Annotated in this window: 51 protein-coding genes; 36 read left to right on the top strand and 15 right to left on the bottom strand. The window is 59.0% G+C overall.

The genetic code is table 11. The features are described 5' to 3' along the window. Positions 1-105 precede the first annotated feature (105 nt). Positions 106-1,398, bottom strand: a complete 1,293-nt coding sequence (locus tag EXY20_RS08875; protein WP_135550345.1) for a Gfo/Idh/MocA family protein — start codon at positions 1,396-1,398, stop codon at positions 106-108. A gap of 147 nt (positions 1,399-1,545) precedes the next feature. Between EXY20_RS08875 and EXY20_RS08870 the strand changes: the two genes are divergently transcribed. Then, complete coding sequence (locus EXY20_RS08870; RefSeq protein ID WP_135549889.1) at positions 1,546-2,373, top strand: helix-turn-helix transcriptional regulator; 828 nt, start codon at positions 1,546-1,548, stop codon at positions 2,371-2,373. A gap of 122 nt (positions 2,374-2,495) precedes the next feature. Next, the gene (locus EXY20_RS08865; protein WP_135549887.1) at positions 2,496-3,410 is read left to right on the top strand and encodes a YitT family protein; all 915 of its coding nucleotides are present in this window, start codon (positions 2,496-2,498) and stop codon (positions 3,408-3,410) included. 69 nt (positions 3,411-3,479) lie between these two features. Here EXY20_RS08865 and EXY20_RS08860 read toward each other — a convergent pair whose 3' ends face one another. The 4 genes from EXY20_RS08860 to EXY20_RS08845 form a co-directional block, all read right to left on the bottom strand. Then, positions 3,480-5,729, bottom strand: a complete 2,250-nt coding sequence (locus EXY20_RS08860; protein WP_235885454.1) for an LTA synthase family protein — start codon at positions 5,727-5,729, stop codon at positions 3,480-3,482. A gap of 126 nt (positions 5,730-5,855) precedes the next feature. Beyond that, positions 5,856-6,518: an ABC-2 transporter permease gene (locus EXY20_RS08855; RefSeq protein WP_135549885.1), complete on the bottom strand. Its 663-nt coding sequence runs from the start codon at positions 6,516-6,518 to the stop codon at positions 5,856-5,858. Beyond that, positions 6,515-7,378 carry an ABC transporter ATP-binding protein gene (locus EXY20_RS08850; protein WP_135549883.1) on the bottom strand — a complete coding sequence of 288 codons (864 nt, stop codon included), beginning with the start codon at positions 7,376-7,378 and terminating at the stop codon, positions 6,515-6,517. The genes EXY20_RS08855 and EXY20_RS08850 overlap by 4 nt, the downstream gene beginning before the upstream one ends. Beyond that, the gene (locus tag EXY20_RS08845) at positions 7,375-7,755 is read right to left on the bottom strand and encodes a GntR family transcriptional regulator (RefSeq protein ID WP_135550340.1); all 381 of its coding nucleotides are present in this window, start codon (positions 7,753-7,755) and stop codon (positions 7,375-7,377) included. The genes EXY20_RS08850 and EXY20_RS08845 overlap by 4 nt, the downstream gene beginning before the upstream one ends. Before the next feature lie 336 nt (positions 7,756-8,091). Here EXY20_RS08845 and EXY20_RS08840 point away from each other — a divergent pair, with 336 nt between their 5' ends. Genes EXY20_RS08840 through EXY20_RS08830 form a run of 3 tightly spaced genes read left to right on the top strand, consistent with a single transcriptional unit; the run spans position 8,092 to position 10,643 of the window. Next, complete coding sequence (locus tag EXY20_RS08840) at positions 8,092-8,652, top strand: NUDIX hydrolase (RefSeq protein WP_135549881.1); 561 nt, start codon at positions 8,092-8,094, stop codon at positions 8,650-8,652. 50 nt (positions 8,653-8,702) lie between these two features. Continuing rightward, positions 8,703-9,101 (top strand): hypothetical protein, encoded by a 399-nt coding sequence (locus EXY20_RS08835; protein ID WP_135549879.1) that lies wholly within the window; start codon positions 8,703-8,705, stop codon positions 9,099-9,101. Between the two features lie 18 nt (positions 9,102-9,119). After that, positions 9,120-10,643, top strand: a complete 1,524-nt coding sequence (locus tag EXY20_RS08830) for an alkaline phosphatase family protein (protein ID WP_135549877.1) — start codon at positions 9,120-9,122, stop codon at positions 10,641-10,643. Between the two features lie 296 nt (positions 10,644-10,939). Here the strand turns inward: EXY20_RS08830 and EXY20_RS08825 are convergent, their stop codons facing one another. Then, on the bottom strand, positions 10,940-12,058 hold the full coding sequence (locus tag EXY20_RS08825) for a glycoside hydrolase family 172 protein (protein ID WP_135549875.1): 1,119 nt from the start codon (positions 12,056-12,058) through the stop codon (positions 10,940-10,942). A gap of 135 nt (positions 12,059-12,193) precedes the next feature. Between EXY20_RS08825 and EXY20_RS08820 the strand changes: the two genes are divergently transcribed. From EXY20_RS08820 to dgoD, 4 genes are all read left to right on the top strand, one after another. After that, on the top strand, positions 12,194-13,057 hold the full coding sequence (locus EXY20_RS08820; RefSeq protein ID WP_135549873.1) for a helix-turn-helix transcriptional regulator: 864 nt from the start codon (positions 12,194-12,196) through the stop codon (positions 13,055-13,057). A gap of 31 nt (positions 13,058-13,088) precedes the next feature. After that, positions 13,089-13,883 carry a Nif3-like dinuclear metal center hexameric protein gene (locus EXY20_RS08815; protein ID WP_167859100.1) on the top strand — a complete coding sequence of 265 codons (795 nt, stop codon included), beginning with the start codon at positions 13,089-13,091 and terminating at the stop codon, positions 13,881-13,883. A 161-nt stretch (positions 13,884-14,044) separates the two neighbouring features. After that, on the top strand, positions 14,045-14,728 hold the full coding sequence (locus EXY20_RS08810; RefSeq protein ID WP_135549869.1) for a FadR/GntR family transcriptional regulator: 684 nt from the start codon (positions 14,045-14,047) through the stop codon (positions 14,726-14,728). Further along, the gene (gene dgoD, locus EXY20_RS08805) at positions 14,728-15,876 is read left to right on the top strand and encodes a galactonate dehydratase (RefSeq protein WP_135549867.1); all 1,149 of its coding nucleotides are present in this window, start codon (positions 14,728-14,730) and stop codon (positions 15,874-15,876) included. Before EXY20_RS08810 ends, dgoD begins: the two co-directional genes overlap by 1 nt. A gap of 7 nt (positions 15,877-15,883) precedes the next feature. Here the strand turns inward: dgoD and EXY20_RS08800 are convergent, their stop codons facing one another. Further along, on the bottom strand, positions 15,884-16,084 hold the full coding sequence (locus EXY20_RS08800) for a hypothetical protein (protein WP_135549865.1): 201 nt from the start codon (positions 16,082-16,084) through the stop codon (positions 15,884-15,886). 165 nt (positions 16,085-16,249) lie between these two features. Between EXY20_RS08800 and yidD the strand changes: the two genes are divergently transcribed. The 3 genes from yidD to EXY20_RS08785 all read left to right on the top strand — a co-directional run bounded on the left by yidD (position 16,250) and on the right by EXY20_RS08785 (position 19,870). Beyond that, positions 16,250-16,528, top strand: a complete 279-nt coding sequence (gene yidD, locus EXY20_RS08795; protein ID WP_135549863.1) for a membrane protein insertion efficiency factor YidD — start codon at positions 16,250-16,252, stop codon at positions 16,526-16,528. A gap of 380 nt (positions 16,529-16,908) precedes the next feature. Then, the gene (gene metG, locus EXY20_RS08790) at positions 16,909-18,909 is read left to right on the top strand and encodes a methionine--tRNA ligase (RefSeq protein WP_135549861.1); all 2,001 of its coding nucleotides are present in this window, start codon (positions 16,909-16,911) and stop codon (positions 18,907-18,909) included. A 427-nt stretch (positions 18,910-19,336) separates the two neighbouring features. Continuing rightward, a complete protein-coding gene (locus tag EXY20_RS08785) occupies positions 19,337-19,870 on the top strand; it encodes a hypothetical protein (protein ID WP_135549859.1) in 534 nt (177 codons plus the stop codon). Between the two features lie 51 nt (positions 19,871-19,921). Here the strand turns inward: EXY20_RS08785 and EXY20_RS08780 are convergent, their stop codons facing one another. Beyond that, a complete protein-coding gene (locus tag EXY20_RS08780) occupies positions 19,922-20,686 on the bottom strand; it encodes a DUF1980 domain-containing protein (protein ID WP_167859099.1) in 765 nt (254 codons plus the stop codon). A 323-nt stretch (positions 20,687-21,009) separates the two neighbouring features. On the opposite strand from EXY20_RS08780, the gene EXY20_RS08775 reads away from it, so the two are divergent. From EXY20_RS08775 to EXY20_RS08760, 4 genes are all read left to right on the top strand, one after another. Further along, positions 21,010-21,966 carry a metal ABC transporter substrate-binding protein gene (locus tag EXY20_RS08775; protein ID WP_135549854.1) on the top strand — a complete coding sequence of 319 codons (957 nt, stop codon included), beginning with the start codon at positions 21,010-21,012 and terminating at the stop codon, positions 21,964-21,966. 75 nt (positions 21,967-22,041) lie between these two features. After that, the gene (locus EXY20_RS08770; protein WP_135549852.1) at positions 22,042-22,833 is read left to right on the top strand and encodes a metal ABC transporter ATP-binding protein; all 792 of its coding nucleotides are present in this window, start codon (positions 22,042-22,044) and stop codon (positions 22,831-22,833) included. Positions 22,834-22,849: 16 nt separating this feature from the next. Next, a complete protein-coding gene (locus EXY20_RS08765) occupies positions 22,850-23,656 on the top strand; it encodes a metal ABC transporter permease (protein WP_135549850.1) in 807 nt (268 codons plus the stop codon). 66 nt (positions 23,657-23,722) lie between these two features. Beyond that, complete coding sequence (locus EXY20_RS08760) at positions 23,723-24,436, top strand: cytochrome c biogenesis CcdA family protein (protein ID WP_135549848.1); 714 nt, start codon at positions 23,723-23,725, stop codon at positions 24,434-24,436. A 70-nt stretch (positions 24,437-24,506) separates the two neighbouring features. Here EXY20_RS08760 and EXY20_RS08755 read toward each other — a convergent pair whose 3' ends face one another. Continuing rightward, positions 24,507-24,881 carry a hypothetical protein gene (locus EXY20_RS08755; protein ID WP_135549846.1) on the bottom strand — a complete coding sequence of 125 codons (375 nt, stop codon included), beginning with the start codon at positions 24,879-24,881 and terminating at the stop codon, positions 24,507-24,509. A 188-nt stretch (positions 24,882-25,069) separates the two neighbouring features. Between EXY20_RS08755 and mntR the strand changes: the two genes are divergently transcribed. Continuing rightward, positions 25,070-25,492: a transcriptional regulator MntR gene (gene mntR / locus EXY20_RS08750; protein WP_135549844.1), complete on the top strand. Its 423-nt coding sequence runs from the start codon at positions 25,070-25,072 to the stop codon at positions 25,490-25,492. A 131-nt stretch (positions 25,493-25,623) separates the two neighbouring features. Next, complete coding sequence (locus EXY20_RS08745; protein ID WP_135549842.1) at positions 25,624-26,607, top strand: patatin-like phospholipase family protein; 984 nt, start codon at positions 25,624-25,626, stop codon at positions 26,605-26,607. Between the two features lie 67 nt (positions 26,608-26,674). On the opposite strand, the gene EXY20_RS08740 is transcribed toward EXY20_RS08745, so the two are convergent. Together EXY20_RS08740 and EXY20_RS08735 are read right to left on the bottom strand one after the other, a co-directional pair. Further along, on the bottom strand, positions 26,675-26,953 hold the full coding sequence (locus EXY20_RS08740; protein WP_135549840.1) for a hypothetical protein: 279 nt from the start codon (positions 26,951-26,953) through the stop codon (positions 26,675-26,677). 52 nt (positions 26,954-27,005) lie between these two features. Continuing rightward, entirely contained in the window at positions 27,006-27,944 is a 939-nt protein-coding gene (locus tag EXY20_RS08735; RefSeq protein WP_407944903.1) for a DUF1385 domain-containing protein, read from the bottom strand. Between the two features lie 199 nt (positions 27,945-28,143). Here EXY20_RS08735 and EXY20_RS08730 point away from each other — a divergent pair, with 199 nt between their 5' ends. The 5 genes from EXY20_RS08730 to EXY20_RS08710 all read left to right on the top strand — a co-directional run bounded on the left by EXY20_RS08730 (position 28,144) and on the right by EXY20_RS08710 (position 32,259). Continuing rightward, entirely contained in the window at positions 28,144-28,635 is a 492-nt protein-coding gene (locus EXY20_RS08730; RefSeq protein WP_135549836.1) for a YqhR family membrane protein, read from the top strand. 161 nt (positions 28,636-28,796) lie between these two features. Next, positions 28,797-29,240, top strand: a complete 444-nt coding sequence (gene aroQ / locus EXY20_RS08725; protein ID WP_135549834.1) for a type II 3-dehydroquinate dehydratase — start codon at positions 28,797-28,799, stop codon at positions 29,238-29,240. A gap of 5 nt (positions 29,241-29,245) precedes the next feature. Continuing rightward, a complete protein-coding gene (locus EXY20_RS08720; protein ID WP_135550338.1) occupies positions 29,246-30,319 on the top strand; it encodes a M24 family metallopeptidase in 1,074 nt (357 codons plus the stop codon). A gap of 38 nt (positions 30,320-30,357) precedes the next feature. Beyond that, positions 30,358-30,915 carry an elongation factor P gene (gene efp / locus EXY20_RS08715; protein ID WP_135549832.1) on the top strand — a complete coding sequence of 186 codons (558 nt, stop codon included), beginning with the start codon at positions 30,358-30,360 and terminating at the stop codon, positions 30,913-30,915. Between the two features lie 87 nt (positions 30,916-31,002). Further along, positions 31,003-32,259 carry an aspartate kinase gene (locus tag EXY20_RS08710; protein WP_135549830.1) on the top strand — a complete coding sequence of 419 codons (1,257 nt, stop codon included), beginning with the start codon at positions 31,003-31,005 and terminating at the stop codon, positions 32,257-32,259. A 572-nt stretch (positions 32,260-32,831) separates the two neighbouring features. Here EXY20_RS08710 and EXY20_RS08705 read toward each other — a convergent pair. Further along, positions 32,832-33,695 (bottom strand): AraC family transcriptional regulator, encoded by an 864-nt coding sequence (locus tag EXY20_RS08705; RefSeq protein ID WP_167859098.1) that lies wholly within the window; start codon positions 33,693-33,695, stop codon positions 32,832-32,834. 143 nt (positions 33,696-33,838) lie between these two features. On the opposite strand from EXY20_RS08705, the gene melA reads away from it, so the two are divergent. After that, a complete protein-coding gene (gene melA / locus EXY20_RS08700) occupies positions 33,839-35,164 on the top strand; it encodes an alpha-galactosidase (protein ID WP_135549826.1) in 1,326 nt (441 codons plus the stop codon). A gap of 10 nt (positions 35,165-35,174) precedes the next feature. Here melA and EXY20_RS08695 read toward each other — a convergent pair whose 3' ends face one another. Further along, the gene (locus EXY20_RS08695; protein ID WP_135549824.1) at positions 35,175-35,639 is read right to left on the bottom strand and encodes a DUF441 domain-containing protein; all 465 of its coding nucleotides are present in this window, start codon (positions 35,637-35,639) and stop codon (positions 35,175-35,177) included. 161 nt (positions 35,640-35,800) lie between these two features. Here EXY20_RS08695 and EXY20_RS08690 point away from each other — a divergent pair, with 161 nt between their 5' ends. The 3 genes from EXY20_RS08690 to EXY20_RS08680 all read left to right on the top strand — a co-directional run bounded on the left by EXY20_RS08690 (position 35,801) and on the right by EXY20_RS08680 (position 48,812). Continuing rightward, complete coding sequence (locus tag EXY20_RS08690; RefSeq protein ID WP_167859097.1) at positions 35,801-38,983, top strand: ATP-binding response regulator; 3,183 nt, start codon at positions 35,801-35,803, stop codon at positions 38,981-38,983. Beyond that, positions 38,984-40,114 (top strand): response regulator, encoded by a 1,131-nt coding sequence (locus EXY20_RS08685; RefSeq protein WP_135549820.1) that lies wholly within the window; start codon positions 38,984-38,986, stop codon positions 40,112-40,114. It abuts the gene before it with no gap. Positions 40,115-40,247: 133 nt separating this feature from the next. Continuing rightward, positions 40,248-48,812 (top strand): cadherin-like beta sandwich domain-containing protein, encoded by an 8,565-nt coding sequence (locus EXY20_RS08680; RefSeq protein WP_167859096.1) that lies wholly within the window; start codon positions 40,248-40,250, stop codon positions 48,810-48,812. A 75-nt stretch (positions 48,813-48,887) separates the two neighbouring features. On the opposite strand, the gene EXY20_RS08675 is transcribed toward EXY20_RS08680, so the two are convergent. Both EXY20_RS08675 and comA read right to left on the bottom strand, forming a co-directional pair. Further along, a complete protein-coding gene (locus EXY20_RS08675; protein ID WP_328592513.1) occupies positions 48,888-49,691 on the bottom strand; it encodes a 2-phosphosulfolactate phosphatase in 804 nt (267 codons plus the stop codon). Then, complete coding sequence (gene comA / locus EXY20_RS08670) at positions 49,676-50,521, bottom strand: phosphosulfolactate synthase (protein WP_135549815.1); 846 nt, start codon at positions 50,519-50,521, stop codon at positions 49,676-49,678. Before comA ends, EXY20_RS08675 begins: the two co-directional genes overlap by 16 nt. Positions 50,522-50,892: 371 nt before the next feature. Between comA and EXY20_RS08665 the strand changes: the two genes are divergently transcribed. The 9 genes from EXY20_RS08665 (at position 50,893) to EXY20_RS08625 (ending at position 56,938) form a co-directional block, all read left to right on the top strand. Next, the gene (locus EXY20_RS08665) at positions 50,893-51,159 is read left to right on the top strand and encodes a YqhV family protein (protein ID WP_135549812.1); all 267 of its coding nucleotides are present in this window, start codon (positions 50,893-50,895) and stop codon (positions 51,157-51,159) included. An 87-nt stretch (positions 51,160-51,246) separates the two neighbouring features. Continuing rightward, complete coding sequence (spoIIIAA, locus tag EXY20_RS08660) at positions 51,247-52,248, top strand: stage III sporulation protein AA (RefSeq protein WP_135549811.1); 1,002 nt, start codon at positions 51,247-51,249, stop codon at positions 52,246-52,248. Continuing rightward, on the top strand, positions 52,245-52,763 hold the full coding sequence (gene spoIIIAB / locus EXY20_RS08655; RefSeq protein ID WP_135549808.1) for a stage III sporulation protein SpoIIIAB: 519 nt from the start codon (positions 52,245-52,247) through the stop codon (positions 52,761-52,763). The genes spoIIIAA and spoIIIAB overlap by 4 nt, the downstream gene beginning before the upstream one ends. A gap of 33 nt (positions 52,764-52,796) precedes the next feature. Continuing rightward, the gene (spoIIIAC, locus tag EXY20_RS08650; protein WP_135549806.1) at positions 52,797-53,000 is read left to right on the top strand and encodes a stage III sporulation protein AC; all 204 of its coding nucleotides are present in this window, start codon (positions 52,797-52,799) and stop codon (positions 52,998-53,000) included. Between the two features lie 54 nt (positions 53,001-53,054). Further along, positions 53,055-53,444 carry a stage III sporulation protein AD gene (gene spoIIIAD / locus EXY20_RS08645; RefSeq protein ID WP_135549804.1) on the top strand — a complete coding sequence of 130 codons (390 nt, stop codon included), beginning with the start codon at positions 53,055-53,057 and terminating at the stop codon, positions 53,442-53,444. A 24-nt stretch (positions 53,445-53,468) separates the two neighbouring features. Then, on the top strand, positions 53,469-54,692 hold the full coding sequence (gene spoIIIAE, locus EXY20_RS08640; protein WP_135549802.1) for a stage III sporulation protein AE: 1,224 nt from the start codon (positions 53,469-53,471) through the stop codon (positions 54,690-54,692). 21 nt (positions 54,693-54,713) lie between these two features. Beyond that, entirely contained in the window at positions 54,714-55,406 is a 693-nt protein-coding gene (gene spoIIIAF, locus EXY20_RS08635) for a stage III sporulation protein AF (RefSeq protein ID WP_135549800.1), read from the top strand. Continuing rightward, the gene (gene spoIIIAG / locus EXY20_RS08630; protein ID WP_167859095.1) at positions 55,403-56,041 is read left to right on the top strand and encodes a stage III sporulation protein AG; all 639 of its coding nucleotides are present in this window, start codon (positions 55,403-55,405) and stop codon (positions 56,039-56,041) included. Before spoIIIAF ends, spoIIIAG begins: the two co-directional genes overlap by 4 nt. A gap of 60 nt (positions 56,042-56,101) precedes the next feature. After that, a complete protein-coding gene (locus tag EXY20_RS08625; RefSeq protein WP_135549798.1) occupies positions 56,102-56,938 on the top strand; it encodes a SpoIIIAH-like family protein in 837 nt (278 codons plus the stop codon). Positions 56,939-57,671: the final 733 nt, after the last annotated feature.

Raw genomic sequence — 57,671 nt, 5'->3', positions numbered from 1 at the left:
GGTAGCATGAACGCGGACGGCATTCGTTAGCGGAATCGGGCAATCGGTTGGACAAATCGGTAAAAATAAAAAGTGCCCCCCGCAACGGGAGGGCGCCTTCTGTTCTTAGAGCCGAACGAGCGAATCGACCTGAACCGGCTGGCCGGTCTTGAGCGAAATGTTGCCGGCGATGCCGGTCAAAATCGACATCGCGCCGTCGACGTGTGTCGCTGCCCTATGGAACGGATCGTCGGCCGGCTCGCCGAAAATGTCCTGCAGCATGACGCGGTCGCCGCCGCCGTGCCCGCCGATGCCTTCTTCGATCGGCACGACGTACGGTTCGGCGAACTGCGGGAACACGATGATGCTTTTGCCAACAACGGCGCCTTCTAGATCGCGGTCCCCTCCGGCGTTGACGTACGATTGTTCGACGACTTTGATTTCGATCCGGCCTTTTGTGCCGTTGAACGCCACGTTGAACCCTTCCCAAGGCAAATACGCATTGAGCGAATAAGTCATAATCGCATCGTTTTTGTACCGCACCATCACGCCCATCGTATCCTCAATGCTGATGCCGTCGCCGAAGACGCTTTGGTCGCGTTGGTAGCCGTCCTCATGCTCGGCGTCGAGATACAACGCCTTCAAAGACGGGTTGTCTTTCAGATGCAGCGCAAACGGATCGTTCGCCGCGGCCTCGCTGCCGTGCGCGCGCTGATAAAACTTCGTCACCCCGCGTTTTTCCGCGTTTTCGCGGCCGTAAAATTGTAGGCCGCCCATGGCGAACACCGTTTGCGGCTGCGTGCCGAGCCAGAAATTGACCAGGTCAAAGTGATGCGTCGACTTGTGCACGAGCAAGCCGCCGCTGTTGCGTTTGTCGCGATGCCACCGGCGGAAATAATCCGCGCCGTGCTGCGTGTTGAGCAGCCACTCGAAGTGAATGGAATTCACCTGGCCGATCGTTCCGGCCGCGATCAGCTCGCGGATTTTCGTGCTGTGCGGCGCGTAGCGGTAGTTGAACGTCACGCGCAGACTGCGGCCGGTGCGCTTCACCGTATCGACAATTTCCTGGCATTTGCGCTCGTCGACGGTCATCGGCTTTTCGCTGATTACGTCGCAGCCAAGCTCCATTGCGCGGATAATGTACGTATGGTGCGTCCGGTCGACCGTGGTGACGATGACGACGTCGGGCTTCTCTGCGGCGATCATGTCGTCGAACCGGTCGTGCGAATAGGTGGCGACCGCCGGATGCCCGAATTTGTCCTGCAGCAGCCGGTTCGCATAGTTCATGCGCGTTTGGTTGACGTCGCAGAAGGCGGCCAGCTCCGCCGATTCGCGGAAATCGCGGGCGATTGCGCCGTAAAACATTTCCGCCCGGCCGCCGCTGCCGACCAGCACGTATTTTTTCCGTTTATTGCCCATTTGTGTCATCGTTAGGCCTCGTTTCATCGAAGATATCTTCATCGTAACCGAAAAAGGATGCAAGCATCTACGCCTATTTTTGCCGAATGGGTCGAAAACTTTGCAATATTTTACGTTGTCCCGGTACAATAGGAGAGAGGACGGTGAATGTGGATGTTCATCATTGAGCAGGCGGCACGAAAAACGGCTTTTTCCATGATGCGCAACCATTTTCACGACGTATACGAAGTGTATTATTTGTTGTCCGGCGAGCGCCATTATTTTATTAAAGACCGCACCTACCGCATCGCAGCGGGGACGTTCGTCTTCATCGACCGCTACGAGCTGCACCGAACGATGAATGCGGACAAGCCCGAACACGACCGTTATCTGATTCAATTTAGCGACGATGTGCTGCAGTCGTTCGGCACGGAAGCGGCGGAGCGGCTGCGGCAGCCGTTCCGCGCCGTCAATCGGGCCGCCGTAGTGCCCGAAGGAGAGCGGGCGAGAACGGAAGCGCAGCTGCAGGAAATGCTGGCGGAGTACGAAAGCGGCGCGGCCGACGCCGAACTGGCGATTCGCGGGCTGCTTGTCCGACTGCTGCTGCAGCAAGCGCGTCGCATGGAGCGTGGAGCGGGAGAAGCGGCGGGCCAATTCGTAGGCGGCGGCAAAATATCGGCGATCGTTCGTTATATCGGCGAACATTACGGCGAAACGATCACCTTGTCCGGTGTCGCCGGTCATTTTTATTTGAATGCCTCGTATGTCAGCCGCATGTTCAAACAAACGACAGGTTTTACATTCAGCGAATACGTCAATCATTTGCGGATCGTGGAGGCGCAGCGGCTGCTGCGCGAAACGGGCGATAACGTCATTCGTGTGGCGGAGCGCGTCGGGTTCGACAGTATCGCCCATTTTGGCCGCGTCTTCAAACAAATTGTCGGCGCTTCGCCGCTGCAATACCGCAAAACGGCCGAACGGCCCGGCCCGATGTAAGCGGACAAGAAAAAGACACCGCCAATTTGCCGGAATCGGCCGGTTCGACTTGAGCCTGGGGCTTGTATCGTTTACACTAAAAATAAGGCGTCTTCGTACGGCGTTTTATGAAAGAAAGGGTGATGCAGTTGGCGGAACAGCAAAAGCAACTTGTCAAAGCAGCGCATGCGGTAAAGTCACAGCACAATCGATTGTCCACGGTAAAGGTGCTGCAGCGGGCGATCGTCATTTTTCTCGGCGCTTCCCTGGTAGCGGTCGGGCTGGAAATATTCCTCGTCCCGAACAACATTATCGACGGCGGCGTCGTCGGCATCTCCATCATTACCTCGCATTTGAGCGGATTGCCCATCGGTCTTTTCCTGTTTTTGTTCAACTTGCCGTTCCTGTTCCTCGGCTACAAGCAAATCGGCAAAACATTCGCCATTTCTACTTTGTTCGGCGTTGCGGTCATGTCGATCGGCACGACCTTGCTTCATCCGGTTCCACCGTTAACCGATCAGCCGACGTTGGCGGCGGTATTCGGCGGCATTATCCTCGGCGTTGGCGTCGGCCTCGTCATTCGTTCGGGCGGTTCGCTCGACGGCACGGAAATTGTTGCGATCCTGTTTAACAAGAAAACTCCTTTCTCCGTAGGCGAAGTGGTCATGTTTTTCAACTTTTTCATTCTCGGCAGCGCCGGCTTCGTATTCGGCTGGGACAATGCCATGTTTTCGCTGATCGCTTATTACATCGCTTTCAAAATGATCGATATTACGATCGAAGGCTTCGACGAGTCGAAAGCCGTCTGGATCATCAGCGAGCGCAATCTCGAAATCGGCGAAGCGCTGCTTAGCCGGCTTGGCCGCGGCGTCACGTATTTGAACGGTGAAGGCGCATACACCGGCGACACCAAACGCGTCATCTTCTCCGTCATCAACCGGCTGGAGGAAGCGAAGCTGAAGTCGATCGTGGACGAGCTCGATCCGCATGCGTTTCTTGCCGTCGGCAACATTCACGATGTGAAGGGCGGACGCTTCAAGAAGAAGGACATCCATTAGACGGCAAAAAAATCCCGTACGCGGAGGCATGCTCCGGTACGGGATTTTTTTGCGTCGATAGCGGGTCGTTTACGGCGAAACCGTCGCCTGGATCGTATTCGACTCGGCTATGGCCAGTTCGCGCGAATCGATCACTTTTACTTGTACGTCAAGGCTGGCCGCTTTGGCGGCGTCGCCCTGCAGCTTGGCCGTCAGTTTGCCGTCACCCGCCGACTCGGTCGGCAATGCTTTGCCATTTGCATAAACGATGCCAAGCGGCGGAATCGCCTCCCCGGTGACCAGAAGCGTGGCAGCCGGCTGATCGGGTGCGGTCCGCTGCACGACGGCGCTTGTCAGCTTCATCGTGCCGAGGCCGAGGATGTAGTTCGGGTTGATGATTTTGTCTTTGAACCCGGCGTAACCGAATTGCTGCCCGAACAAAATATCGTTCTGCAGCTGTTCGTAAGCTTTGGTCGCCGCTTCGTCGATGTTCATGCTGGCATAGTAGTCGCGCGGCGGCAGCACCGGAATCTTTTTGGCGAATTCGCTCAGGAAGTTCGTGTAATAGGTGCCTTGCAGCTGCGCCATGTTCAGTACGTAAGGGCCGAGGAACGACGGGCTCATCGCCAGATCGTCCTTTTGTTTGGGCAAATAGTTGTTCCAGACGACGACCGGCGTATGGTACATGTTGGCCAGGAAATTCGGGTCGTCGGTGCCGCTGATCCACTTCGTGTCTTTGAACGTTGCGTAGTCGTCGCCCAAGTAAGGCAGATGGTCGCCGAAGAAAACGATGATCGTCGGCTCCTTCGAGGCGGTATAATGCTCGACCAGCGACTTCAGCATGTTGTCGGCGCCGATCAGCCCTTCCGCGTACGTCTCCAGCATGCCTTCCGACGCAGGCGTCATGTTGCCGGTCACTTCGATCGTATTTTTGTCGAACTTGCCGGGATAATAATGAAAATGGTTTTCCATCGTGTTGGCGAAAACGAAGTCGGGACCGCTTGTTTGCGTCGTTTCGCGAATGATCGTGTTTGCCACTTCGCGGTCGGCGATATAAGGCCCATGATAGTCCGGTTTAAAAAACTCGATGCTGACGTATTTGCCGAAGCCGAAGTCGCGGTATACGTCGTTGCTCTTGAAATACCAGGCATGGAACGGACTGATCGCCGTCGACGTGTAGCCTTGCCGCGCCGCGATGCTGGCGAGCGAATCGACTTGCTTGTCGATGTACTGGTTGTAAGCGGTCGAACCTTGCGGCAGGAAACGCATCGAGTTGCCGGTCAGCACCTCGAATTCGACATTGGCCGTTCCGCCGCCGTATTGCGGCGACAGCAGCCAGCCGCTTGTGTATTCCTTCTGAATCTGATGAAAAAAAGGCAGCGGGTCGCGGCTGAACGTTACGCCTTTGATCTGCGTCGCATCCCAGAACGATTCGCTTAAGATGACGATAATATTCGGCTTCGCCGCCGCAGTTCCGGCCGGAGGCGTGTCGCTTCCGCTTTGCTGATTGACAATCGCGGCGATCGTTTGCTCGTCCACGCTTCCTTTGCTGTCGACGTTCAAGTATTCCATGTTCATCAGCCCGGTTAACGCCAAACCGTTCGTGCGCACGTTGTCGCCTTGATTCCATGGCATGGCGGCGATGCCGAACGCGCGTTTGAGCGGAATCGGCTTATCCGAATAAATGACGGCGATCAGCGCGATCGAAACGAGAGCGAGAATCGACTTTTCCTTCCATTTCAGCTTGTTCGGCATGTGCGGCGCTTTGTACAGCAGGAACGCGCTGACGCCGCCAAACACGATGACGCCGGCGATCAGCTTGGCGTTGGCGATATTTTTGATATAGCCGGTCATGTCTTCCGCTTCGCTCGTCAGCACGAAGTCCCACGGCAGCAGCGGCACGCCGAGCATCTTCAGCTTGATCCCGCTGATTAGCGCGAAGATGAAAAGCACAAGCGCCGTAATCCAATAGGCAGGGCGGATGCGGCCGACGATCGCCGAAAAGACGAGCAGCAGGCTGGCGACGATCGCGCTGTTGAAGGCGAATTCGCCGAAATGGCGAACTGTCCAGCGCAGCGTTTCCGGCAGGCTGCTGCGGTCGACGAATTCCAGCAGCAGCACAATCCACGCCGCCGTGACGGCGATCATATATCGTTGTCCGATGTAAGCGCCGATCGTTTGCCACACGGTGCGCCGCGGCGCAGGTTCGGCCGGGGCGGGCGCCTCGACGCCGGCGTCGCCGGCCGCCGCTGGCGATTCGGACTCGGAATCGGCTTCCGGTTCGTTATCGGTTCGTTCTTCTTCTTCCGGATTCGCTTCCGGTTGTTCATTGTCTGCCAACTTGATCTCTCTCCCAATGTTAATGAATTGTAAATATACAATATGCGAGGAACATTATATCACGAGAGAGTCGGTTGACGATACCGGAAACGCGCGGGAAGACAGGCCGAAAACCATGCTTGCGGGTTATAAATCCCGCCGTCGGTAAAAGGCGGCCGACAGCAAAAACGAAACGAACAGAAGCACGGCGACGATAACGACCGGCAAGCCGTATTGCACGGCGCCCGACTGTTGCGTCAACCAGTCCGCCAGCCCGAAGAAAGGATCGCCGAGCCACAAGCTCAGCTTAAGCAGCAGAAAACCGGCCACGATGGCGGCGATGATGACGAGCATATCGAGCACCTGTACGATGCGGCCGCCGAAGCGGAAATAAAGCGGATAATAGATCGCGTAAAATACGAGCAGCGCCGCCAGCGCGATGCCGATCGACGAGGCGTCGAAACGCGGCAAATCGTCTCCCGGAAGCAGAAGCAAGGAGAGCGCGCGGCACAGAAGGGCAGTGCCGAAGCCAAGCGCCGCGAACAGGAAGAGACCGGCGTATTTGGCGACGACGACATCGAGCCTTCGCAGCGGCAGCGAATGGAGCAGCACGGCTCCGCGGCCGCGCTCGTCCGTTTTGGCGGCGAACATGATGAGGAAATGGCCGAGAATAACCGCGGGAACGGCAGCCGGCAAATTTTCGAAAGCGCCCGACAGGAAGATGACGGCGAACATGAACAACACGCCGATGGCGAGGTTTTTTTTCTGGATGCGAATATCTTTCAGCAGGAGCGGGACGATGGTCGTCATGGCAAATCTCCTTTGCGCACGGAATACACCATTACTTCGTCTAGCGTCGGACGTTCGATCGTCGCGAGACCGGCGAAGAGCCGTTCGGCTTCCGCGCGGTCGGCGGCGAGACCTTCGAACCCGTACGGCGTCTCGCGCAAGCCGACGAACAGGCGGCGCACGTCGCGGTCGAGCAGCTTGGCCGGGCCTTTGACCAGCGCATGGCGCCCGAGCCAATCGTCCAGGCTGCCGCTGTACAGCATCCGCCCGCGATACAGGAACGTGACGTAGTCGGCGATCCGGTCGAGATCGTTCGTGTTGTGCGTCGAGAACAGCACGGTCCGGCGTTCTTCCTTCATCAAATCGCGCAGCATCTGCAGCAAGTCGTAACGAAAGATCGGGTCGAGTCCGGAAGTCGGCTCGTCCATCACGATCAACTCCGCGTCGTGCGACAGGGCGAGCGCGAGCGACAGCTTGAGCTTCATGCCTTTGGACAAGTCGCGGATGCGGCGGCGCTCGGGCAGTTCGAAGCGTTCGAGATAGAGCCGGTATTGCGGCTCGTTCCACTGCGGATAAAACGAAGCGAAAATCCGCTTCATGTCGGTGATGCGCAAATGATCGTAAAACGGATGCTCGTCAAAGACGAAGCCGATGCGCCGTTTGATGCTCCGCTCATCGCCGTCGTACGATTGGCCGAACAGGCGCACGTTGCCCGCATCCAGGCGGATCAAGCCGAGAATCGCCTTGATCAGCGTGCTTTTGCCGGAGCCGTTCGGACCGATCAGCCCGCTCACGTAGCCGGCCTCCAGGCTGAAGCTGATATCCCGCAGCACAAAACCGCGGTACTGTTTGTTCGCGCCCGTCACTTCCAGCACGTTCATTCGTTCCCCTCCTCGGCAAAGTGGCGAATGCTCCGGATCAGCGTCTCCGCCGTCATCCCGAGCGCCCGCGTTTCTTCCAGCAGCCTGACAATGCCGGCTTCCCATTCCTTGAGCCGCATTTCGCGAATGAGCTCGCGGTTGCTTCCGGAGACAAAGCTGCCTTTGCCGGCGATCGTTTCGATCAGCGACTCCTTCTCCAGCTCCTCGTAAGCGCGTTTCGTCGTGATGACGCTGATTTGCAGCTCGGCCGCCAGATGGCGGATCGAAGGCAGCGCCGTGCCCGCCGCCAGTTCTCCGCTCATGATCGCCCGTTTGATTTGCTCCTTGATTTGCTCGTAAATCGGGGCATCGCTGCGGCCCGAAACGATAATGTTCAGCGCGCTCACCTGCCTGTGCATATCGTATATACTGTATATAATTATTATATACAGTTTGCAAACGTGTCAACAGAAATCGTCGTTCATCGCCGCGAAGCGTGGTATAATGATTTTATTCGTCGATGCAATTCAGCGAAGCAGGCTCGGCGCAAGTGGTGAAAATCATTGCCGATTGGACCTGTGAAGCGGTCCAATGCGGTAATGATTTTATTCGTCGATGCAATTCAGCGAAGCAGGCTCGGCGCAAGTGATGAAAATCATTGCCGATTGGACCTGAGAAGCGGTCCAATGCGGTAATGATTTTAATTTGTCGCTAAAGGTGGACTTGCACAACTTATGGAAATCAATTTTTGCCTGTCATGCGGGCATGCGCTGGAAACGCGAGTGATCGACGATATCGCCAGACGGGCTTGCCCGGCCTGCGCGTTCGTCCATTGGGGCAACTACAGCATCGGCGTCGGTGCGCTGATCGCCAAGGAGGGACGTATCCTGCTCGTTCGCCGGGCGCAGGACCCGGGCAAAGGCTACTGGACGAACCCGGGCGGGTATATCGAGCAGCTCGAGTCGATCGACAAAACGATCGTGCGCGAAGTGCAGGAGGAGTGCGGCATCACCGCACGCGTGAAAGGCGTTGTCGCGCTGCGCGATCAGCCGCGCGCGATCCACAACGTGTACATTGCCTTTGCGATGGAGTATGTAAGCGGCGAACCGGTGCCGGACAATGTGGAAGTGGACCGGGCCGGTTTTTTCAGCCTGGAGGAAATGGAAGCCATGAACGTCGCACCGTTTACCCGTTGGCTTGTTGACGTAGCCTTGAACGGCAAAACCGAGGGGCTGCTGGTCGATCCGGTGCTTCCGGCGCCTTCGATGGCCGGCTATGGGCTGTTCCGCGTCTGAGCTCCGGCATCATTGGCTTCATCAGGAACCGGCGAAGGAGGTCGTTACGCATGGACCGTGGGTTTATGCAACTGGCGGCGCTGGAAGGCGAACTGAAGCTGTCGCACAAGAAGTCCGATTTTGGCCTGACGGTATCGACCAAAGAGCTCGTGCTGCAGAAGCCGCACGTCAATTACTATATGAAGCTGGCGAATATATACAGCATTGTGCCTTTCCAGACGGCCGGCTTCAAGGCGGTCACGTTCGCCAGCCGCAAGGCGGCAGGCAACGAAATTTCGCACCTGTCGCTCGGTTCGCCGCATTACCGAATCCGCGTCAGCGAGGCGCTTGTGCACAACCGCAGCGGCCAGTTCCGGATCGGCGACTCGCAGTTCATCATGCCGATCCATGTTGCGCTGCTGCGCGCCATCGCCGAGCATGGCGGAATGAACACGATACTTACCGACTGATCGCTGTGGAGGAACGGCATGAAATCCGCTTCGTTGTTCGAAATTGTCGCCGCCCGCTGCTGGAATGTGCTGAACGAAGGGAAAACGTTCACGCCGGTATTCGTGCTGGCGGTGTTCGCCATCGCCCTCGCCGGCGGGCTCGACTTTGCCGCTTATTGCGGCGCGGCGGCGCTGCTGCTGCCGCTCGGCGTCATTTTTTACGTTTACGACTATCCGCTGCATTTGCGCTGGTTTTTGCTGCCGCCGTTGGCGGCATTCCTGCTGTTATGGGGCGTTTTTCCCGTGGGCCTGTTCGTATGGGCGGTGCTGCTGTATCTATTTTTTACTGTCTTTTTTTGGGGAACGCTGTATTACCATTTGCGCATCGGCACGACATGGTGGAATTTTACCCGCATCTGGAAGCTGTTTCTGATCAATTCGGATTCGACGAGCGGCAATCCCGGCGAACAGTTGCCGAAAACGCTGCTGTTGCTGGCGGCGTTTGCCTGGGGCTACGATGGCTTGACGGGCGCGACCGATGAGGCTTGGAGCGGGTGGGGCAGTTTTTTTGGCGCGACTGGTCCGTGGCTTGGCTACTGTGCGTTTGCTGCGGCGCTATTCGTGTACAGCTGGGCGGCTCATCGCTTGCTGTTCACCTGGAAGCCGGTCGAATCGCAAACGCCGACACCGGAGCAGCCGCCGCTTGCGGCGCCGGCCCGGCGCGTCGTTGTGCTCGTTATCGACGGCTGCCGCAAGGAGCGGTTCGAGCAGGCGGATGCGCCGTTCCTGCATCGGCTCATGCGCGAAGGCGTCTACTATGACCGCATGGAAACCGTGTACCCGGCGCGTACGGTCGTTTGTTTCTCCTCCATGTTCACCGGGGCGAACCCGCGCGAGCATGGCATTCGTTCGAATATGGTATGGAAGCTTGGCGTGCGGGTCGAAAGCATCTTCGACTCGCTGCGCAAGCAAGGGCGCAAAGGCATTCTGTTCGGCTGCGCGCACCTGATCGACGCGTTCGGCGACGACGTCGCCAGCTTCACGGCCGTCGAAAAAAACAGCGTCGTCGACATCAAAATCATCGAAGAAGCGAAACGGATCATGAAGCGGGAACGGCCGGACCTGATGGTCGTGCAGCTGATTGCGGTCGATCAGACCGGCCACAGCCGGGGGGTCCTGTATCCCGAATACGCGGCGCAAATTAGCCAGTCGGACGAATTGATCCGCGGCTTCTGCGAGTGGATGGAGGAGGAGGGGCTAGCGGAGGAGACGACCTATATTGTGATGGCGGACCACGGTCAGGGCAACGGCATCGGCGGCCACGGCCATCTCGATGTCGGGGAGCGGTTCGTGCCGTTCGTGATGTACGGCCATGGCGTGCGCAGCGGCGTGCGGGTCGGCGAGCCGAACAGCATCGTTTCGGTGGCGCCCACGATCGCTCATCTGCTCGGCGCGCCGGTGCCGTCCGGCTCGCGCGGACGGGTGCTGACGGAAGCGCTCGACACGCGGCAATCCGGGGCGTCGGCCGCATCATGGCAGCCGGGTGCCGAAAATAACCAATGAAAAATGGCTTATTTGCCCGATTTGGAGTGTCTTGTCGGAAATAGCCAGCGAAAACACTGGTTATTTGGGCCAAACTGACGCAATCCAGGCTGATCGACTCGAATAGCCAGCGAAAACACTGGCTATTTTGTGGCGACTGCCCGTTTTTTGCGGAATAGGCAATAAAACATGGCCTATTTCGCAATTCGCGGTTATCGGACCCTTTTCTTCCCTTTCGGCAACCGTAAAACGGGCCTCTTGCGCACAAGAGGCCTTTTACGCGAGCGTTACCGTTTCGTCAGGAGGGCTGCGCAAGCTTATTTTTCGTTGCCCCACAGTGTGGGCGAATTGCCCATCGCGCCGCGCCAGGCATGGCGCCAGCGGTGCACGTCGACCGGTCCGATGACCGGCATGTTGACGCGGCTGGCGGCGGGCGGCAGCGTGACGAACGTTTTGTGCGGCTCGGTCTGGTACCAGTACGACACGGTGCACAGATCAAGCGTCAGCGCGTTGTCGTGGCCGTGCTCGATGCTCGCGCGCAGCGACTTTTCGAAGTAGACCGGATCTTCGAGGAAGAACCGGTAGCAATGCGTGCGGCCCATCCAGCCGAGCTTGTCCGGGATGCGCGCGTAGCCGAAGTACGGGTGGGCGTACAATTCGTTCGGGCACCACGAGCTGTTGAAAAAATCTTCCGTGCCGGTGCCGTGCAGCGAACCCGGCCAGCATTCGCCGTCGATCATCCACATGTCGTCGCCTTCGCCATACCACATCGGCCCCGGGCTGTCGACATAGTAGTTGATGCCGACAAAATGGCCTTTGCCGGCGATATCGGCGAACATATAATTGTGCGCGTCCGTCTTGTTCGGCGACTGCGGGGCGATAATGCTCCACTCCGTTTCGCCTTCGGCCGGCTGCACCCCCGTCACCTCGCGATTCCACCAGGCGTGGAATCGTCCGGCGTCGTCCGGCATCGAGTCATGCTCCTCGTAATCGACGTAATAATACAGCGACACAATGTCCTGGTCCGACTCGTTCGTGATCGTAATCCGCGCTCCGTCGCCGAACGGCATCGGGAAGTAGCTGTTGAGCGCCCGGCCGCCGGCAGGCGCGGCGGCAAGAGGCAGCGATTGAAAGATGTACTCCTCGCCCCAGCCCTGGCCAAAAAAGTCGCCGAGCGGCGATTCGACGCTCGGTTCCGTCTCCCCGTCCCAGTACATACGAATTACCGCGTTCCGGCGAATGAATTTATCCGGCGCGTTCAGCGTCATCCAGATGTGCCGGACGATGCCGGCTCCCGGAATGACGGCGATGTCGACGGTCGAACCGGCGGGAACGGGAACGCAGTCCTTGTTTCCTCCCGTACGGTCGTAGCTCGATTGGCGTTTCGTGCGGACGCCGTTTTGCAGCCGGTAAATCGATCCCAGCGGTCCTTGCATCGGTTAAACACCCTCTCTGGCGATATAAGTTTCCTCCCCATTATAGAAATCGCGGCGCGGCTTCGTATTTAGCAAGCGCCTAGGATAATTTATCAATTGTTGCTATAATGGGCGTTGACGGGGAGGACGACGCGGATGGGTTTGGAAACGGTTTCGCCGTACGTGCGGCTGGCGCTCGACAGCTATGTGGCCTATCCGTGGCTGATCCGGGAGCGGCAGTTGTGGGACTACGAAATTTTGTATTTGCAGCAAGGCCGTTTGCGCGTAATCGTCGAGGACCGCGAGTACGAAGGCGAACCGGGCGACATCTTCGTCTTTCGGCCGCGGGTGCGGCATACGATTGCGCTCGTCGGCGAACAAACGGTGCGCCAGCCGCACGTGCATTTCGATCTGAACCAGCTGCCGGACAGCGCGGAGGTCGGCATTTCGTTCGTGACGGAAGCGGCGATGGGCGATAGGGAGCGGGGCTGGTTTCGTGCGGACGCGCTCGCGGCGGCCGGCGTCGACTTGCCGGAACGGCTGCGTCTGCGCAATCCGCTTGTGTTCGAGAAGCTGCTGCACGACCTGATCGCCGAGTTCCGGTTGAAGATGCCCTTTTACGAGTTGAACCTGAAAGGCATGCTCGTCAAGCTGTTGATCCACATCATGCGCGAGCATCACTGGGCCAAAACGCCGCATGTCGGCGGCCGGATTACGGAGCTGCTGCGCGTGCAGGCTTATTTGAACCATCAGACCGGACGCGAGGTATCGCTCGACGACTTGTCCGCGACATTCAACTGGAGCAAATATTATTTGACCCGCCTGTTCAAAAGCGCCTTCGGCATGAGCCCGATCCATTACCACCAGCTCGTCCGGCTCGAAAGGGCGAAGGAACTGATTCGTTTCACCACGTACTCCATGACGGAAATTGCCGATATGGTCGGCTTTCCGAATATCCATGCTTTCAGCCGCGCGTTTAAGGCGAAAGAAGGTGTACCGCCTTCGGCGTATCGGCGGTAAGGGACTCATTATCGATAAGGAGCCTGAGCTTATGACCATTACGGTGCAAATGATTGTGGACCGGCTGATCGAACCGGCGGGCAAGCGGGAGCAGACGGTGGACACGCTCAAAAGCGGCAGTCCCGATGCCGCGGTTCGCAAAGTCGCCGTCGTGTTTACGGCAACGTATGCGGTCATCCGGCAAGCGGCGGAAACTGGAGTTGACCTGCTGATTACGCACGAGCCGACGTACTACAACCACCTCGACGAAACGGACCTGCTGGCCGGCGACCCCGTGTTCGAACGGAAACGGGCGCTGATCGAACAATCGGGTGTGGCGATTTTCCGGCTTCACGACTACATCCATCTGTACAAGCCGGACGGCATTCTGAGCGGCATGCTGCAAGCACTGGAATGGGAAGCGTACGCGGACCCGGAACGGCTGCACGTGCTGACGCCTCCCGCGGATGAGGGGCACACCTCGCGCACGATCGCCGAGCAGTTGAAACGCAAGCTTGGCATCGACAGCATGCTTGTTGCCGGCGACCCGGACATGCCGGTGAAACGGTTCGCCATCAAGCCCGGCGCTGCCGGCTTCCGCTCCCATATGCAGCTTCTGGCAAAGGAAGAAATCGATCTGCTGGTCGTCGGCGAAACGAACGAATGGGAGACGAACGAATACGTCAGAGACGCTGCCGATATGGGGCTGGTCAAGGCGCTGATCGTGACCGGCCATCAGAAGAGCGAAGAAGCCGGCATGTCGACGGTCGTCGGGATGTTGCGCGAATCGTTTCCCGAGCTGCAGGTGGAGATGATCGCGGGGCCGCCGGCGGTAAGGCGAATATGATTGGATCAGCCTCGGACTGCTGCGGAGCTTGGCGGCAGTTCGGGGCCGCAAATACGGCCATCCGGCGACGCTTGTTTCCGGAAAATCTCGTCTTCCCAAAATTCATCTGATGAATTATACTATTTTTAGTTATCATCATAGGAATAATCGGAGGTTGATGCATGGCCGGCAAATTAGCCTACGAAAAGGTGTACGACGAAATGAAGCGGCGGATCGCAAGCGGCGAATGGGAGCCGGGCAGCCGGCTGCCGACGATCGAGCAGCTGTCGGCGCTGTTCGGCGTCGGCGTATCGACGGTGCGCGAGGCGGTGCGCATTCTCGGCAAGCAGAAGATCGTGCGCATCGAGCAGGGCCGCGGCACGTTCGTCAGCAGCGAGCTGTCGGCATCGCCGCCGCAGCTTGTCGACGTGCTCGAGCGCGCGTCGATCCGCCAGTTGACGGACGCGCGGCTGATCGTCGAGCCCGAGCTCGCCGCGTTGGCCGCCCGCCATGCGACGGCGGAAGCGCGCGAGGCGATTGTGCGCGACGCCGAAGCGATGCGGCGGAAGGCGGCGGCGGGCCGCGATTTTCTGGCCGAAGATATCCGCTTCCACGAGCGAATCGCCGCCGCAGCGGCAAACGAAGTGTTGGCGGGCATGATGGCGCACGTGAACGACCTGCTGCTGGACAGCCGCCGGACGACGATGAAGTGGCCCGGCATGAATGAGAAGGCTTCCTCGTACCATATGCTGATCGCCCAGGCGATCGCGGGGCGCGACGAAGAGCGCGCGCGGACGCTGATGCGGCTGCATCTTGAGGATATGCGCAACGAGCTGGACAATGACGAAACGAAGGAGCGACCTTAATGAAGATTCGTTCGATGGAGCTGTTCAAAGTGCCGCCGCGGTGGCTGTTTCTGAAGATGACGACGGAGGAAGGCGTTGTCGGCTGGGGCGAGCCGATCGTCGAAGGCAAAGCCGATACGGTAGCCGCCGCCGTGACGGAAATGAGCGAATATTTGATCGGCAAGGACGCCCGCCGCATCGAAGATATTTGGCAGGTGCTTTATCGCGGCGGCTTTTACCGCGGCGGTCCGATTCTGACCAGCGCCATCTCGGGCATCGAGCACGCGCTCTGGGATATCAAGGGCAAAACGCTAGGTGTACCGGTTTACGATTTGCTCGGCGGTCCGGTGCGCGAGAAGATGCGCGTCTACGCCTGGATCGGCGGGGATCGGCCGGCGGAAGTGGCGGAAGCGGCCAGGCAGCGCGTCGCCGAAGGCTATAAGGCAGTCAAAATGAACGGCACATCCGAAATGGAATGGGTCGACTCGTTTACGAAAGTGGAAGAAGCCGCAGAGCGGCTGGCCAGCGTGCGTGCGGCGGTCGGGAACGGCGTTGGCATCGGCGTCGATTTCCACGGCCGCGTGCGCAAAGGCATGGCCAAGCTGCTGATGAAGGAGCTTGAGCCGTACAAGCCGCTGTTTATCGAAGAGCCGGTGCTCGCCGAAAACAACGACGTTCTGCCGGAGCTGGCGCGCCACACGTCCTCGCTGATCGCCACCGGCGAACGGATGTTTACGCGTTGGGATTTTAAAGGTTTGCTGGCGCAGGGGGCGGTCGACATCATCCAGCCCGACCTGAGCCATGCGGGAGGCATTTGGGAAGTGCGCAAAATCGCCGCGATGGCCGAAGCGTACGATGTTGCCGTTGCACCGCATTGCCCGCTCGGACCGATTACGCTGGCAGCTTCGCTGCAGCTCGACTTTTGCACGCCGAACGCTTTTATCCAGGAACAAAGCCTCGGCATCCACTACAATCAAGGCTCCGACTTGCTCGACTATTTGGCCGACCCCGCCGTGTTCCGGTATGAAGACGGGTACGTGCTGCGGAGCGACAAGCCGGGACTCGGCATCGACATCAACGAGGACAAGGTGCGCGAGATGGCCAAGGTCGGCCATCAGTGGCGCAATCCGATCTGGCGCAACGAGGACGGCTCGTTGTCGGAATGGTAGGCGCCGCTTACAGCTGCGGCTCGTACGTGCGTTCGAGCTGCTCCGCCAGCGCCATGAAGCTCGCTTCGTCGCGAATGCCGACGCCGTATTCGTAGAAGCGGCACAATTCGTCGAACGGTTCGCTGCGGGCCATACGATAGTAGGAAATACGCGGCACGTCGCCGCGCAGCGCGCGAATCAGATCTCGTTTGCGTTTGGAGTCGAACATGGTGGGTGCCCTCCTTGCCTCGGTCGAAAAAGTTTTTATTCCCAGTATGGGTGGGCCGATGGCGGAATATACGGGCTGCCGCCGGTCGGTCATTGGCGGCGACTTGACCGCCGGCGGCGGAACCGTTAATGTGAAGGCATACGGGAAGAAACGGAGCGATGCGGCATGTCTGGCGGAACGAAGCTGGCCCGCGCGATCGTCAAGGCGCCTGTCCGATTTTACCGCACCTTCATATCGCCGCTGAAGCCGCCGACGTGCCGCTTCTATCCGACGTGCTCGGAATATGCGCTGCAGGCGATCGACGAACACGGCGCTTTGATCGGCATGAAGCTGGCGGTCGTGCGCATCTGCAAATGCCATCCGTTCCACCCCGGAGGGGTCGATCCGGTGCCGCCGAATCCGCGCAAACGAAGCGGCGACGATTCGGGCACAGGCATAACTTGACAGGGCCGGGGTCGCTTCGCTATAGTGCTAGTAAGTAAATCAATGAATAGCACGCTCGATGACGGGATAAGTACGCGCGAGTCAACCATTGCAGAGAGCCGGGGTTCGGTGCGACCCGGTATGGGAGCCGGCGGAAGATGGTCCTCCGAGAGTTTGCCTTCGAACGACGCTGCGCTGCCGCGGCGCGCAAGGGGGCAACGTACGCCGGCGTTAACGGCTGCAGTCGACTCTGACTGCGCAAGCTCCTCTCCCGCGAGGGAAGGAGGAAATGTGGGTGGTACCGCGTGAGCGCAAGCTTTCGTCCCCGTGGGGATGAGGGCTTTTTTTGCATTTGGCCGGCATTTGCCGGGCGATAGACCCTTGACAAGGAGATGATGAACATGACCGAACCGAACAAAACCTTTTACATCACGACGCCGATCTATTACCCGAGCGACAAGCTGCATATCGGCCATGCCTACTGTACTGTGGCGGCGGACGCGATGGCCCGGTACAAGCGGCTGCGCGGCTATGACGTCATGTTCCTGACCGGGACGGACGAGCACGGCCAGAAGATCGAGCGCAAGGCGCAGGAGAAGGGCGTCAGCCCGCAGCAATTTGTCGACGGCATCGTCGTCGGCATTCAGGATCTGTGGCGCAAGCTTGACATTTCGTACGACGATTTCATCCGCACGACCGAAGAGCGGCACAAAACGTCGGTGCAGCGCATTTTCCAGCAGCTGCTCGACCAGGACGACATTTACCTCGGCTTGTACGAAGGCTGGTACTGTACGCCGTGCGAATCGTTTTTCCAGGACCGTGAGCTCGTGAACGGCAATTGTCCCGACTGCGGCCGCCCGGTGGAGTTGGTGAAGGAAGAGAATTATTTTTTCCGGATGAGCAAGTATGCCGACCGGTTGTTGCAGTATTACGAGGACAACCCGGATTTCATCCAGCCGGAATCGCGCCGCAACGAGATGATCAACAATTTCATCAAGCCGGGGCTGGCCGATTTGGCGGTGTCGCGCAGCACGTTCGACTGGGGCATCAAGGTGCCGGGCAATCCGAAGCACGTCATTTATGTCTGGATCGACGCCTTGTCCAACTACGCGACGGCGCTCGGCTTCAAGTCGGCGGACGACAGCAAGTACAGGACGTTCTGGCCGGCTGACGTGCATCTGGTCGGCAAGGAAATCGTTCGTTTCCATACGATCTACTGGCCGATCATGCTGATGGCGCTTGGCGAGCCGCTGCCGAAGAAGGTGTTCGGTCACGGCTGGTTCCTGACGAAGGAAGGCAAAATGTCCAAGTCCAAAGGCAACGTCATCGATCCGGTGGTGCTGATCGACCGCTACGGCCTCGATTCGTTGCGCTACTTCCTGCTTCGCGACGTGCCGTTCGGCTCGGACGGCACGTTTACGCCGGAAGGGTTCGTCGAGCGGATCAACTTCGACCTCGCCAACGACCTCGGCAACCTGCTCAACCGCACGGTGGCGATGATCGACAAATATTTTGGCGGCGACGTGCCGGCTTATATTCCGGACGCTACCGCTTACGACGCTTCCTTGCGCGAAACGGCGCAGTCGGCGGTGGAGAAAGCGGAAGAGGCGATGGAGAAGATGGAGTTTTCCGTCGCGCTGACCGCGATCTGGACGCTGGTCAGCCGCACGAACAAATATATCGACGAAACGCAGCCATGGGCACTGGCTAAAGACGACAGCCGCCGCGGCGAGCTTGGTTCCGTGATGTACCATTTGGCCGAATCGCTGCGGATCGCTTCGATTATGTTGCAGCCGTTCCTGACGCGGGCGCCGGAGCGCATCTGGCAGCAGCTTGGCGTTGCGCCGGGCGATCTGACCGCGTGGGACAGCATCCGCCGCTTCGGCGCGCTGCCGGCGGGCACGCGCGTTGCCAAAGGCGAGCCGATTTTCCCGCGGCTTGACGCGGAGCAGGAAATCGCCGCGATCGCGCAGGCCATCACCGGCGGTGCGCACGCCGCGGCGGTGGAATCGCCGGCGGGAGGCGCGAGCGGCGAGCCGCAGGCGGCAGCGGCGGTAGTGGCGCCGGGCGAACGCGCCGAGGAGATCGGCATCGACGACTTCGCCAAAGTCGAGCTGCGCGTGGCGCAGGTGCTCGCCGCGGAGCCGGTGCCGAAGGCCGACAAGCTGCTGAAGCTGCAGCTTGATCTCGGCTTCGAGCGGCGGCAAGTCGTCTCCGGCATCGCCAAGTTTTATACGCCGGAGCAGCTCGTCGGCCGCAAAGTCATTTGCGTGACGAACTTGAAGCCGGTCAAGCTGCGCGGCGAAATGTCGCAAGGCATGATTCTCGCCGCGTCGGAAGGCGACAAGCTGACGCTGGCCACCGTGCCGGACGACATGCCGAACGGCGCGATTGTGAAGTAAGTGGTTTGGGAGCCGGCCTTGCGGGGCCGGCTTTTGTGTTTGCGCGATGCCCCTTCGGCGCAGCCGGAGTGGGTTTGTTTGGCGTTTGGGCGGCGGCTGGCCTCGCTTTTCAAAATAAGCCCTATTTTCTTGGCTATTTCGCCCAAAATGGGCAGTCGTCACGAAATAGCCAGCGATTTCACTGGTTATTCGTGTGCAACTGCCCGTTTTGAGGGTGTCTGGTCAAAATAGCCAGTATTTTCACTGGTTATTTTTGAGGTAGCGAAGGAAAAAGCGGGAATAGGCCATTTATTATGGCCTATTTTGCCGGTTGTTCGAGCGATACCGGAAGGATCATAAACTAATCATCCCGATTGCGATTTTTACGTCGGACGAGGCGCGCGAAGAGCCGGATTCGTTCAGCATGTCGATACCCGGTCACGATATTTTGCGTTACCGCTTTCTTAAAGTGGAGCTGAAACGTCATCATTGGCGGCGGTTTATTGAATCGGATAATCCGGTCGCTGCTGCGCTGCTTGCCAAAATGGCTTATAATAAAGCTGAAGCGCGCGATGTGCGATTCGCTTATCTGCGTATGATATTGCGGCTCCGCAAAAAACTGGACGGCGCCCGGGTGGCGTTGGTTATGTCGGTAGCCGATTTGTATTTTGATCCGAAGCAAGAGACGGACGAAGCGCTGTTGCGCGAATTGCACGAGCAATATCCCGAGGAAGGGGTGGCCGAAATGGAATTGATGCCCGCATGGAAACGTTGGGGTTATGAGGAAGGCATCGAAAAAGGGATCGAAGAAGGCTTGGAAAAAGGATTGGAAAAAGGTTTGGAAAAAGGCTTGGAGCAAGGAGAAGAAAAAGCCAAACAAGCGATTATCCGCAAAATGGTGGCCAAAGGGTTTACACCCGAACAGGTTGCGGAAACGATAGAGGTTCCGCTGGAGGAAGTAATCAAAGCGATGGCAAAATAATGGGTTATGCCAGACGCAGTCTGCATGATCCTGCTCCTGCATGCAAGACGGCTACCGATCAAGCGTTTCCTTGACCGCTGAAGCTCTAATGAACATCACCTGTTTGCCCCCATTATCCTTCTGTGCCAGTCGCCCGGTTACAAGTACCCGTATGCCGTTTTTGACCGCCGTACCCTGTGGCAGTTCAACCAACATGCCGGTCGGCGCAGGGCTGCCGGACGTGGCGGCAAGAAAGATTTGATCGGTCTTCGTGCCAGGGGCCCGACGGACATATCCGCTTGCTTCAATCGATTTGCCCACGAACCGGCCCGGAAACCGATCGATGGCTTGCAATGTTTCTGCGAAATGTTCGTTACCCATCTGAATGACGGTCTGTTGCGCCAGCCTGTCAGCCAACTGTTCTGCTTGCCGGGAAACTGTATCGCCGAATGCGGCAGTTTGCGTTGCCCTGCCATGCGTATGGAAGCCGGCGCTGCCGGGGCGGGGGTCCGGGATGAAGATGCCCAAGAAAAACGGGAACGCCAGCAAGGCGTAAACGAAAGTATGTGTAAGCAAGGAACCGGACGCCGGCGAATGCTCGCAATCGCACTCGACTGGAAGCGCCCGTTTGCGTACAACGCGATAGGCCGTATAAAGCTGATAGGCGCCGATCGTCGCCAGCAAGACGGCGGCCAACTTGACGGCAACCACCATCCCCGATGCGACATAATCGACGATATGGCCGCTGCGCGCCAAATAAACGACGGCGAAGGCCCATCCGTAAAGCAAAACCGCCCGGATCGTCGCATGGATCGCGATTTTGTTGTTTGCAGGCATCGCGGCACCCTCCCTCCATAAGCAAGCTTCAACCGGCATGGTTCAACTTATTCGGGCAAGCACGGAAATAGACATGCCTCTCTGCGCATAAGAATGTCTAACAGCGGGGGAGGAAGTGAACAATGGGAAGGAGCGAAGATTGTCATAGTTATAGATCGAAGCAAATCAGCGCAGCAGCAGGCCCGGCGCTAGAGGCAACTATCCTTGCAGTAATCGTAATTATTACATGAAATTCGTTGACAGCGGTAAAAAGCAGGCGCTATAATCAGGCTTGAAAATAATAAAGATTACGATTAACCTGTGTCGTGAGAAAGGATTCATTCATGAAACGATGGTTTACCGGTATTGCTTTGGCCGCAGCCATATCGCTGGTTTCGCTGCTTTCCGCTTGCACGGCCGGCAGCGCCAAGCCTGTCGACGGCAAAACGAATGTTGTCACCAGCTTTTATCCGCTCTACTACTTTGCCGTTCAGATTGGCGGCGATCATGCGCACGTGGTGAATCTTGTCCCGGCCGGCGTCGAGCCGCACGATTGGTCGCCCAAGAGCCGCGATGTCAGCCTGATTAACAAGTCGCAGCTTTTCGTCTATCAAGGAGCCGGCTTCGAGGCGTGGGTGCCGGATTTGCTTCAGAGCATGCCGAAGGATGCTTCCGTCCGTATTGTCGAAGCAAGCCAGGGGCTGGCGCTGATCCCTTCCTCGGATGACGAGGAGGAGGGGCTCGGCAAGGAAGCAGACCACGGCCACAACCATGCCGAAGGTTACGACCCGCATGCCTGGCTCAGTCCGCCAAACGCCAAAAAAATGGCGGAAACGATTAAAAATGCCTTCGTCGCCGCCGATCCCGCCAACGAGGCGGACTATGAAGCGAACTTCGCCCAACTGGCGCAACGCTTCGACGAGCTTGACGCCAAGTTCAAGAAAGAGCTTGCCCAGACGAGCAAAAAAGAGATCGTTGTCTCGCATCGGGCGTTCGAGTATCTGTGCCGGGAATACGGGCTGACACAGAAAGCGATCATGGGGGTATCTCCCGACGCCGAGCCGACGGCGCAAGATTTGAAGCGGATCAACGCGTTCGTGAAAGATAATGGGGTAACGACGATCTTTTTCGAGGAATTGGTTTCCGATAAACTGGCCAAAACGCTGGCCAAAGACGCCAAGGTAGGGACGGCCGTATTGAATCCGTTGGAAGGGTTAACCGACGAGCAGCAAAAGAACGGCGAAGACTACTTCAGCGTCATGGAGAACAATTTGCAAAATTTGCGCAAAGCTTTACAATAAGAAGAGATTCGGGAACGGGCTTGCCGCGCCGCAACTGGCGGCAACCGCGGCGCAAGGAAGCGGGGGGATGTTCGGATGGCGGTACGGAAAAATTCGCAAACAGATTGCCATCGGCACGTCGTGACGCTGGACAACGTGACGTTTGCTTTCGACCGGAAGCCGGTCATAGGCGGCATCGACCTGCATATTTTGGAGCGCGACTTTGTTGGGTTGGTCGGCGCGAACGGAGCCGGCAAAACGACGCTGCTTCGGCTTATCGTCGGTCTGCTGAAACCGACAAGCGGAGTTGTCAAGCTTTTTGACGAGCCGCTGGACAAGTTTCGCGACTGGGAGCGCATCGGTTATGTGCCGCAAAAAAATGCATTCAACCCGCTATTTCCGGCCACCGTCGGAGAGGTCGTGTTGTCCGGGTTATACGGGCGCAAAAAAATGTTTCGCCGCGTGACTCCTGACGATCGGCGCAAATGCGCGGAAGCGATGGAAGTGATGGGCATCGAAGATTTGGCCGCGCGCAAAGTCGGGCAACTGTCCGGCGGGCAGCAGCAGCGCACGTTTTTGGCGCGGGCGCTGGTCGGCAATCCGGACTTGCTCATCCTTGACGAGCCTACCGTCGGTATCGACGCCGAGACGCAGGCAAACTTTTTTAAGCTCATCCGCCACATGCACCAGCATCACCACATGACGCTGCTTATGGTTTCGCACGATCTTGACATGCTGAAGTCGTACATCGGCGAAGACCCCGTGAAGACGGCCGGCAAGCTTAAATTTTATATCAAACATACACACAATCCGGAAGATTGCGGCGAAACGAGTTTGGCGCACACGCTGGCCGAGTTCCGGCGCCGGGAACGCGAGGAAGTTACCTGAGGGAGAGAGAACGAGCGTGGATATTTTTTTGGAGCCGTTTTTTCAGCGGGCGCTGATTGGCGGCCTATTGATCGGTCTTACCGCGCCGCTCATGGGCATCTTTCTCGTACTGCGCCGGCTTTCCATGATTGGCGATACGTTGGCTCACGTATCGATTGCCGGCGTGGCGATCGGTTTCCTGATGAATATTTACCCGACCTTCGTCGGGTTGGTCGTCGCCGTTGTTGCGTCTTTCGGCATCGAATGGCTGCGCAAAGCGTACAAAACGTATGCCGAGCTTTCTATCGCCGTTATTATGTCAGGCGGCGTTGCGCTGGCGACGTTCCTGTTTTCGCTCGGCAAAGGATTTACGATGAACGTGATGAGCTACTTTTTCGGCAGCATCTACACGCTCGACAGCTCGGACCTGTGGCTTGTACTCGGCGTAACGGCGCTTGTGCTTCTTACGGTGCTGTTCAATTTCAAGGAAATGTTCCTGATGCTGTTCGACGAGGATGCCGCCGGTGTAAGCGGCTTGCCGCTTGCCTTCTACAACCGGCTTATCACGGTGTTGACGGCGCTCGTGATCGGCGTATCGATCAAAATTGTCGGCGCCCTTCTCGTTTCTTCGCTGTTGACGATTCCGGTAGCGGTCAGCCTGACGCTTGGCCGCAGCTTCAGGCACTCGGTCGGCATTGCCGTCATCGTATCCGAGATCGCCGTCATCGGCGGCTTGTCCTGTGCCGGAATCTGGAACCTGGCGCCAGGCGCCACTGTGGTGCTGATGCTGATCGCCGTGCTGGTGCTGGCGCTGTTGACGGGACGGCGCTGGCGGTTCCGTTAACGCAAGGTTCGTGTTCTTGCCGCTCATGACGCCGACCTGCAAGTCACCTCTTAAAGGAGTCCGTTTATGCAAGAAGCTAACCTGTGGATCGCATTCTGGGCCGGATTCGCTTCCTTCGTTTCGCCGTGCTGCCTGCCACTCTATCCTTCTTATCTCTCTTATATCACGGGCATTTCAGTAGGAGAGATCAAGGCAGGAGGAGCGAACGCCGGTGTCAGGTTCCGAACGCTCACTCATTCGCTTGCTTTTATTGCCGGTTTTACAATCGTTTTTATTTTCCTCGGCATGGGAGCGGGGCTGATCGGCAACCTGCTGTTCGATTACCGCGATTTGATCCGCCAACTGGCGGCGCTGCTCATCTTGCTGATGGGTCTGTTCATGCTCGGCGTCTTCCAGCCGCAATGGCTGCTTCGCGAACGCAAATTCCAATTCAAGTGGAAGCCCGCCGGTTATTTGGGCTCCGTGCTGATTGGCATGGGCTTCGCCGCCGGCTGGTCGCCGTGCGTCGGCCCGATTCTCGGCAGTATCTTGTCGATTGCGGCGACCGAACCGGGCACGTGGTTTCCGCTTATGCTGGCGTATTCGCTTGGATTCGCCATTCCGTTTTTTCTACTTGCGTTTTTTATCGGTTCGACCAAGTGGATTTTGCGCTATTCGAACTTGCTCATGAAAATCAGCGGCGTGCTGATGATTGTGATCGCGATTCTGCTGTTCACCGGCCAAATGACGCAAATTACGATCTGGCTGAACAAAATAACGCCGGAGTGGCTCAAATTTTAGCCCCCCGGCAAAACAAGCCTCTTGCCGCAACCGGCGCAGGGGCTTGTTTGTTTACGTTTACGGGCACGATTCACACGTTCTCCGCCTCCGCAAAGTCGGCGAACAAATCGCCTGCTGTCAGCACTTGCGCGATTTCCGGCTCTCCGGGCAAGTCGAGCGGCGTATGCAGCATGACGACGGGAGCCATGTGTCTGCAGGACAACCGAACCTCCACCTCGAACTGATCGAACGAATCGTCGACCGCAACTTCCTGATCGTATGTCGTGTTTGCGGCGAGTGTAGTCGAGAACATTTCCGCCACCGATTTTGGCGATTCGGCCGTATTCCAGACGATCACATTGGCGGCTTCCGCCCTCATCGAGCGATTGTTGACTGTGATGCGCAAGCGTGCCGTTCTGCCGCGCGGCTTGCGAATCGAGCCTGTCGAGTATACATAAACCGCCATCCGGGCCGACACCTCTTTTGCGTGTTTGCTTATAACAGATGCCTGCGGGCATTCGTTTGCTTGGGCGTTTGCTTGGACAGCGGCAGGAAATAACCGGAAACTTGCGAGGCGGAATGAGCGGGCGGTCTGCTTGCTTGTTACTGGTAAATCGTTTATCATACAAGAGTAGTTTGAGTGGAGGGATTATATTGGCGACGCCAAGCATGGAAGATTATTTGGAGCGAATCTACAAGCTGATCGACGAGAAGGGGTACGCCCGCGTATCCGACATCGCCGAAGGTCTGGAGGTTCATCCGTCTTCCGTCACCAAGATGATACAGAAGCTGGACAAGGACAAATACTTGATTTATGAGAAATATCGCGGCTTGATCCTGACGACCAAAGGCAAAAAAATGGGCAAACGGCTGGTCGAGCGCCATCATTTGCTGGAGCAATTTTTGACGACAATCGGGGTGCAGGACGAGAATATTTATAAAGACGTGGAAGGCATCGAACATCACTTGAGCTGGGATTCGATTACGTGCATCGAGTCGCTGGTCGAATATTTCCGCCGCGATCCATCGCGGGAAGAACAATTAAAGCAAGTACGCAGCGAATTGGAAATGGAATAGAAAAACGAATGAACAGCCGGTTGTGCCGCAAGAAGGCAGGCCGGTTTTTTCATGGTTGCATACGAACAACCCGCGTCCGCATACACGTTAGGAAGGCGCAAGCCGCAGCAAGACGGCGGGGGGAGATGCGGGTGCAAGTCAATGCGGTATTTCAGGGCGGCGGTGTGAAAGGAATTGCGCTGACGGGTGCGATTACGGTAGCGGAGCAACGCGGGTTTCAGTTCCATAACGTGGCGGGAACGTCGTCGGGAGCGATCGTCGCGTCGCTGCTTGCGGCAGGCTACGACGGGGAACAACTGCGCGCGATAATCGAACAAACGCCGTTTGCGACGTTTATGGGCCAGTCGATGCTTTCGAGCGTCAAAGTGGTCGGCCCTGCCGTCAGACTGCTGTTGAAAAAGGGGCTGTATTCCGGCGATCCATTGGAAACGTGGATCGAGCGACTGCTTGCGGCCAAAGGCATCCGCACCTTCGGCGATTTGCGCCCGCAGCAGCTGCGTATCATCGCGTCCGACATTTCCCAAGGCAAGCTGCTGGTGCTGCCGGACGATATTGCCAAATACGGCATCGACCCGTTGCAGTTGACCGTTGCCCGGGCGGTGCGGATGAGCGCAAGCCTGCCGTTTTTTTTCGACCCGGTCGTCATTCACCGCAAAAAAACGTTTCGCAAAACGTCGCCGCTCGTATCCAATCTGGATACCGATATTTATATTGTCGATGGTGGCGTGCTGAGCAACTTTCCACTATGGATTTTCGACGACGAGCAGCACGGACTGAACCGCGACCGGCGGCCGACGCCAACGATCGGCTTCCAGCTTGTCGGGCGCGCCGCGCAGAAGCCGCGGCACATCGGCGGTCCGTTGTCGATGCTTCAGGCGATGTTCACCACGATGATGGATGCGCACGACGAACGATTTATTGAGAAGCATAACGAGTTTCGCACGATCAAAATATCGACGATGGGCGTACGTACGACCGACTTCGATCTGAGCAAAGAAGAAAGCAGTTTGCTGTTCGAATCCGGCGTTCGCGCTGCAAGCAAATTTTTTCAAGCGTGGTCGTACCAAACCTATGTGGCGATGGCGGCCAAATGGGGCGGCGTCCACAAGATTTGATCGTCTCGCCATATTCATGCAAAACAAAAAGGCGCCGTTCCCGCGGCGCCTTGCCTGTTGCCTCGTATCAGTGATAACGGGGTTTATCGTCGTCGTCAAGTTTGTTGCCGGGAATGACGCGGAACGTGGTGGGCCGTTTCTTCTCGCGCGAGGACGACTTCGGCATAAATACCGTTTGTTTGCCGCGCCTTCGGTTGGGCGGATTTTTGTAGAAGTAGTAAATCGTCCCGAAAATCACAATCGGGATCAGATAAACAATCGGGTTCCTTACGAGCGCGGTCAAAATGCCGAGCGCCAGCAGCGCGAAAATAATGATTTGCCCCACCGACAATGTCGTTCGTCTCATTTGAAAGCCCTCCTCGGTCTGGACTGGTAAAGCTTGCGGTTCGCGGCCGCTCTCAGGAAACGAACGAACCGCGGTCTATCTCGCGCATCCGGTTGAACGACGCAATCGATACTTCCACTTGCGCGTCTTCCGGTTCCTTCGTCGTCAGTTTCTGCAGCCACAGGCCGGGATATCCCAAATAGCGAAGCACCGGCGTGTCCCGCAGCGAATTCGTAAAGCGCAGCACTTCATACGAGACGCCGATTACAACCGGCAGCAGAAGAATGCGTTGCAGCATGCGTTCGGCGAGGGAATCGTAGTGGAAGAATGAATAAATAATGACGCCCAGCAGCACGGTAAAAATGATGAAGCTGCTGCCGCAGCGATAATGCAAGGTGCTGAATCGCTGCACGTTCGGCACGGTCAGATCGACGCCTGCTTCATAGGCGCTGATCACTTTATGCTCGGCGCCGTGATACTGAAACAACCGTTTAATCATCGGCGTCAGCGAAATGATATAAATGTAAACGCACAAAAACACGATTTTGATCAGGCCTTCGACGAGCGTGTGCAGGAACTGGTTGTCGAAGCTGTTGCGGAACAACACGTCTTCAACCGCGGCGGGAACGAGCGTAAAAATGAGTTTGCCAAAAATGAGCGACAACACGCCGATCACCGCAACGCCAAGGTACAAGGCCAGATTGCCGGCCAGCGTCGGTTTCTCCGGTTTCTTCGCGGCGTCCGGATTCTCGTCCTCCGCGTACGCTTCAGCCGAATAGGTCAGATGCTTAGAGCCTTTGGCGCTTGCTTCCACAATCGCGACGATGCCGCGAATAAACGGTATCTTTTTGAGCCGGTTCAGCCACACCTTGTCTTCCTTCGGCACTTCCAGGAACGTGATTTCGTTATTTTTGCGGCGGACTGCCGTCACGTGCACCGATTTGCCGGCGAACATGACTCCTTCGACGACTGCCTGACCGCCATAAACACTGGCTTGCTGCGACATTTCCATGCTCACCTTCTTCTTATGAGGGATATTTTCTATTTTACCACATCGGAATTTATAAGTCTCTCCAAGCGGCAAGGAAAAACAAATTCCGCTTGGCGATAAAATCTGGCTTTGAAACTGGATATGGCTGCCGCGACCGGGCGCATACTAGAGGGAAAGCGGCCAGTGGCGCGATTGACGCATGTGGAAGGCAGGGATGCAAATGGCGGAACGAACAACTCGGTTTCCCGTGGACAAAAAATGGCGGTACGCGCTGTCGTTGGGCTTTTTTGCCGGACTGATCTGGGGCGGGCTCAAGTGCGCGGAGTTCGGGCTGAAGTTTACCGAAATTGTACCGGGCTTCTGGCTGGAGCCGTTTTACAGGCACTCGTATTTGACAAGCGGATGGGGGATTGGGCTCGGCCTCGTTGCGTTTATCGTGTTCTCGATTGCGGCTTCCTTGCTGTATGCGCTGTTGTTCGGCAAAGTCGTCGGGCCGTGGATGGGGTTATCTTACGGGCTGATCTGGTGGCTGGTGATTTACGGCTTGCTTGCGCCGCTGCTGAATCTGCCGACGCCGTTCTGGACGATGAACATCAATTGGCTCATTACCGATCTCAGCTTGTTCCTGCTGTGGGGCGTATTCATCGGCTATTCCATCGCCATGGAGTTCAACGACGAACGGGCGCGGGAGCCTGCCGGACAAGCCCGGTAAATCGGTTCGGAAGCCGCCGGAATGCAAAACTGCTTCTCAAATGGCGCTCCGTTATGGTAAAATGTTGTACGCGTGTGTAAACGGGGCCTTATGAGTGCCCATTTTGGCCCGTTTGGAGAAAGCGGCATTAAACACGAACGATGGGCCGGATGAGGGTTGCAATGGAGAAAATACTCGTCTTGCACGGACCGAATTTGAATATGCTCGGCATTCGCGAGCCCGGCGTATACGGCGCCGAAACGTTGGCGGCTATCAACGGCAAGCTGGAGCGGCTGGCGGAAGAGCATGGGGTCGAACTGGAAATCATGCAGTCGAATCACGAAGGCGAGTTGATCGACAGCATCCACCTTGCGTTCGGCGCCAAGAACGGCATCCTGATCAATCCCGGCGCGTTCACCCATTACAGCTACGCGATTCGCGACGCGATCGCTTCCGTCTCGTTGCCGACGGTCGAAGTGCATTTGTCGAACATTCACAAGCGGGAGTCGTTTCGCCATGTATCGGTGCTGGCGCCGGTCGCCGTCGGCCAGATCTGCGGTTTTGGCGCTTACAGCTATGAACTTGGCTTGCTCGCGCTGCTTCAACAACTCCGGAAGAACGGGTGATGGCCATGGAACAGAAGCGACTGGCCCGGCTGCGCCAGGCGATGGCGAGCGGCCAACTGGAAGCGGCGCTAATCACGAACGGGCACAACCGGCGGTATTTGACCGGTTTCACCGGTACGTCGGGCTACGTGCTGGTAACGGCGGACAAGTCGTACTTTTTGACGGACTTCCGTTACATGACGCAGGCCGCCGCCGAAACGAGCGGATACGAAATCGTCGAGCATAAGCCGAACCCGTGGGAAACGGTAAAAGAGCTGCTGGCGGAGTCGCACATTGGCCAGCTTGCTTTTGAACAGGCGGACGTTTCGTTCGGGACATACCGGAAGCTTGGCGACGCGTTGCCCGATATCACACTTGTGCCGGCCGACCAACTGGTCGATAAGCTGCGCATGATCAAGGACGCAAGCGAGCTTGCCGTCATTGCGGAAGCCGCGGAACTGGCCGATCGCACGTTCGAGTGGATCAAAGGCAAGCTGAAGCCCGGCGTAACCGAGAAGGAAATCGCGCTCGAGATGGAGATGTACATGCGCCAGAACGGCGCCACTTCCTCCTCCTTCGATACGATTGTCGCTTCCGGCGAACGGTCCGCGCTTCCGCACGGCGTAGCCAGCGATCGCAAGCTGGCGGCGAACGAATTCGTCAAGCTTGATTTCGGCGCCTATTACAAGGGGTATTGTTCGGACTTGACCCGCACGGTCGTGCTCGGCAAGCCGAATGCCAAACACAAGGAAATTTACGACATTGTGCTCGAAGCGCAGCTGAATGTGCTCGACAAGCTGCGGCCCGGCATGACCGGCGTGGAAGGCGATGCGCTGGCCCGGGATCTCATTGAGAAGGCCGGTTACGGCGATCGTTTCGGCCACGGCACCGGACATAGCTTCGGGATGGAAATTCACGAGTCGCCGCGCTTGTCGCGGTTATGCGATACCGTGCTTGAGCCAGGCATGACGATGACGGTCGAGCCCGGCATTTATTTGCCCGGCTTCGGCGGCGTTCGCATCGAAGACGATATTGTCATGACCGAGACGGGCATTCGGTTATTGACGCACGCTCCCAAAACATTTACCACCATCGATTGATTTCAACCATTCCAGTTAGCCTATTAGGAGGAACAACCATGATTTCAGTAAACGATTTTAAAACCGGATTAACGATTGACGTCGAAGGAGACTTGTTCTCCGTGATCGACTTCCAGCACGTCAAACCAGGCAAAGGCGCGGCGTTCGTCCGCTCCAAGCTGAAAAACATGCGCAACGGCAACGTTGTCGAGCGCACCTTCCGCGCCGGCGAAAACGTGGGCCGCGCCCATGTCGAGAACCGCGCGACGCAATATTTGTACAACAGCGGCAGCGAGTATACGTTCATGGATACCGAGTCGTTCGATCAATTCGAATTGACCGCCAAGCAACTGGAATGGGAAATCAACTTCCTGAAGGAAAACATGAACGTCAATATCATCAGCTACCAGGGCGAAATTCTCGGCATCAACCTGCCGAACAGCGTCGAATTGAAAGTAATCGAAACCGAGCCGGGCATCAAGGGCAATACGGCGACAGGCGCAACGAAAAGCGCCAAAGTCGAAACCGGCATGAACGTGCAAGTGCCGCTCTTCATCAATGAAGGCGACGTGCTGCTGATCGACACCCGCGAAGGCAAATACATTTCCCGCGCCTAATACGTTGCCCCACCGAGGTGGGGAACCGGTCTTCATTTTAGCGGATTATACCGGATTTTATCGGGTTCATAAGGAGTTGAACGTGCGTTGGCTTTTATCGTCATGAAATTTGGCGGCAGCTCCGTTGGGGATGCCGTGCGGATGAAGCGCGTGGCGAATCGGGTGCTCGAGCGGCAGCGCGAGGGCAATCGCTGCGTCGTCGTTGTATCGGCCATGGGCGATACGACCGACGATTTGATCGATTTGTCCAAACAGCTGGTCGACGGCACGCCGCCGGCGCGGGAAATGGACATGCTGCTGTCGACGGGCGAACAAGTGTCGATCGCTTTGCTGGCGATGACGATTCGCGGCATCGGCGGGCAGGCGGTTTCCTATACGGGCTGGCAAGCGGGCATGTACACCGAAGCGGTGCATGGCAAAGCGCGCATTACCGACATTCAGCCGAAACGGGTACACGATGCGCTCGATCAAGGGAACATCGTCATCGTCGCCGGTTTTCAGGGCATGACCGAAGATGGAGAAATTACAACGCTCGGCCGCGGCGGATCGGATACGACGGCCGTTGCGCTCGCTGCCGCGTTGAAAGCGGATTTGTGCGAAATTTATACCGATGTCGACGGCATTTATTCGACCGATCCCCGCGTCGTCAAAGTGGCGCGCAAGCTGAAAGAAATTTCGTATGACGAGATGCTGGAGTTGGCGAATCTAGGTGCCGCGGTGCTGCATCCGCGTGCCGTCGAATACGCCAAACACTATCAGGTTCCGCTTGTCGTGCGGTCCAGCTTTACTCATAACGAAGGCACGACCGTGAAGGAGGAAGCAGTCATGGAGCAAGGCATGGTCGTCAGCGGCATCGCCTACGACAAGAATGTCGGCCGCATCAGCATACTCGGCGTACCCGAGAAGCCGGGCCAACTGGCCAAAGTGTTCACGGCGCTCGCGAAGGAGCAAATCAACGTCGACATTATCGTTCAAGGCGGCGTGATGAACGGCGCGGCGGACACGTCGTTTACCGTGGCGCTCGGCGATGTGGAGAAAGCGCAGCAGGTGCTTGACTCCATCAAGGAGGAAGTTGGCTTCCGCGAGCTGGCGAGCGAGTCGAACCTGGTCAAGGTGTCGATCGTCGGCGCCGGCATGGTCAGCAACTCGGGCGTTGCGGCGCGCATGTTCGAAGCGATTTCGGCGCTTGGCATCAGCATCAATATGGTGTCCACCTCGGAAATCAAAGTGTCGTGCGTCATCGACAAGTCGCGTTTGAACGAAGTGGTGCAAGCGCTGCACACGGCGTACGGTCTCGACACGAGCGAGCAGGCGTTTGTCGGCGGACCGTCGGAACGCCGGTAAGCCGGCTGCTTGGCCGCAAGCGCAAGCAAACGAAAAAAACCGTTTCTGCCCGATTGGGCGGGAACGGCTTTTTTGCACCTAGCTGGCTGAGGCCGCGACATCATACCGGGCCGGGAAACAAAAATAGCCAATGAAAAATGGCTTATTAACCCGATTTCGCCCGCCTCGTCGGAAATAGCCAGTGAAAACACTGGTTATCTCAACCCTGAAGCCCCAAAATCGACCTTTTCAATGAAATACCCAGTGATTTCACTGGCTATTTTGAAAAGGCAACCCGTTTTTGGCGAAATAGGCCATAAAACATGGCCTATTTTACAAAGTTGTAGCCGCGGAGAGGGGGCGGGGGCGCGCATTCCGATGTTTCAAACAAGGCGAGGAGGCGGGAGCGGAGGGCGAGGGTTGGGATGGAGAAGCGGTAGCGTTCGCCTTTGTTTTCCGGATTCACCCCTGGCCTATATCGTTCGAAGAATCCGGAAAACAAGAAGCGATCGGAATCCCAACCCTCGCGCGCTGCGGGAGCCGGTTTCGCCGGATCTTCGCCATTTGATCTCCTCCTGCATGTCTATTCTGGCCTACTTCGCCGCAGCTGCGGCCTTGCTTCTCGCGCTGGCTTGGCTGCTGCGATAATCGCGCGGCGGCAAGCCGATCAGCTTGGCGAACATTTTGGAAAATACCAACGGGTCGTCATACCCGACCGAACGCGCCACGTCGCCGATCGCAAGCGTTGCGTCGGCCAGCAGCTCGCAAGCCCGCTCCATCCGGCAGCGGATCAAATACTGCTGCGGCGATTGCCGCATCTCTGCTTTGAAAATGGCGCACAAATAGCTGCGGTTCAAGCCGATATAAGCGGCCAATTCCTCAATGGTCATGCGGCGAATAAAGTTTTTGTCGATGTATTCGGCGGCGGCGCTGACATACAGCTCCTGCAGACCGGCCTGCGTAGCGGAACGTTCCCCGGCTGCATACTCCACCAAATAGGACAGAAACATGTACACCGCCCCGATCAGCCGAAGGTCGCGCCCCGCCGACAGCTTCTTGGCATCTTCCAGCAGCTCGAAGATCGGCAGGATGCCGTCCGGTTCAGCCAGCTCAAAGATGGGCGAATCGACCGCCAGATTCGCTTGCCGCAGCGACGAAGCCGCCTTGTAACCGTCAAACCCGACCCAACTGTACGACCAGGGATCGTCCCGGTCGGCCTGGTAGTACGTCACATCCCCCGGACAAATCAGGAAGCCAAGACCTGCACGCAAGCGGAATTCCACGCCGGACCGGCGAAAGATGCCCTGACCGCTTCTCACATAATGAATCAAATAATAAGGCCGGACAGCCGGTCCGTAAGCATGGCCTGGCGCACATCGCTCCGAACCGGAATGATAATAAACCAAGTCGGCATGCGCTTTGCTGCGCGTGGCAGGTTCGACGTAAGTCGCGATCATTCGCTCCACACCCCCGTCAAGCGTATCATTCATCTCACATTATGACATATACATCTCACCCTGTGCCATTCTTTTTACGAGCCAAAAGGCTAAGATTAAGAGAGTAATCGAGTCATCCCAACCATCGACCCAGGAGGATCCCCATGAAAAAGTTTGCTTTTATCGGCGCGGGAAGCTTCGGCTTTACGAGAAAGCTCGTGCGCGACATTTTATCGTTTCCGGCTTTTGCCGACAGCACCATTGCGCTGATGGACGTCGACCCGGAGCGGCTTTCGTTCATCAAACAAGCGGTTGACAAAATCGTCGCCGCCGGCAACTATCCGGCGAAAGTAATTGCCACCGGGGACCGTGTGGAAGCGCTTCAAGGCGCGGACGGCGTCGTTTGCACGATTCTGGCCAACGGTGTGGACGTCTGGCAGCACGATATCGAAATTCCAAAAAAGTACGGCGTCGATATCAACGTCGGCGACACGCGCGGGCCGGCCGGCATTTTCCGGGCGCTGCGCACGATTCCGGCGATGATGGACATTTGCCGCGATATCGAAACGTATTGTCCGGATGCGGTGTTCCTCAATTACACGAACCCGATGACGATGCTGTGCAACGCGATGCAGAATTATACGAAGGTCAATGTCACCGGCTTATGCCACAGCGTGCAGGGAACAGCGGAAATGCTGGCCAAATGGATCGGCGCGGACAACGACGAAATCAGCTACCTGTGCGGCGGCATCAACCACCAGGCATGGTTCCTCGAGTACAAATGGAACGGCAAGGACGCGATTCCGCTTATTCGCCAGGCGATCGAAACCCGGCCGGAAATTTACAACGCCGAGCTTGTCCGCAACGAAATGTTCCTGCACCTCGACTACTACGTAACCGAATCGAGCGGGCACAATTCGGAATACAACGCCTGGTTCCGCAAACGTCCGGAGTTGATCGAGCAATATTGCACGCACGGCACGAACTGGAATCCGGGCGTACATGCCTACATCCTCAATGTCTATCGCGATCGGCAGCACAACTGGAAGGACGAAATCGTCAAGTGGCTGGAAGAGGAAACGATCGATTTGAATCGCGGTCACGAATATGCATCGGACATTTTCAACGCGATTCTCGGCGACGGCACGATGTTCAAATTTTACGGCAACGTGAGCAATCGCGGCTACATCACGAACCTGCCGCAGGACAGCTGCGTGGAAGTGCCGATTCTTGCGTCCAAGTACGGGCTGGAGCCGATTCACGTCGGCGCGCTGCCGGGCCAACTCGCGGCGCTCAACAATGTTAATGCGATCAGCGAAACGCTTGCCGTCGAAGCGTCGATGACGGGCGATCCGCGCAAAGTGTTCCACGCGATCGTTAACGATCCGCTGACGGCCGCCGTGCTCAGCCTGAACGAAATCAAAGCGATGGTCGACGAAATGTTCGCCGCGAACCGCGACCATTTGCCGCAGTTCAAGCACGTGAACTAAGAGCAAACCGTCAGCCGAGCTTGTCCCAAAAAAAGCTGACGATCTTCAGCAATAGCGCGGTGATGCCGGCCGCCATCAGCGGACCTACCGGAATGCCGCGCAGAAAAATAATCCCGAAGATCGAGCCGATTACCAGCCCGACGATCAGCTGCGGATCGACCTTGAGCAGATCGAGTCCTTTGCCGTTCATGTACGTCGCAACCGCGCCGCCCACAAGGGCGATGATGCCCGGCCAGGAGCGGAATACGGCGGCGATGTCTTTGACAGTAATTTTTTCCGAGGCGAACGGGACGAGCACGCCCATCGTCAAAAACAGCAGGCCGAATTCGAGCCCGCGCCGTTCGATCGCCGGCAGAAACCGGTCGAAGCTGATGAGCTTGACGATGAGCAGAAAGCAGGCCGCCGTCGTGATGATCGGCGAGCGGCCAAGCAGACCGATCATAATCAGCACGACGAGCAAAATATTGCCGTTCATTGGCGTATGCCCCTTGTCCTCATGGATTCTACTCCATTCTATGAGGCATGGGGCCTTTTCATGTGGTGGCGGCAAAAGATTATCGGCATCTCCCGCTTTCCGGGTCGGAATCATATGCTATACTGGGGGAAGATTTGGCAAAAGAACGGGAGCGTAGTTTGATGAAACCGGAAACGGAGCACCGACCGGAACGATTGAATCTGGCGCAACGCGTCACGGCGATCGCGCTGATTGCGGCGCTGCTCGTGCTGCTTGTGGCGGCGTTGATCCGCTGGGCGCCGCTGCTGCCGGCGGCGGGACACAACCCGCGGGCGGAGGCGGGTGTGCTGGACCTGCGCAGCTGGGATTTTGAGCGTGACGGCCTTGTGCGTCTGGACGGAGAATGGGCCTTTTATCCCTCCCGGCTGCTCGCGCCCGAGGCGTTCGCTTCGAACATGACGCTTGGCGTGCCGCCGACGCCGGAAATGTACGCAACCGTCCCGGAGCATTGGGAGCGGTACCGCATTGCGGGTTCGCAATTTGGCGTACAAGGTTATGCCACCTTCCGGCTGCAGGTCAAGCTGCCGACATGGAGCCCGGACGCGCGGCGCGAATTCGGAATCAAGGTCAGCAACATCAAATCGGCGCACCGGCTATATGTGAATGGACGAATCGAAGGGAGCAGCGGACAGCCGGCAGAGGGAAGGGCGGCGACGCGCGGCGGCAATACGCCGTACGCCGCGTATTTTACGCTGGACGGAACCGAAGTCGATATCGTGGTGCAAGCGGCCAATTATCAATTATACACCGGAGGCATCACTCAATCGTTGTTGTTCGGCGAACAGGAGCAGATTGCTACCTATCGCTTTTTTCTGGTCGGGATCGACTTGGTCGGCGCTGCCTGCTTGCTGCTGTGCGGGTTGTATTTGCTCTGCCTGTTCCTGATGCGGCATAAGGAGCGGTCCTGGTTTTATTTGGGCCTCGTCTGTCTCGGCGCCTGTGTGGTATTCCTCGTGCAGCAGGAGAAGCTGCTCATGGCTTTCGCCCCTTCGCTGCCCTATACATGGATGACGAAGCTGCAATTCGGGATTGGCACCCCGATGTTTTATTTTCTGGTTCGTTATACGCAAACCGCCTATTCGTTGCCGACAGGGCGTTGGCTGCAGCGATCGTTTGCCGTAGCCGTATGGGCGGTCGTACTGCTGCTTGTCCTGGCGCCGCTGGCTGTTGCCACCCTGGTGCTGCAGACCGGATTCATGGTGCCGGCTGTGCTGCTGCTTGTTTACTGCCTGTTTCTGTTCGCCCGCGAAACGTGGCGGCGCACGCCGGGAGCCGCTTATTCGCTGGCCAGCCTCATCGGCTTCATCGTCGCCTGGAGCTTTTACGCCATCGCCGAAAACGATGCAGCCGGCTTCCTGACGAACGCGCTGCGGCTCTTGTTTATGTTCACGTTCGTCTTTTCCCAGCTGCTCCTGCTGTCGCGCCGATTCACCCGTTCGTTCGCCACGGTCGAACAATTGACCGGCCGTCTGATCGCCGCCGACAAAATGAAGGACGAGTTTCTTGCCAACACGTCGCATGAGATCAAAACGCCTCTGCACGGCATCGTCAATATCGGTCAGTCGCTTCTGGAGGGCGCATCCGGCGAGCTGAACCGGGCGCAGCGGGGCGATTTGGCGCTGATGGTGGCGACGGGCAAACGGCTGTCCGCGCTGGTGCGCGACATTCTCGATCTGTCCCGGCTGAAGCAGGGCGAATTGCTGCTGCAAATTCGGCCGATGGCGCTGCAGCCGGCCGTGCGGCATGTGTTTGCGCTGCATCGCCATCTGCTGGAAGGCAAGCCGGTGCGATTGAGCGAACGGCTGCCGGAGCGATTGCCGCAACTGGCGGCGGACGAGGCCCGGGTGGTGCAATTGTTGTCCAACCTGGTCGGCAATGCGATCAAATTTACGCCGGCCGGCGAAGTTGTCGTATCCGCAACGGCACAAGGGCAATGGGTAACGGTGGAGGTGCGGGATACCGGCATCGGCATTGCGCCGGATAAACTGGAGTCGATCTTCGCCATGTACGAGCAGGGCGACGTCGACATTGCCCGGGAGTATGGAGGAACCGGACTCGGGCTCGGCATCGCCCGCAAGCTCGCGGAGCTGCACGGCGGGACGATTCGCGCGCAATCGGAGCTTGGCTCGGGATCGGTGTTCCGGTTTACGCTTCCCGTCGCTGCGCAGGAGGAGTTATCGGCAGCGGGCGAGGCGCAAGCGCAAGCGGCCGTGGAAAGGACAGATGAACCGGAGGAGCCTCGTTTCCCCGCAAACGTGGAGGTCGCAGCTTTGCGGAGCGGTACGGCGCCCGCGGTGCTCATCGCCGACGACGATGCGGCCAATCGCAAAGCGCTGACGAATCTGCTCGTCATGGAAGGCTGCGCGGTGACTGCCGTTTCCGGCGGAACGGCGGCAATCGAAGCGTTGGCGACGGAACGCGAGTACGAACTCGTCATTCTTGACGGCATCATGCCCGGCATGTCGGGTCTCGACGTTTGCCGCCGGATTCGCAGCCGCTGGTCGCTGACGGAAATGCCGGTGCTGCTGCTCACGGCCAGAAACCGCCCGGAGGACCTGCTGGCCGGATTCGCGGCAGGCGTCAACGATTTCCTCGCCAAGCCTGTCGATTGGGAAGAACTGCGCGCGCGGATCCGCACGCTGCTCCAGCTGAAACGTTCGGCAAGCGAGTTGGCCGAATCCGAGCTGTCGCTGCTGCAGGCACAGTTGAAGCCGCACTTTTTGTTCAACACGCTCAATACGATAATGGCCGTGGGCGATGTCGATCCGCCGGCGGCGCAGCAGCTGCTCGACCGGCTCAGCACCTATTTGCGCACCAGCTTCGACTTTCGGAACGGCGAGCACCTGGTGCCGCTGCACAAAGAGATGGAACTGATCCGCGCTTACCTGTTCATCGAACAAGCCCGGTTCGGCAAACGGGTTGCGGCTCATGTCGAATGGGACGAGCGCCTGGGCGGCCGGCTTGTGCCGCCGCTGCTGCTGCAGCCGATCGTCGAAAATGCCGTACGCCACGGCGTGATGAAACGCGAGGAAGGCGGACGGATCGACATTGCGGTACGGGGCGACGGGCGGACCATCCGCGTGGAAATCGCCGATAACGGCGTCGGCATGAGCGCGGAAGCTATCGCCAGGGCAACGGGCAGGGCGACGCAGGGCGGGAGGAGCGGCATCGGATTGATCCATATTCATCGCCGGTTGATCCGGCTATACGGCGAAGGACTGCGCATCGAAAGCGGGCCCGGGGACGGAACGCGCGTATCGTTTCAATTGCCGGAGATGCAAGGCGATACGGGGAGGGATGGGTAAATGTACAGCATCATGCTGGTGGACGACGAAGAGCCCGCCCTGCAGCGGTTCGGCAAGCTGATCCGGGAGCATACGGATTTTCGGGTGGCGGCCATGTGCTGCCGCGCGTCAGAAGCGTTGACCGCCGCCGCCGCAACCCGGCCGGATGTGGCGTTTCTCGATATCGAAATGCCCGGCATCAACGGGCTGGAGCTGGCCGAGCGGCTGACGGAGCTGTGTCCGGAGATGGAAATTGTCTTCGTGACCGCATTCGGCGAATATGCGCTGCAAGCGTTCCGGGCCAATGCGATCGATTATTTGATCAAGCCTGTCAGGCAGGACGATATCGCGGCTTGCGCCAGGAAGCTGCAGCGAAGAATCGCATCCGTCGCTGCGGCGCCAATGCCGGCGGCAGCCGGCGACAACGGCCGGATCGAGGCGCTCGGCGGTTTTGCGCTATATGCGCCAGGCTCCTCCCGGCCGCTCCGCTTCCCGACGTCCAAAAGCGAGGAGCTGCTCGCTTATTTGCTGGTGAACCCCGATGTCAACGCGGCGAAATGGGATCTGTGCGAGATCATATGGCCGGAGCTGGAGCCGGAAAAGGCGGAAAACAATTTGCACACATCGATGTACCGCTTGAAAAAAACGCTCGCCGAGCACCGGGTGCCGATTCGAATCGACTCGATGCGCGGCGCCTACCGGCTGAGCGCTTCTTGCCGGGTCGACTTTTGGGAGCAGGAGCGACTGGCGGCCGGGCGCGACGGATGGAGCGAAAGCGGGTCGGCCGAAGCGGAAGCGTGTCTGGCGTCGTACCGCGGGCCGCTGTTCGCCGGCAAAACATATGCCTGGAGCGAACCGATGAGACAGCGGCTGGAACGACAATTCGCGCTGTTCTCCAAGAAGCTTGCCGACGATTATTTTGCCGCCGGGCGGGACGATCGGGCGATTGCGCTGCTGCAGGCGCTTACGGCTGCCGCGCCTTGGGACGAAGAAGGATACGAACGGCTGCTTGGCGCTTATGAACGGCGCAACGAACGTACGTTGTTTTTGCAGTTGTATTGGAAAATGGAGCAGCTTTTTCGCAGCGAGCTTGGTTTGGAGCCGGGACCGGCCGTGCGTGAGCTGTACCGGAAAATGGTTGGGCAACTGTAACAGCGAATAGTGAAATATAGAAAAAAATGTCGAAATGGCCATGAAAATGGCGAATCGTGTGAGCGAACTGACAGACTTCCTTATTATAATGATCCGTAACGCAACGTTAATCATTGGAATAAGGAGATCGCCCATGAAACGCCCCTTTTTCGCTGGCTTGGTCACCAGAATGCTCGCCGCCGTACTGCTTTTGCAGTCGGCGGCTATTGTCGCGCCGTCGTTCGGCACGGGAGGACGCCAGGTATATGCCGATTCGGCGGGTACTTCGGAAACGTCGATCGTCGACCGCTTCGACGATTACCAATGGAGCCGCATCACCGGCGGCACGTTTAACCCGGACGCGCGGTATGCGGCCGCGATGGCTTACGACGAACTGCATCGCAAGGTCGTTATGTTCGGCGGGGAAAGCAGCACCGCAACACTGCTGGCCGATACGTGGCTGTGGGACGGCGCGAAGGACGTCCAGGCCTGGCAAATGACAACGCCTGCCGTCAGCCCGCCAGCCCGCAAAGGCGCCGGTATGGCTTACGATCCGGTCAGCCGGAAAATAGTGTTGTTCGGCGGCGAAGGCGCTTCGGGCGTGCTCGGCGATACGTGGCTGTGGGACGGAGCAACATGGGCGCAAGCGAACGTCGCCGGTCCGTCCGCCCGCGGAGGCGTACAGGTGGCGTACGACGGCAGCCATATCGTGCTGTTCGGCGGCTATACGCTGTCCGGCGGCAAGAAGCTGCCCATCGGCGAAACGTGGCTGTGGGACGGCACGCAGTGGCAGCAGCAATCGCCCTCCGAGTCGCCTCCCGCCATGCATTCGGGCGGCATGGCGTACGACGGACAGCATGCCGTCATTTACGGCGGCGATCTGGGCGAAATTTCGGACGGCGGCTTTACGTTCGACGACGGATCGTATACGATCTGGACCTGGGACGGCGAAGCCCGGACATGGAGCAATGGGGCGGGTCCGGCAGGAGCAGGCTACGGCGGCCGCTGGGGCAATGCGACGGCTTACGACGGCCGCCGGTTGGTCAGCTTCAGCGGCGAATTCGACTTCTATACGCCGGCGAACCAAAATGGTCCGGCCGGGTTGAACCTGCACTACCCGAGGCCGGGCAACAACGGCATCGAAGGCTACAGCATTTACCCTTACGCCTTTGCCAAGAAGGGCGATGCATGGGAGTCATGGTTGAACAAGACGTCTACCTCTTATCCGCAGTGGGGCGATTATGCGTTCCCGGTTTCCCGCAGTTATGCCAGCATGGCATACGACGGCCATCAGTTCGTCGTGTTCGGCGGCAAAACGGTGCCGGGCATTGTCGGCGAAACGTGGACGTTCGGCAACGAGCTGCCGACGCTGGCGGAGGTGGCGATCAGCGGCAGCCCCGACCCGGTGTTTCGTTCGCAAAGCGCCTCGAGCACCGACGAAGCGAAGTTCGTGTACGAGGTAACCGTCAACGACATTTCGCCGTTGTCGGAACGGGGGCTCGAATATCGGATCGCCGCGCCGCAGGACCAGCCGCAGGCGAGTTGGACGCGCGTGCAGCTGTTGGCCGCCGGCAGCAACGATACGTCCGCGGGCTTCAAGACGCAGAACGTATCGGGACTGGCCTGGAACACCGAATACGAAGCGCGCGCTTACGGCGTCAACGGCGCCGGCACGAAATACAGCGCGCCGGTAACGTTCAAGCTGGACAACGATACGACATTGCTGCCGCCCGACGTCCGGTACGATCAAGTAGGTCCCGCGTTTCTTCATGTCGACGACAAGAAGCGGATTTCCGTTGTGGGCGCCACGATTTCCAATTTGCTGCGCAAGCCGCTCGGCGGCATCGATTATTATCTGCAAGGCGCAGGCGGCGCCAAATACCCGCTGGCTTACCAGATCGTCAGCGATTACGAGCTGCGGCTCACCTGGATGGACAATTTGCCGCCCGGTACTTACGATGTGAAGCTGCACCATGCCTTCTTCACGCCGTATGATTTTCCGCATGCGTTAACGATTACTACCGCCACCTTCTACAAGCCCCGCAACTATAGCGCGGTCGAGGTGGCCAGCACGAATGCGCGCAACGAAACGGACAAGCTCACGCTGCGCGGCCCGTTCGCGGAGAAGCCGGAAACGCCCGGCTTGTATACGCTGAGCGACCCGAACGAACCGGTGGCGATCAACGACAACGTGCTGTTCAAAGGCGCGTTGCTCGAGGTGGACAAACGGACGAGCCCGTACCGGATTCGCGGCAACGGCCGTTTGTACGTGAACGGCTTCGGTCCGTCGGGAACGATCCAGCCGTATACGCTGTACGAAGGCGCCTTCGAGTGGAAAGACGACAATTTCAGCATGACGATGCCCAATAATGCGAAGGTCGACTACTCGGGTTTGGGCTTTCCGATCAAGGCCAAGTCCATCGTTTTTACAAACGCGGGCGTTCGCCTGGCGGGCATGATCGATCTCGGCTTCTACGCGGGCAATCGACGCGTCGACGGCACGGCAGCCGTCGACCGGCTGCCATTCAGCCGGGGCCGCTTCGACTTGAGCGGAAGCTTCACGGCAGCGGCGCCGTTCGCCGCCGGTCCGCTGGACGTGACGAGCACGACGTGGAATCTCAACTCCTGGTACGGCTACGCAAAAACTACCGCATCGGCTCAGCTAAGCGGTTACAATATGAATTTTGCGATGGATATGAGCTTCAAGGCGAACCGGCTGGACAGCATCGGCTTCAGCATGAACCAAAGCGCCAAAACCGGCCTGACCGGGACGAAGTTTGACAAACTGTACGGCACGGTGAACGGGCTGTCCGGCTACTCGCAGCTGCCGCAGACGTTCCGGTTTCAGGGCGCGGCTACGGATGTGTTTGCGCCGGTTCAGAAGAACCTGCATTTGATCGAAACGTATCGGTTGAACGCGGATATTTCGCGAGGCGGCTATGTGGCCGACGGCGACATGTACCTGTATTGGTTCAAAGTCAGCGATCTGAAGCAAATCGTGTCCATGCAAACGGACGGTTTCGCTACTGCCGGATCGTTGAACGCGTTTGATATTTTTACCGGGCCGATGGCATTGCGTTATGCGAAATCGAGCGGATTTGCGGGGCAAATGAAAGCGGACGTAACCATTCCGAACAACATACCCGATGTCGGCGGCAAAAAGGTGCGCGGTGTCGACGTAACGATCGATTCGGCAGGCTTGTACGCTTCGTTTGCGGTCAACGGCATCGGCGTAAACGTGAAGTACCTGTTCAGCAAAAATGTGTTCGAATTCGAGCTGATCGCCCCGCCGCCCGTAGCGCCCGCATTGGTCAACGGACTCGGCTGGCTGCAGACCATCGGCGGAGCGGCCGGCGCGCTAAGCGGAAATCCGGCGGACATTCTCGACTTTTTCGGAGACTTGTTCGGCAGCGGATCAAGGAGCGATTTCAAAACGGATGGCGATTCCCGTCCGGTCCGGATCGCTTCGACCAACGACATGCAATATGAAATTAAAACGGTCGCCGTTTCGACGCATCCGGGCAAAACGGAAGCGACGAATGCGCAAGCGCGTCTGGACAGCGGCCGGTTCACGGCCGTCGATCAGCGCGTAGCGCCGGATGCCGAAATCCTGGAGCACGATCCGGACGGCCAGCGGGTCGCTTATTCGTTCACGGTTGCACAGCCCTATGAAGCGCTGCTTGTACTGGACGGAGACCGCCGCAACGTCCGGCTGACGGACCCGGCAGGCCGTAACGTAACTCCAGTTTCAACGAATATAACGGTTCGGGGCGGTTTGACTTACATCCGCCTTCCTCTGGACGCAGCGGGGACGTGGAAGCTGAAGGCGACGGAAGCGGTGCGGTTCCAGGCGTACAAGCTCATCTACGTCCGCGCCGGCATCGATATGCAGGCGCTTGCGGAAGCATGGGAGGCGGTGCCCGATCGCGATGTGACGGAATTTCCGCTGCAAGAGCGCGGTCTGACATTGCTGACCATTGGCGGCGCCTGGGGCAACGAAACCGTGTACAAGCCGGACGGCAGGCCGTATGCGCTGGAGACGGACGACGGCAAGCCGGACTGGAACGCTTACCGCGACCCGGGCAGCGGCATGTTGTACGTGCTGGCGGACGCGGCAGAAACCGGCGATTGGTTCGTTGACGGCGTCGGCCGCGCCGAGGCGGGCGTCTATCGCGTGCCGGCGAATACAACGATGACGGATGTGCGCGGCTGGGTGCAGAACGCACGCTTCCCGACGAAGCTGAAGCTTGCTTCGACGCCTTCGCGCAACCAGGCGCTGCTGAACGTATACGGCGCAGCTGCCGGGACGGTCGTGCGCCGGCCGGACGGCACGGTTTATGCGCTGCGGACCGATTACAGCCGGGACGACTGGAACGCTTACTACAGTGCGGACCGGAAGTTGCTTACGGTGCTGCTCGATCCGGCGGAGGCCGGCGAGTGGACGGTCGAAGGCTCCGCTTTTGCGGATGTCACCGCAGCGGAAATCAGCATGAAGCTGGACAACCTGCGCCCGCTGTATTTGAAAGGCGATTGGACCAGCAGCGTGCGGTTTCCCGTTTCGAAGCCGGGCGACTATTTGCTGGCGGTAATCGGCGGCGATGCGAACACGAAGATTACGGCGCCGTTGTCCTCGGCCCCGATGACGCTCGTATTCGACGAGCAGGATCCGGCGGGCAATGCCATCCTGCAGCGCAAGGCCGATCGGCTGCTGCCTAATGACGGCGCGATCGATCAGGCGGATGTCAGCGCGGGTTTCCCCGATCCCGGCCCGGCCGATGTGTTGTATGTGACGATTCATGCCGCACAGGCGGGAATCTGGAACGTCGAGGCCAAAGGCAAAGTCCGGCTGCAGCTCACGGAGCTGCCGAAGCGGCCGGAGCTTGCCGACGTATCGGCCAGCGCAATGGACGCGAACCGCTACGAAGTGAAATGGAACGTCAAACATGCGGAAGCGGGTACGACGGTGAAGGTGATGGTGACCGGCGATCCGGAGCAGCCCAACGGCGTTGTTGTGGCGGACAACTTGCCTGCAGCCGGCGTTAGCGCGATTACGCTGCCGGGCGGACTCATTCCGGGCCGCTATTATTTGTCCGTGGTTGCTTCCGGCCCCGTTTGGGCGCCGATGGCGCAGGTCATCGCGCAGCCGATCGAGGTGACGGCGGCGCAGACGCTGCCGCAGCCCGAAGCGCCGGAGCTGGTGTCGACCGGCAACGGGGAAGCGACGCTGCGGTTGAATCCGGTCGATCACGCCGGTGCCGCTGTGACCGGATACCGGGCGTACGTGCTGAAGGACGGCGCGCCCAATCCGGCGAAACCGGCGTTCGATGCCGGCGCGGATGAGCCGGAGCTGGTGCTGGCCGGCCTCGCAACCGGGCAAACGTACACGATCGCCGTGATGGCATTTGGCGTCGAAGACGGGCAGAACGTTTACAGTCCGCTGTCCGATCCTGTTACGGTGATGGTGCCGGAACCGCATCCTGCTGTGCTGCAAATCGCAGTTGCGGCCGATCAGCCGGCGGATGCGACCGTGACGGAAAACACGTACCGGACGGCAAACGGCGAAGACGAAACGATGCTGCTTACGTTTGCCGATGCCGTTTCGGTGAACGTATCTAGCGATCAGGCGGCGGATGTGGCGCTGTACGCGGATGGTACGCTGCTGGGGCATCAAAACGCTGCGGCGAACGGGACGACGGAGTTCGATTTGAACGACTTGCTCGGTTTGGCGCAGCTGGAGGAACGCGAATATGTACTGACGATCGAAGCGGTTAACGACGCAGGCGATCGCAGCATCGCGATCCGCAAGCTGCAGGTCGATCGCACCGGTCCATATTTGTATGCAGCGTATGGCGCCGATCCCTGGGAATCGCTCAACGGCCTCGTGCTGAACGCGGACCGCCTGCCGCTGGTTGGGCAAACGGAGCCCGGCATTAAGCTCACGCTCAACGGCGTCCGTGTACCGGCGGACGAAAACGGCCGGTTCGATTATTTTGCGCCTTGGTCGGCCGGTGGGGCGGACAATGGCAAATTCGACGGCGTTTTGATCGCCGAGGATGCGGCGGGCAATCGCACGGAATATCGGTTTGAGGCGCTGAGGGGCGGAGCGGGCAGCCCGCAGCCGCGGGACCCGGCGGAGCTGGCGGTGTTGACGCTGGACCGCGGCGTCTTCGGCCAGCCGTTCCATCCGGATACGGCAACCTACACCACCGAATTGGAGGAAGGCAGCGTCAAGGTGGTAGCGATCCCTTCTTATGCCGATGCCGTGGTGACGGTGGACGGCCACTCGCCGGGAGCGGACGGCTCAGTGTCCGTAGTCATCCCCGATGGCGGCGGACAGATCGATATCAACGTTGCCGGAGCTGGCGCCAGCAGCAAGACGTATACCGTTACCGTTGCCGGTAAACGATCGAATGTCGCGCTGCTCGGCGGCTTGACGATCAGCGCGAACGGGGAAGACGTTCCGCTCGGCACGGCGTTTTCGGGGGCGCAAACGAGCTATGATGCCGCGGTCGGATTCGATGCCGACGAAATTGCCGTGCTGCCGGCGGCGCTTCAGCCCGGTTCGGCGATTCGTGTGAACAGCCAACCGGTTGCTGGCGGTTCGCCCGTAACGGTAGAGCTTGCTGCCGGTGAAACGACGACAGTCGGCATCGAAGTGACAGCGCCGGACGGGAATACGGCCCAAACGTATACGCTGCGGGTGTGGCGGGAAGCGGACGGCAACGCGCGGCTGCGGTCGCTGGCGGTTGACGGCCGGCGGCTCCTGCCGGCGTTCGACAGCGAAACCGGCGACTATCGCGTCGTGCTGCCGGACGGGACGTCGTCCGTTGCCGTAAGCGCGCAAGCGGAAAGCGAAACGGCCGTTGTCCTGGTTGACGGCCAGCCGCAGCAGGCGGGGGCGGTCATCGTGCCGCTGGCGCAGCCGCAGCAGCGGATCGATGTGGCGGTATCCGCCCAGGACGGCAGCGAGCGGCATTATCGGGTTACCGCCGTCAGGCAGCTGCCGCAAGCGGCGAAGCCGCCGCAACTGACGGAGCTGCGCTCTCGCGGGTTTATCGTAAAGCCCGACTTGTCGCCGAACCGGTTCCATTATACCGGAGGCGCGACATACGATTCGGGGGTGAGCGTCATCGCAAAGGCAACGGACGCCCACGCGGTGATTGCGATTGGCGGCAAGCCGGTTGGCGCAGGCGGAGAACGTTACGTTCCGTTGGCATTGGGCGTCAATATTGTGCCGATCGAAGTGGAATCGGCCGACGGGACGGCGGCGCAAACCTATACGATCGAGCTGACGCGTCTGGAGGAAGAGAGCGCCCCGCCGAACGCGCCGGTCGCGAAGCCCGGCGTCCGCACGGTTGTCGTCGAAACCGGCGACAATGACAAGGCGGTGGCGGTTCCCGTCGTCCGCAGCAGCGAAACCGGCGGAACGAAGGTCGATTCCGTCCGGCTGGAAGATCGTAATGTGAAGGACATCGTCGCCAAAGCGAAAGCGGAGCATAGCGATTCGGCCCGCATCGTGGTGACCGACTTGCCGGACGATCCTGCCGACGAAGTGCACGTGAGCATACCGCCGGACGCTGTGGACGGGTTGGCGGAAGCGGGCATCAGCCTGCGCATTGCAACGCCGGATGCGGAAATTGTATTGTCCGGCGAAACGATAGCGGCGCTGCGTCGCGAAGGCAAAGAACTGTATTTCCGCATCGTGCCGATCCGCGACGAACAACGGCGAAGCGAGCTCGAGGCGCGCACCGCGCAGGAGGAAGTCGTGCTGCATACGGCCGACGGCAAGCCGGTTGTGGCGATCGGCAAACCGATGACGATCGAAACGAATTACAGCGACGCGCCGACCCGCATCGTGTTCCCGCTCGGCGGCCTCGTGCTGCCGGAAGACGAGCAGGAAGCGCGCCGCACGCTTGCCGGGCTGGCGGTTTACATCTCGCACAGCGACGGGGAAAAAGTCGTGCAGCGGGGAACGGTCGTTTACGGCAAAGACGGCAAACCGACCGGGCTTGAAATCGAAGTAAACAAGTTCAGCACCTTCTCCGTCATCCGGTTTGCGGAGGCGGCGGAAACAGCGGTCTGGTTGCCCTATGTAAATGGCTATCCGGACGGAACATTCCGCCCGGGAGCCGCGATCACCAGGGCGGAACTGGCGGCGATACTGGCTCGCGCGCTGAAGCGGCAGCCGGGGGAAACGGACGAAACGCAGCCGCGTGCGCTTGCGGCGGGGGCGTCGCCGTTCCCCGATGTGCCTGCGGATCACTGGGCGGCAGCCGCGATAGCGGAAGTGCGGGCCGCGGGTATTATGGTCGGTGACGAAGCGGGCCTGTTTCAACCGGAGCGTACGGTCACCCGCGCCGAAATGGCGACGATCGTTTCGCGCTGGCGCAAACCGGAGGCCGCTGCTTCCGCCGCCTCGTCCGCCAGCTTCGCCGACACGGACGGACACTGGGCATCACCGGCGATCGAAGCCGCAAGAGCGGCTGGGCTGATGACCGGCTACGAGGACGGCACCTTCCGGCCGGAAGCCGCGCTGCTTCGCTCGGAAACGGTGAAAGTGCTGAATAGGCTGTTCGTTCGTCCGGTTCCGGCGCATGAAGGGACGCGTTCCCATTGGCCGGATGTGCCGGACAGCTTCTGGGCGAAGGATGAAATCGAATCGGCAGCCGGCACTATCCATGTATATGCGGACGGCGCGATCCAACAGGAGTGGCCGTAAAAGGCGAGAGCTCCAACGAAAACGAGGCCGGTCCCCGGTCGCCAAGGCGACCAAGGGACCGGCCTCGTTCGTGTGTTACCTCGCTTCCGTATACGCCGCCGGTTCGCCGGCCACTATCGTTCTGCCCTTTAATACCGGGCATACGGGAAACGTGTCCAACCGCGCGCAGTAGGCGATATCGCCCGCGAAGCCGAGCTTCACCAGCCGGACGCCCGTTTGGCCGGACGCCAACGTTTCGTGCAGACGATCTTGCTTCCGTTCGAACGCATGCAGCATGGAGAGGCTGCAATCGTTCATCGCCAGCGGCAGCCGGCTGTCCCGGCGCTCCAGCAGCGCGGCGATAATGGCGCCGGCTCCAAGCCCGTCCTCGAGCGCGAAAGCGTCCTGCGTGCCGGCGCAGACGAGCACGATGTCCTTGCGCAGCGCCAGCGCGGCGTCCGCGCAAGCGCCGGCGTTCAGCAAGCAGCCGGCCAGCACGTGCTGCGCCTTCAGCGATTTGTACAGCGCCCGGGTGCCGTTCGTCGTCGTCATGACGATGCGCCGCCCGCGCACGTCGTTCGCCGCGTATTCGAACGGCGAATTGCCAAGATCGAAGCCGGCGATGCGCACGCAGTTGCGTTCGCCGCCCAGCAGGTCGCCGGGCTGCTGCAAGTTTCTCGCCGCCTGCACCGTTTCCGCCGCGACGATGCCGGCCGCTCCGTGAGCGAGCGCGGTTGCCATGTTGCTCGTCGCCCGCAGCACGTCGATGACGATTGCCGTTCTGCCCGGGAAATCGTCCGCTCTGGCCTCGCTTACCGTTGCGATCGTGTCGATGCGCATCGTTACTCCTCCATCCGTATCTTCCGTACCGTTCGGTTCATCGTTCAAATTTCGTAGCACCACGCCGTCTCCTGTTGCTCCTGATCCGCCGTTCTGGCGCGGTCCGCGAACACGAAAGTATCCGAGCGCAAGCCTCGCCTCAGCGCCTCCAGCGCAAGGATGTCGGTCGGCGCAATGTTGCCGAGATTGACGCCGGCGCCGATGCGGCGAATGAGGTGCACCTGCTGTTCCTTCAGCGGCGCTTCCCACAGCAGACAGCCGCGATGCGGCACGGCCGCCAGCACCGCCTCGAGCTGATCGTCGCGGCAGTTGCCGGACGCGTCGTAAATGCCGACGCCAACTCCCGATTCCCGGCCCTCGATCGTGACCAATTCCGCGCCGCAATCGAGGTCCATGCTGACCGTATAGCTAAGCTGCTTCGTTTCGATCGCCGAACCGAACACTTTTTTGCCGTATTCGGTGTAGACGAGCAGCTCCGCCTCCCGTGCCGTGCGGATCAAGTCGCTGCGCTCGTCGCGCCCGAGCTCGATCGTGCCGTCCGATACTTCCACGCCGGAGAAGCCGATGCTTTGCACCGTGCGGAAGAAATCGCCGACGCGCCGCTGCGCGACCGCCACTTCGAGGAAGGTGCCGCCGGGAAAGATGGAGATGCCGCGCGACCTCGCCAGTTCTACCTTCGTTTTCAACACCGGATACGGATACAGCACCGGCGTGCCGAACCCGATTTTGATCATATCGATATGCTCGCCTGCGGTTTGCAGCAAATCTTCGAACGCATGGATGCCGAGACCTTTGTCAATCACCATCGTACGGCCGACCGTTCGCGGTTTTTCCGATCTGCAGCCGCTCGGATCCTGGAGATCGGGATGCCATTCGGACTTCACATTCATATGGAATCTCCTCGCTGCCATTGTAATTTTCCAATCTTAGGCATCATATGCGGCGAAAGGTGGTCTTGTGCCCATCAACTGAGCGGGGACCAAATAGCCAATGAAACATGGCTTATTTGCCCGATTTCGCCCATCTCGTCAGAAATAGCCAGTGAAAGGCAGGAGCGAAGGGTGGTTTGGGGAAGCGGCAGCGTTTAGTAGTGAAAGGATGGATATTTTGGGCCGCTGCTTTCTCCTTTGAGAAGATTTTTGTACGCGTATGGTTAAAATCGGGCCAAGCCCGCATACAAATGAAGAGAAACGAAAGCTTCCAAGGACGTGTCTGCACCCGCGAGGGTGTCCAGACACACCCTAAGATCGGAGGAACAGGGATGCTCAACAAATTCGTGATGAGCATGGCGACGCTGCGCTTCGTGTCCGGCTCGCTCGAAATTGCGGCCGCGCTCATCATGCTGCGCCTGAATCAAGTAGACAAGGCGTTGCTCGTCAATTCCGGACTCGCTTTCATCGGCCCGTTCGTGCTGCTGACGACGACGACGATCGGCCTCATCGGCATGGCGGACAAACTGTCGTTCGGCAAGCTGCTATGGGTGCTGGTCGGCGTTTCCTGCATTTTTATCGGCATCTTGAAAAAGTGAAACGCGGCTTGAGAGAGTCATATTTTTGCGGGACGGGCATACACATGGAGATAGATTCGGACAACTTGACACTTGTGGAGGCCCGCCATGCTGGACACGCTGGAACCGCTGCTGCCGCAGCCGCTGGCACGCATCGTCGCCGATTTGCCGCAAGCCGTGCGCGGCGGACTGGAAGAAATCAGAGTGCGCGAAGGCCGGCCGCTTGAACTGGTGTTCGGCCGCACCTATGCGTTTGCGACGAGCCGCGGCGCCGTCACCGGCGATCCGGGCGCCGCCTACGCGCCGACGCGCGACGTATGCGCGAAACTGCTCGACTTGCTGACGAATCATTCGGTCTATTCGTTCGAGGAAGAGCTGAAGCGCGGCTACATTACCGTCGCCGGCGGCCATCGGGTCGGACTGGCCGGCCGCACGGTGCTCGAGCACGGGAAAGTGAAGCTGGTGCGCGATGTCGCCGGTTTCTCGCTGCGCATCGCGCGGGAAGTGATCGGCTGCGCGTCGGACGTGCTGCCGTTTCTGATCGACGAGCGGGCGGGCACCGTCCACCATACGCTCGTCGTTTCGCCGCCGCAGCAAGGCAAAACGACGCTGATCCGCGATCTCGCCCGGCTCGTCAGCGCAGGTGCCTGGCCATCGCCGCACCGCTTCGGCGGGCGCAAGGTCGGCATCGTCGACGAGCGCTCGGAAATCGCCGCCTGCGTCAAAGGCGTGCCCCGCTTCGATCTCGGCCCGCGGACGGATGTGCTGGACGGTTGTCCGAAAGCGGAAGGCATGATGATGCTCATTCGTTCGATGTCGCCCGATGTGCTTGTCGTCGACGAGATCGGCAAGGAGGAAGACGCGCTTGCGGTCGAAGAGGCGCTCCATGCCGGCATTCGCATCATCGCCAGCGCGCACGGCCGCGACGTGGACGATGTCTCCCGGCGTCCGGCGCTGCGGAGGCTGTTCGACGGCCGGTTGTTCGGCCGCATCGTGCTGCTGCGCCGGGAGGCGTCCGGCACGGCAGCCGAAGCCGCCGTGTTCGACAGCGCCGGCTTGCGCGTCGACCGACAGACGGCGTTTCGCGCGGGAGGAGGCAGGCCACCGTGACGAAGCTGATCGGCGCCGCTCTTGTGCTGTTCGCCTGCACCTTGCTCGGGCTGTTCCAGTCGCAGCAATACGCCCGGCGCCCGCTGCAAATTCGCCGGCTCGTGCTGGCGCTGCAGCGGCTCGAGACGGAAATCGCCTACGGCTTCACGCCGCTGCCGGAAGCGCTGCTATCGCTCGCCGCGATGCTGCCGGAATCGCTTGCCGCCTTGTTCCGCCGAGCGGCGGAGCTGCTCCAGGCGGGCAGCAGCCGCTCGACGGCCGAGCTGTGGCGGCAAGCGATCGGCGAGCGCTGGGCGCATACGTCGCTGAAGGCCGGCGAGCGCGAAGTGATCGAACGGCTCGGCGCCACGCTCGGCGCCACCGACCGCGACGACCAGATCAAACATCTGCGGCTGGCGGTGCAGCATCTGCAGGCGGAGGAGTTGACGGCGTGGGACGAGCGCAAGCGGTATGCCGGCATGTGGAGAAACCTCGGCGTGCTAGGCGGTGCGCTGCTCGTGCTCTTGATGTACTGAGGTAGCGAACACGCAAGTAATGGGGTGCCGCAAATGAACGTGGATGTAAATGCGATTTTTCAAATTGCGGGGATCGGCATCATCATTGCGATGATTCATAGCGTGCTCAAGCAGATGGGAAAAGAGGATATGGCGCATTGGGTCACCGTAATCGGCTTCGTTGTCGTGCTGTTCATGGTCGTGAATATGCTCAGCAATTTGTTCAAGGAAATCAAAACGATTTTTCTGTTTCAATGAAGCAAGTCGACTCGGCGCCACGCGGGGAGCGCGCGCCGACGCGCGGGTGATGCGATGGAAATCATACAAGTGGTCGGACTCGGCCTGCTGGCCGCCGTTCTGGCGCTGATCGTCAAGGAACAGAAGCCGGTGTTCGCTTTTCTGCTGGCGGCATTTACCGGCATCGTCATCTTCCTGTTCCTGCTCGGCAAGATGGCTTCCGTACTGGAGGTGCTGGAAGACTTGGCGATTCATGCGAAGGTCGATCCCGTCTTCCTCAAGACGGTGCTGAAAATTATCGGCATCGCCTACATCGCCGAATTCGGCGCGCAGATCGTCCGCGACGCCGGACAAGACGCCATCGCCGGCAAAATCGAGCTCGCCGGCAAAATTTTGATTATGGTCATGGCGATTCCGATTATCAAGGTTGTCGTCGAAACCGTGATCAATCTGATGCCGGCATGACGGACAGGCAAGGAGGGAGAAGGCATGAACCGGATGGGCGCCCTTGTCTGCCGCCTGCTCCTCCCGCTGGCTGCCGCTCTTGCGCTGCTGCTCGCCGGCGGAAGCGCCGCCGCCGCGCCGACGCAGGCGGAACAGCCGGCCGGATCGACGAATGTAAGCGACATGACGATGAAGGAGCAGCTCGGCCAGCTCCCTGTCGATCCGGTGGAACGGTACTGGAACGATCTCATGCGGCAATACGGCGGCTACTTTCCCGGCACGTCGCCGCCCGGTTTCATGGACATGCTGCTGCCGGGAGGCGAAGGCTGGAGCTTGTCCGCCTTCCTGAAAGGGTTATTGCGCTACTTGTTTCACGAATTGCTGGTGAACGGCAAGCTGCTGACGTCGATCGTGGTGCTCACCGTATTCGGCATGATGCTGGAAACGATGCAAAGCGCCTTCGAGAAAAAAGCGGTAGCCAAAATCGCCCACACGATTTCGCTCATGGTCATCATCGTCATTGCGATCAACAGCTTCCATGTGGCGATCGACTATGCCAAGTCGGCGATCGAAAGCATGATCCATTTTATGGTGGCGGTCGTGCCCCTCATGCTGACGATGCTGGCTTCGACCGGAAACGTCACGTCGGCTGCGGTGCTGCACCCGCTGATCGTGTTTATGATACATGCGGTCGGAACGGCGGTGTATACGATCGTGTTCCCGCTGTTCTTCTTCTCCGCCGTGCTGCATATCGTCAGCGCCTTGTCGGAACGGTACAAAGTGACACAACTCGCTTCGCTGCTCCGGTCGGTCGGCGCCTTGCTGCTCGGCGTGCTCGTGACGCTGTTTCTCGGCGTCATCACCGTACGCGGCGCGACCGGCGCCGTGACGGACGGCGTGGCGATCCGCACGGCGAAATATATCGCCGGCAATTTCGTCCCGGTCGTCGGCACGATGTTCGCCGATGCGACCGATACGGTAATCAGCGCTTCGCTGCTGGTGAAGAATGCGATCGGCTTGACCGGCGTCATCATTCTGATTCTGCTGTGTGCCTTCCCCGCGATCAAAATTTTGACGCTGGCGCTCATCTACAACTTCGCCGCCGCGGTCATGCAGCCGCTTGGCGACAGTCCGATCGTCGGCTGCCTGCAAACGGTCGGCAAAAGCATGCTGTACGTGTTCGCCGCGCTTGCGGCTGTGGCGCTCATGTTTTTCCTGGCGATTTCCATCGTCATTGCGGCGGGCAACGTTTCGGTCATGATGCGGTGACAGCGGCAGGGAGGGGTACGGATGGCTTGGCTGAACGACTGGCTGAAGCAACTGATCGCGATTGTGCTGATCGCGGGATTCGTCGACCTGCTGCTGCCGTCGCAGGCGATGCAGCGGTACGCCAAAGCGGTGATCGGCCTGTTCCTGCTGCTGGCGCTGCTGTCGCCGGTGCTGCAGCTGCTGCGCAGCGAATGGAGCGTCGGCAAGCTTACCGCCGCCGTCGACATGCTGCAGGACGATACCGGCGGACAGCTGGCGCTCAAACCGCTGGACGACATCATGAAGGAAGCGGAGACGCTCCAGGCCGGACAGCGGCAGCAAGCGCAGCGCATCGTCGAAACGCGGCTCGCCTCGTCCATTGCGGAGCGGATGGAGCAGGACGGCTTCGGCCAACCGGCGGGCGTGACCGTCAAGACGAGCGTCGACAAAGGTGGCAAGCTGGCGATCGATACGATCGCCGTGACGATGCCGCCTGCTGGAGCGGCTTCCGCGACAACATCGCCGGAACCGACCGGCGCCGGCGTCATGAAGCCGGTCAAGCCGGTCGTCGTCGACATTCGCCCGGGGCGCGCTGCCGTGCCGGCAACTGCACAGGAAGCGACGAATGCGGAGGATAAAGCGGAAGCGCAGCGGCTGAGGACGGCGATTGCCAAAGCGTGGAGCGTCAAGGCGGAGCGCGTCAGCATCTCGTATGAAGCGGAGGGGAAGCCGTGAGTTCTTGGAAGAAGCTGGAGGAGTGGCTGAGCGGCGGACCCGGCGGGAAGAAGCGGGTGAACACGTTCCGCTGGCTGATCGTGATCGGACTTGTCGGCGTGGCGCTGATGATCCTGAAGTCGTACATCGAAGTGAAGGACATCGACTCGATCGGCTCCGGCCGCGGTTCCCCCGCCGGGCAGCAGCAGTCGCAGGAGACGCTCGGCGGAACGCAGAACGGCAAAGAGTCGCCGTTCCGCGATTACGAAGCGGCTTATGAAGCGCAGCTGCGCGATATTTTGCGCAAAATCGTCGGTGTCGGCGAAGTGGATGTGCTGGTGACGATCGATTCCACCGAGGAGACGATCGTGCAGAACAACGAGAAGGAAACGCAGATGAACACGAACGAAAAGGACAACCAGGGAGCGACCCGCATCATCTCGGAAGTGACCCGCAGCGGGGAAGTGGCGATGTACCAGGTTTCCGGCAATTCGCAGCCGATCGTGGTGAAAACGATCAAGCCAAAAATCAGGGGGGTCGTTGTCGTTGCAGGCGGCACCGAAGATTTGACCGTGAAGAAGCTGGTGACGGAGGCGGTGGAGCGCGGCCTCGACGTGCCGGCGCATCGCATCTCGATCATTCCGCGCAAGCAGTAGCGAAGGAAGCGAAATCAAACGAAACCAACGAAACGATAACCCAATGGGAGGAAACCACTCATGAACACCAAACGCCAAACGATTTGGCTCGTGTCGATGCTTAGCCTGATGGTTGTGCTGTCCGCGTATTATTTGTTCACGGAAGATTCCGGCAAGCTGAAAGTGGCGGACGACGGCACCGGTACGGAAGAAATCAAAGTCGATTCGCAGGAAATCGCGCCTCCGGCAACGGGCAGCACGGCCAAAGACGCCGGCAAGGTCGACAACGGCAAAGCCGTTACGCAAGGAACGGGTCAGGACACCAAGGCGACGGACGCCAAGCCGACCGCCTCGCCAAGCGCAAAGCCGGGGGTTGCCTCGCCTTCGCCGACCAAGTCGCCGGCCGCCAGCCCGAAGCCGTCTTCGGCGGCAACGACCGATACGAAGTCGGCCACCGATTCGAAAGCTTCCTCCGGCACGGATGCCAAAGCGACGTCCGCGCAAGCCGGCGACAGCAAAAAAACGGATGCGGAAGTGCTCAAGCAGCTTAGCGCGCAAGGCCAGTCCGGCGCCGATTATTTTACGGCCATGCTGCTGCAGCGCAACGAAGATTTCAGCAAGGAAACCGAGCGGCTGATGGGCATCATTACCGATATGAAACAAACGACCGATGCGGCGACCAAAGCGAACGACGACCTGTTCATGATTCAGCAGCGCGAAGAGCAAATCAACAGTGTGGAAGAGAAGCTGGCCAAAGACTATCATAATGCCGTCGTGCTGCAGGATTCGGGCAAATGGAAAATCGTCGTGCAGAACGACAAGCTCGACAAGAGCCAGGCAGTTGCCATCGTCGACATGGCCGCCAAGGAAATGAACGTCGGCGCCGACAAGTTCACCGTTCAGTTGATGCGCCCGTAAGCCGGCGCCCGCGCTGAAATCAGCCCCGCCGATATCCGGCGGGGTGTTTTTGATGAACGAGTATCGGAGCTCGAGTAAAGAGTTATGAAATAGGCCATCTTTTATGGCCTATTCCGCCAAAAATGGGCAGTCGTCACGAAATAGCCAGTGATTTCACTGGTTATTCGTGTGCAATTGCCCGTTTTGGGGCCATTTGGCGAAAATAACCTGTGTTTTCGCTGGCTATTTCCTATGGGACTGGCGAAATGAAGCCAATAGGCCATTTTTTAAGGCCTATTTTTTAAGATAATGCGGGTCTGTTAATGCCACCGCTATTTCCATCAAACTATTAGATGTCAGAGGTCAAAAGCACAATCGACTAACAGGATAAACCGGCCCGCTGTTGTTCCAGATCGCTTAGGTACGCCGCGGGATCACGATTAAAGCGTTTCCGCTGAATCCCTTCGGACAGACGCTCGTCCCATTGTGCTTTCCGCGCTTTGTAGGTTTCATAACTGACCGAACGAAGGCGGGCGGTCACATGCTCTTGACGAAGCGCATCGTGCACTAACACGATCATTTCTCCGTTGCGAATGATGTAGCGATTCCAGTTGCGAAGTCCGGTTATGCGGCGGTGACAGGCTTTCGTCTGTCAAAAAAATTGCTCCAACTCGTTATTGGTTCGGGGAAGGTAATAATGATCGTAACAGGGAAAGAGTCCGTTCCAAAGTCCCTTGGTGTACCGGAACAAATT

Source organism: Paenibacillus cymbidii (assembly GCF_004764705.1).
Taxonomy (GTDB): domain Bacteria; phylum Bacillota; class Bacilli; order Paenibacillales; family NBRC-103111; genus Paenibacillus_AN; species Paenibacillus_AN cymbidii.
The sequence above is the reverse complement of the archived record's forward strand: the minus strand, read 5'-3'. Positions and strand labels throughout refer to the sequence as shown.

Bases quoted from the DNA above. Each gene is read 5' to 3' on its own strand.
- EXY20_RS08875 (WP_135550345.1), bottom strand. From the start codon at position 1,398: ATGGGCAATAAACGGAAAAAATACGTGCTGGTCGGCAGCGGCGGCCGG.
- EXY20_RS08870 (WP_135549889.1), top strand. From the start codon at position 1,546: ATGTGGATGTTCATCATTGAGCAGGCGGCACGAAAAACGGCTTTTTCC.
- EXY20_RS08865 (WP_135549887.1), top strand. From the start codon at position 2,496: ATGCAGTTGGCGGAACAGCAAAAGCAACTTGTCAAAGCAGCGCATGCG.
- EXY20_RS08855 (WP_135549885.1), bottom strand. From the start codon at position 6,518: ATGACGACCATCGTCCCGCTCCTGCTGAAAGATATTCGCATCCAGAAA.
- EXY20_RS08850 (WP_135549883.1), bottom strand. From the start codon at position 7,378: ATGAACGTGCTGGAAGTGACGGGCGCGAACAAACAGTACCGCGGTTTT.
- EXY20_RS08840 (WP_135549881.1), top strand. From the start codon at position 8,092: ATGGAAATCAATTTTTGCCTGTCATGCGGGCATGCGCTGGAAACGCGA.
- EXY20_RS08835 (WP_135549879.1), top strand. From the start codon at position 8,703: ATGGACCGTGGGTTTATGCAACTGGCGGCGCTGGAAGGCGAACTGAAG.
- EXY20_RS08830 (WP_135549877.1), top strand. From the start codon at position 9,120: ATGAAATCCGCTTCGTTGTTCGAAATTGTCGCCGCCCGCTGCTGGAAT.
- EXY20_RS08825 (WP_135549875.1), bottom strand. From the start codon at position 12,058: ATGCAAGGACCGCTGGGATCGATTTACCGGCTGCAAAACGGCGTCCGC.
- EXY20_RS08820 (WP_135549873.1), top strand. From the start codon at position 12,194: ATGGGTTTGGAAACGGTTTCGCCGTACGTGCGGCTGGCGCTCGACAGC.
- EXY20_RS08815 (WP_167859100.1), top strand. From the start codon at position 13,089: ATGACCATTACGGTGCAAATGATTGTGGACCGGCTGATCGAACCGGCG.
- EXY20_RS08810 (WP_135549869.1), top strand. From the start codon at position 14,045: ATGGCCGGCAAATTAGCCTACGAAAAGGTGTACGACGAAATGAAGCGG.
- dgoD (WP_135549867.1), top strand. From the start codon at position 14,728: ATGAAGATTCGTTCGATGGAGCTGTTCAAAGTGCCGCCGCGGTGGCTG.
- EXY20_RS08800 (WP_135549865.1), bottom strand. From the start codon at position 16,084: ATGTTCGACTCCAAACGCAAACGAGATCTGATTCGCGCGCTGCGCGGC.
- yidD (WP_135549863.1), top strand. From the start codon at position 16,250: ATGTCTGGCGGAACGAAGCTGGCCCGCGCGATCGTCAAGGCGCCTGTC.
- metG (WP_135549861.1), top strand. From the start codon at position 16,909: ATGACCGAACCGAACAAAACCTTTTACATCACGACGCCGATCTATTAC.
- EXY20_RS08780 (WP_167859099.1), bottom strand. From the start codon at position 20,686: ATGCCTGCAAACAACAAAATCGCGATCCATGCGACGATCCGGGCGGTT.
- EXY20_RS08775 (WP_135549854.1), top strand. From the start codon at position 21,010: ATGAAACGATGGTTTACCGGTATTGCTTTGGCCGCAGCCATATCGCTG.
- EXY20_RS08770 (WP_135549852.1), top strand. From the start codon at position 22,042: ATGGCGGTACGGAAAAATTCGCAAACAGATTGCCATCGGCACGTCGTG.
- EXY20_RS08760 (WP_135549848.1), top strand. From the start codon at position 23,723: ATGCAAGAAGCTAACCTGTGGATCGCATTCTGGGCCGGATTCGCTTCC.
- EXY20_RS08755 (WP_135549846.1), bottom strand. From the start codon at position 24,881: ATGGCGGTTTATGTATACTCGACAGGCTCGATTCGCAAGCCGCGCGGC.
- EXY20_RS08740 (WP_135549840.1), bottom strand. From the start codon at position 26,953: ATGAGACGAACGACATTGTCGGTGGGGCAAATCATTATTTTCGCGCTG.
- EXY20_RS08735 (WP_407944903.1), bottom strand. From the start codon at position 27,944: ATGGAAATGTCGCAGCAAGCCAGTGTTTATGGCGGTCAGGCAGTCGTC.
- EXY20_RS08730 (WP_135549836.1), top strand. From the start codon at position 28,144: ATGGCGGAACGAACAACTCGGTTTCCCGTGGACAAAAAATGGCGGTAC.
- aroQ (WP_135549834.1), top strand. From the start codon at position 28,797: ATGGAGAAAATACTCGTCTTGCACGGACCGAATTTGAATATGCTCGGC.
- EXY20_RS08720 (WP_135550338.1), top strand. From the start codon at position 29,246: ATGGAACAGAAGCGACTGGCCCGGCTGCGCCAGGCGATGGCGAGCGGC.
- efp (WP_135549832.1), top strand. From the start codon at position 30,358: ATGATTTCAGTAAACGATTTTAAAACCGGATTAACGATTGACGTCGAA.
- EXY20_RS08705 (WP_167859098.1), bottom strand. From the start codon at position 33,695: ATGATCGCGACTTACGTCGAACCTGCCACGCGCAGCAAAGCGCATGCC.
- melA (WP_135549826.1), top strand. From the start codon at position 33,839: ATGAAAAAGTTTGCTTTTATCGGCGCGGGAAGCTTCGGCTTTACGAGA.
- EXY20_RS08695 (WP_135549824.1), bottom strand. From the start codon at position 35,639: ATGAACGGCAATATTTTGCTCGTCGTGCTGATTATGATCGGTCTGCTT.
- EXY20_RS08690 (WP_167859097.1), top strand. From the start codon at position 35,801: ATGAAACCGGAAACGGAGCACCGACCGGAACGATTGAATCTGGCGCAA.
- EXY20_RS08685 (WP_135549820.1), top strand. From the start codon at position 38,984: ATGTACAGCATCATGCTGGTGGACGACGAAGAGCCCGCCCTGCAGCGG.
- EXY20_RS08680 (WP_167859096.1), top strand. From the start codon at position 40,248: ATGAAACGCCCCTTTTTCGCTGGCTTGGTCACCAGAATGCTCGCCGCC.
- comA (WP_135549815.1), bottom strand. From the start codon at position 50,521: ATGAATGTGAAGTCCGAATGGCATCCCGATCTCCAGGATCCGAGCGGC.
- EXY20_RS08665 (WP_135549812.1), top strand. From the start codon at position 50,893: ATGCTCAACAAATTCGTGATGAGCATGGCGACGCTGCGCTTCGTGTCC.
- spoIIIAA (WP_135549811.1), top strand. From the start codon at position 51,247: ATGCTGGACACGCTGGAACCGCTGCTGCCGCAGCCGCTGGCACGCATC.
- spoIIIAC (WP_135549806.1), top strand. From the start codon at position 52,797: ATGAACGTGGATGTAAATGCGATTTTTCAAATTGCGGGGATCGGCATC.
- spoIIIAD (WP_135549804.1), top strand. From the start codon at position 53,055: ATGGAAATCATACAAGTGGTCGGACTCGGCCTGCTGGCCGCCGTTCTG.
- spoIIIAE (WP_135549802.1), top strand. From the start codon at position 53,469: ATGAACCGGATGGGCGCCCTTGTCTGCCGCCTGCTCCTCCCGCTGGCT.
- spoIIIAF (WP_135549800.1), top strand. From the start codon at position 54,714: ATGGCTTGGCTGAACGACTGGCTGAAGCAACTGATCGCGATTGTGCTG.
- EXY20_RS08625 (WP_135549798.1), top strand. From the start codon at position 56,102: ATGAACACCAAACGCCAAACGATTTGGCTCGTGTCGATGCTTAGCCTG.